Below are 57671 nucleotides of genomic sequence, written 5' to 3'. Positions count from 1 at the left end.
TGGCGCGGCTTGACGCGTGATTTACCTCTTTGAGAGTGATTTTTTTGTCACCATTTGTTGATCTAACTCACGAAAATATCTTCAGTGTATGGAAATTGGTGTGATAACTTTGTCAACATCAAAACATAAGCAATCTGACGCACTCGTTGAGAGGAAGACGATAATGACCCCGTTTATGACTGAAGATTTCCTGCTGGACACTGAATTTGCCCGCCGTCTGTACCATGATTACGCCAAAGACCAGCCGATCTTCGATTACCACTGCCATTTACCACCGCAACAAATCGCTGAAAACTACCGTTTTAGTAACCTGTATGACATCTGGCTGAAGGGTGATCACTACAAATGGCGTGCGATGCGTACCAATGGCGTCGCTGAGCGCTTGTGTACCGGCGATGCGTCCGATCGCGAGAAGTTTGACGCATGGGCCGCTACGGTTCCGCACACTATCGGTAACCCGCTGTACCACTGGACCCACCTCGAATTACGTCGCCCGTTTGGTATTACAGGTAAGCTGCTTTCTCCTGCGACTGCTGATGAAATCTGGAACCAATGCAACGAGCTGCTGGCGCAGGATAAATTCTCCGCGCGCGGCATCATGCAGCAGATGAATGTGAAAATGGTCGGCACTACCGATGACCCGATCGACTCTCTGGAGCATCATGCGGCCGTTGCTAAAGACGGTACCTTTGATGTGAAAGTGCTGCCGAGCTGGCGTCCGGATAAAGCCTTTAACATTGAGCTGGCGACCTTTAATGACTACATGGCGAAGCTCGGTGAAGTGTCTGACACGGATATCCGCCGCTTCAGCGATCTGCAAGCTGCACTGACCAAACGTCTGGATCACTTCGCGGCTCACGGCTGTAAGGTTTCTGACCACGCGCTGGACGTGGTGCTGTTTGCCGAATCTAACGAATCTGAACTGGATAGCATTCTGGCGCGTCGCCTGGCGGGTGAAACCCTGAGTGAGCATGAAGTTGCCCAGTTTAAAACCGCCGTGCTGGTGTTCCTTGGTGCGGAATATGCTCGTCGCGAATGGGTACAGCAGTACCACATCGGTGCGCTGCGTAATAACAACCTGCGTCAGTTCAAACTGTTGGGCGCGGATGTTGGCTTCGACTCCATCAATGACCGTCCGATGGCTGAAGAACTGTCCAAACTGCTGAGCAAGCAGAACGAACAGAACCTGCTGCCGAAAACCATTCTCTACTGCCTGAACCCGCGTGATAACGAAGTGCTGGGCACCATGATCGGCAACTTCCAGGGCGAAGGTATGCCGGGCAAGATGCAGTTCGGTTCCGGCTGGTGGTTCAACGATCAGAAAGACGGGATGGAACGTCAGATGACGCAGCTGGCCCAGCTCGGCCTGCTGAGCCGTTTCGTCGGCATGCTGACCGATAGCCGTAGCTTCTTGTCATACACGCGCCATGAATACTTCCGTCGCATTCTGTGCCAGATGATTGGCCGTTGGGTTGCTGCAGGTGAAGCACCGGCAGATATCCAGTTGCTGGGTGAAATGGTCAGAAATATTTGCTTTAACAATGCGCGTGATTACTTCGCCATTGAACTGAACTAAGGCCCGGGTGAAGGTATGCAATACATCAAGATCCATGCGCTGGATAACGTCGCGGTAGCGCTCGCTGATTTGGCTGAAGGAACCGAAGTCACCGTTGATGGGCAGGCGGTAATCCTGCGTCAGGCGGTCTCTCGTGGCCATAAATTCGCTTTACGTGATATTGCGAAAGGCGAAAACGTCATTAAATACGGTTTGCCAATTGGCCATACGCTGGTGGACGTTGCGGCGGGTGAGCATATTCATGCTCACAACACGCGCACCAATCTGAGCGACCTGGACACGTATAGCTACCACCCTGATTTTCAGGCGGAAGTTGCACAACCGGCGGATCGCGATGTGCAGATCTACCGTCGTGCCAACGGCGATGTTGGCGTGCGCAACGAACTGTGGATCCTACCGACGGTAGGCTGTGTTAACGCCATGGCGCGCCAGATGCAGAACCGTTTTCTGAAAGAGACTAACGACGCCGAAGGAATCGACGGCGTGCATCTCTTCAGCCACACCTACGGCTGTTCACAGCTCGGCGACGACCACATTAACACCCGCACCATGCTGCAAAACATGGTGCGTCACCCGAATGCGGGTGCGGTGCTGGTGGTTGGCCTTGGTTGTGAAAACAACCAGGTTGATGCCTTCCGCGAAACCTTAGGCGAGTACGATCCTGAGCGCGTTCGCTTCATGGTCTGCCAACATCAGGAAGACGAAGTGGAAGCGGGGATTGAACATCTTCACCAGTTGTACAACGTGATGCGTAACGATAAGCGTGAACCGGGTAAGCTGGGCGAGCTGAAGTTTGGTCTGGAATGCGGCGGCTCTGACGGCCTGTCCGGTATTACCGCCAACCCGATGCTGGGGCGTTTTTCTGACTACGTGATTGCTAACGGCGGCACCACCGTACTGACCGAAGTACCGGAAATGTTCGGCGCCGAGCAGCTGCTGATGGACCACTGCCGCGATGAAGAAACATTTGGCAAGCTGGTCACCATGGTCAATGACTTCAAGCAGTACTTCATTGCTCACGACCAGCCGATCTACGAGAACCCATCGCCGGGCAACAAAGCGGGCGGTATCACCACGCTGGAAGATAAATCTCTCGGCTGCACGCAAAAAGCAGGCTCCAGCCAGGTGGTGGACGTACTGCGCTACGGCGAACGCCTGAAGACGCATGGTCTGAACCTGCTGAGCGCACCGGGTAACGATGCGGTGGCGACCAGTGCCCTGGCGGGCGCGGGCTGTCATATGGTGCTGTTCAGTACCGGTCGCGGTACACCTTACGGTGGTTTTGTGCCGACGGTGAAAATTGCCACCAACAGCGAGCTGGCGGCGAAGAAAAAGCACTGGATCGATTTTGACGCTGGACAGTTGATCCATGGTAAAGCGATGCCTCAGTTGCTGGAAGAATTTGTCGATACCATCGTCGAGTTCGCCAACGGCAAGCAAACCTGCAACGAGCGGAATGATTTTAGAGAGTTAGCGATATTTAAAAGCGGCGTAACGTTGTAGTAAATACCTGATGGTACCTGCATGCAGGTCTGCGCAAACCGTAGGCCTGATAAGCGCAGCGCCATCAGGCACAAACCGTTGCCGGATGGTGGCGAACTCGCCTTATCCGGCCTACGAGATAGAATTGGGGTTGCTTGCATGACCGCGTATTGGCTGGCCCAGGGCGTAGGTGTCATCGCCTTTCTGATCGGTATTACCACCTTTTTCAATCGCGATGAGCGCCGGTTCCGGCTGCAACTCGCTGTCTATAGCGCCACCATCGGCGTGCATTTTTTCCTGATGGGTGCCTGGCCTGCGGGAATGAGCGCAGAACTCAACACCATCCGCACACTTGTCTCAATGCATACCCGCAAACTGTGGGTAATGACCGTTTTTATTGTCCTCACCCTGGTTCTCGGGCTGGCGAAATTACAGCATGCGATGGAGCTATTGCCAATAATTGGCACGCTGGCCAGCACCTGGGCGCTGTTTCGCTGCAAAGGGTTAACCGTGCGCTGCGTCATGTGGTGCGCAACCGCCTGTTGGGTTATCCATAATTTCTGGCTAGGGTCGATTGGTGGGACGATGATCGAAGGGAGTTTTCTGGTAATGAACGGCCTGAACATTATTCGTTTCCGGCGGATGCAAAAACGCGGAATTGATCCGTTCAAAATTGAAAAAAGCGCACAAGAAGAGAACCCCTCCGCCCGATGACGGAGGGGAACAGCGATTAGCCGCGCAGGGCGTTATTTGCCAGACGCTCGTCTTCTGCCTGGCAGGCTGCAGCGGTAAACAGGACGTCTGTAGAAGAGTTCAACGCCGTTTCACATGAGTCCTGCAATACGCCGATGATAAAGCCAACGGCAACAACTTGCATGGCGATGTCATTCGGGATACCGAACATATTACATGCCAGCGGGATCAGCAGCAGAGAACCGCCCGCCACGCCCGATGCACCACAGGCACACAGCGAAGCCACCACGCTGAGTAACAGCGCTGTCGGTAAATCGACCGGAATACCCAGCGTATTCACCGCCGCCAGCGTCAGTACGGTAATGGTGATCGCCGCGCCCGCCATATTGATGGTGGCTCCCAGCGGAATAGACACCGAATAGGTATCACGATCCAGATTCAGCTTCTCACACAGTGCCATGTTCACCGGAATATTTGCCGCCGAACTGCGGGTAAAGAAGGCATACACGCCACTTTCACGCAGACAGGCCAGCACCAGCGGGTACGGGTTACGGCGAATTTTCCAGAAGACCAGCAGCGGGTTGACCACAAATGCCACCAGCAGCATACAGCCTACCAGTACGGTCAGCAGTTGGGCGTAGCCCCAAAGCGTTGCGAAACCGGTGGTTGCCAGCGTGGAGGAGACCAGACCAAAGATACCGATTGGCGCGAAACGAATCACCAGTTTCACCATAAAGGTGACGGCGTTGGACATATCATTGACCAGATTTTTGGTCGTTTCATTACCGTGGCGCAGTGCAAAGCCCAGACCAACGGCCCATACCAGAATACCGATATAGTTAGCGTTAAGCAGAGCATCAACTGGGTTAGAAACCATGCTCATCAGCAGGCTGCGCATCACTTCAACAATCCCGGACGGCGGTACGATATCCCCCGCGCTGCTGGAAAGATGCAGTGTTGATGGGAAAGCAAAGCTGAAGACAACGGCGGTTAATGCCGCTGAAAATGTTCCGAGCAGGTAGAGGAACAGAATAGGGCGGATATTGGTTTTTTGCCCGTGCTGGTGGTTGGCGATAGAAGCCATCACCAGCATCAGAACCAGAATTGGCGCGACGGCTTTTAATGCGCCGACGAACAGCGTACCCAGCAAACCAGCGGCTTCAGCCGCAGGTTTTGACACCAGTGCCAGTAAAATCCCCAGTACCAAACCGATCAAAATTTGTTTAACCAGGCTCCCTTGCGCCAAACGCGAGAGTAGCCCCGATGAACGTTGCGTAGTCATGTCGTGATCCTTTCATTGTGTTGTTGCCTTACCTTTGTGCGTTCTGTTGACGCATCTTTCTGGATGGGGCAAATGTTTGCTTGGCTGAGTATAAGGAAAGAACGGGGTTCTGGAAGCGAAATATCCTGGATTCCGCGTTGAGATCATATTTTATAACTTTAACTTAACATTATTTTGACATGATAAACAAAAAGCCCGACGCACGCAGTGTGCTGTCGGACTTTTCAGCTAGCAGATGAAACTTACTGTATTTGCTGTTTTTTATCGTGCTGGTGGTTGACCCACGCGTTAACAATCAGCGTCACAAACAGAATGCCAAATACCACGCCTAACGAGATAGCGATCGGGATATGGTAGAAATCGACGATCAGCATCTTAATACCGATAAACACCAGAATGACCGACAAGCCGTACTTCAGCATGGAGAAACGCTCCGCCACGCCCGCCAGCAGGAAGTACATCGCACGCAGACCCAAAATAGCAAACAGGTTCGAGGTCAGCACGATGAACGGGTCGGTGGTCACGGCAAAGATAGCCGGAATACTGTCGACGGCAAAAATCACATCGCTCAGCTCAACCAGAATCAACACCAGCATCAGCGGCGTAACAAACAGCAGGCCGTTTTTACGCACAAAGAATTTTTCATCTTCGATGGTATCGGTCATGCGCAAATGACCGCGCAGCCAGCGTACTAACGGTCTGTCGCCAATACCGGAGGCATCTTCTTTCGCCAGCGCCATCTTCACGCCGGTAAACAGCAGGAACGCGCCGAACACGTACAACAGCCACTCAAACTGGGTGATAAGCCAGCTGCCCGCGAAGATCATGATCGTACGCAGCACAATCGCACCCAGCACGCCATACACCAGTACCCGACGCTGCAACGCAGGCGGCACGGAGAAGTAGCTGAAGAGCATCAACCAGACAAAGACGTTATCTACTGCCAGTGATTTTTCGATCAAATAGCCGGTAAGGAACGCCAGCGCCTGTGGGTCGGCAACGGCGCGCCCCTGGGTTTCTGCCAGGTACCACCAGAAGGCGGCGTTAAACAGTAACGACAGCGTTACCCAGACGATTGACCAGGCCGCAGCCTGCTTCATTGACATCGTATGTGCGCCACGACGACCCTGCAACAGCAGGTCGATGGCCAGCATAATTACCACTACGACAGCGAAGCCACCCCATAACAACGGTGTGCCGACAGTATTCATTGTATTTCCCCATGCATAAAAAAAACGGCCAACGCCGAATGGCATTAGCCGCTGCTTTTTATGCATAGACCTTGCCATTCGGCAAGGTCTCACTTACAACAACAAAGGAATACGGTGGCGTATTCCTTTGTTATCGCCCGGCGACCGGATGTGGTTTTTCACACATCGTAATGACGATCAACCGACAACGAAGTTACTCCCCTTTGCGGGTTACAAAATATTACAGGCCATGCATTCAGTCAATGGCCTGCAACATTCGTTTTACACACCTTTACGCAGTCAGCGATGTTTCCGCTTCGTCTGCCGGGAAAACCACGCCGGTCTGGCGGCGAATCTCCGTTTGCAGTTTGGCGGTGGTACGGCTGACGGCCAGTGCCGGGTGATCCACTTCGCCGGATTCAACCAAATGGGCAAAAGCCTCTGCCTCATACAGCATAGTATTGATGTGCTGAGGCGTCGTCAGATCCTGCGTTTTCCCCCCACGTGGAACGAAGCACACTTTCTGACACTCGGAGATATGCTCGATGACCAGCGATCCCGATTCGCCCTGAATTTCACTGGCTAATACCGAGTCGCTTACTTTTGAGTGCTGGAGCGTAACGCTGAAATCACCGTAATTCAGCACCACCACGCCGTGGGCATCCACGCCGCTTTCCAGCAGGCTGGCGCTGGCCTGAACGCTCTGCGGTTCGCCCCACAGCGCAACCGCTGAGGCCAGGCAGTAAAAACCGATATCCATAATCGAGCCATTGGAGAACGCCGGATTAAACGTGTTCGGGTTTTCACCGTCCAGATAGCGCTGATAGCGCGAGGAGTACTGGCAGTAATTGATAAACGCTTTCCTGATTTTTCCAACTTTTGGGAGCGATTGCTGTAACAGCAGGAAGTTAGGCAGGTAGGCGGTTTTAAACGCTTCAAATAGCACGACCTGATTTTGACGCGCGCAGGTGATAGCGGCTTCAGCTTGCGCCAGGTTGGAGGCCAGCGGCTTTTCGCAAATAACATGCTTTTTGTGCCGCAAAAACAGCTCAGTCTGCGGGAAATGCAAAGAGTTTGGACTGGCGATGTAGACGGCGTCGATCGCCTCGCTTTGCGCCATCGCTTCCAGCGAGGTAAACAGATGTTCGACTGGGTAATCGTTGGCGAAGGTCTGCGCCTGCTCAAGGCTACGAGAATAGACTGCGGTTAACTTATATTTGCCGGTTTCATGGGCGGCATCGACAAACTGGCGGGTGATCCAGTTTGTGCCAATTACTGCGAAACGTATCATAAAGGCCTTCAGGCTGCGAAATGGGATTCTTTCGTCAATTTAGCATGCCCTGAAGACAAAGCCAGTGCGCGACTACGCAGTTTGCTTTAACGATTGTTGCGTTAACCACAGGCGGGTATCGAACTCCAGTTGATGATACTGAGGCTCCATATGACAGCACAGCTGGTAAAACGCTTTGTCGTGCTCTTTTTCCTTCAGATGCGCCAGTTCATGAACGACGATCATACGCAAAAAGGGTTCGGGGGCATTGCGAAACACGGTGGCGACGCGGATCTCCGCTTTGGCTTTGAGCTTACCGCCCTGCACGCGAGAGACGGCGGTATGCAGCCCCAACGCATTATTCAGAACGTGGATCTTGCTGTCATACATGACTTTATTCAGCGGCGGGGCGTTACGCAGAAACTGATTTTTCAGATCCTGAGTATATTGCCAGAGCGATTTGTCGGTCGCGAAGTCATGCGTACCCGGATAGCGCTTCTCCAGCACAGCGCCCAGGCGCTGCTCAGCAATCAGCGTTCTCACTTGAGAAAGCAAATGTTCCGGGTAGCCCTGGAGGTAAGTTAGTTGGTTCATTCATGTCCACGCAAATCATAAAAGTGTATACTCACGCACCCTTTTCAGGGATACGCCGAAATTTTACCATTCAGGAGGGCCGATGAGCCACATAGACAACGGTTTCCGTTCGCTGTCACTTAAACGTTTCCCGGAAACGGATGACGTTAACCCGCTGCTGGCGTGGGAAGCTGCAGATGAATATCTGCTGCAACAGCTGGACGATACCGAGATTAGCGGCCCGGTGCTGATCCTGAATGATACCTTCGGCGCGCTGGGCTGTGCGCTGGCGGAACATACGCCGTACAGCATCGGCGATTCCTATCTCAGCGAGCTTGCCACACGCGAGAACCTGCGTCACAACGACATTGCCGAGTCGAGCGTCAAGTTCCTCGACAGTACCGCTGACTATCCGCAGGCGCCGGGCGTGGTGCTGATTAAGCTGCCAAAAACCATGGCGCTGCTGGAGCAGCAACTGCGTGCGCTGCGCGAAGTGGTAACGCCAGAAACGCGCATCATCGCCGGGGCAAAAGCGCGTGATGTACATACCTCGACGCTGGAACTGTTTGAAAAAGTGCTGGGTCCAACCACCACTACGCTGGCGTGGAAAAAAGCCCGATTGATCAACTGTACGTTCAGCAAACCGGAGCTGGCCGCTGCCTCGCAGACGCTCAGCTGGAAGCTGGAAGGCACCGACTGGACTATCCATAACCACGCCAACGTCTTCTCCCGTACCGGACTGGATATCGGCGCGCGCTTTTTTATCGAGCATCTGCCGGAAAACCTCGAAGGGGAGATTGTTGACCTTGGCTGCGGTAACGGTGTTATCGGTATGACGCTGCTGGCGAAGAACCCGGAAGCCAGCGTGGTATTTGTTGATGAATCGCCGATGGCGGTGGCTTCAAGCCGTTTGAACGTCGAAAGTAACATGCCTGAAGCGCTGGATCGCTGCGAGTTTATGATTAACAACGCGCTGTCTGGCGTTGAACCGTTCCGCTTTAACGCCGTGTTGTGCAATCCACCGTTCCATCAGAAGCATGCGCTGACGGATAACATTGCCTGGGAAATGTTCCACCACGCCCGCCGCTGCCTGAAAATCAACGGCGAGCTGTACATTGTGGCTAACCGTCACCTCGACTACTTCCACAAGCTGAAGAAGATTTTCGGCAACTGCGAAACCATCGCCACCAATAATAAATTCGTGGTGCTGAAGGCGGTTAAAACCGGTCGTCGTCGGTAATAGCGGGTGCCGGATGCGGCTAACGCCTTATCCGGCCTACAGTATAAATCTGCCTGATTCTGTAGGCCTGATAAGCAGAGCGCCATCAGGCAAATCGGTGCAGAGTGCCGGATGGCGGCTAACACTTTATCCGGCCTACGAAAGACATGACGTTAAATTTCCAGCGCCAGCCTGGTGCCCTGCGCAATAGCGCGTCGGGCATCCAGTTCCATCGCCACATCGCAGCCGCCGATCAGATGCACCGTTTTACCTGCCGCGTGCAGCGGATCGACCAGTTCACGGCGCGGCTCTTGTCCGGCACAAATCACCACGTTATCCACGTTAAAGATCACCTGTTCACCGTTCAACACAACGTGTAACCCATCATCATCAATCTTCTGATAGCTGACTGCCGGGATCATTTTTACGCCGCGTGAGAGCAGGGTGGCGCGATGGATCCAGCCCGTCGTTTTACCTAAACCTTGTCCCGGTTTGCTGGCTTTTCGCTGCAGCATCACTATCTGGCGCGGGCTGCGGGATAAGTGCGGACCTTCCGGGCGTAAGCCGCCTGGCTGTTGCAGGCTGGTGTCGATCCCCCATTCTACGCAGAACTCCGCTATGTTCTGGCTGGTGGGTTCGCCGGGCTGACTCAGATACATTGCGGTATCAAAACCGATCCCGCCGCAGCCCACGATCGCCACGCGTTTACCCACTGGCGTTTTATCGCGCAGAACGTCGAGATAGCTCAGTACTTTTGGATGATCGATCCCCTCGATCGGCGGCATACGAGGCTCGATCCCACTGGCGAGGATCACTTCGTCGAAGGTGTGCAGATCGTGTGCGCTGACAAAGTGATTCAGCTTCAGGGTCACGCCAGTCACGTCGATCATCCGACGGTAGTAGCGCAGGGTTTCATAGAATTCTTCTTTTCCGGGGATCTGTTTGGCGATATTAAACTGCCCGCCAATCTCGCCATGTGCGTCAAACAGCGTCACGTGATGCCCGCGCGCTGCGGCATTAATGGCGAAGGCGAGGCCCGCAGGACCCGCACCGACAACCGCCAGGTTCTTTGGCACAGCTGCCGCAACAATCGGCATTTTGGTTTCATGGCAGGCGCGCGGATTGACCAGGCAAGAGGTGACTTTGCCGACGAAGATCTGATCCAGACAGGCCTGGTTACAGCCGATACAGGTGTTGATCTCATCCGTTCGTCCGTTTTGCGCTTTTGACAGCAGTTCGGCATCAGCGAGGAACGGACGGGCCATCGACACCATATCTGCATCCCCACGGGCCAGAATGTCGTCGGCAACCTGAGGATCGTTAATCCGGTTGGTGGTGACCAGTGGGATTGTCACATGCCCTTTCAGCTTACGCGTCACCCAACTAAACGCACCGCGCGGTACTGGGGTAGCGATAGTGGGAATACGCGCCTCATGCCAGCCAATACCGGTGTTAATAATGGTGGCTCCCGCGGCTTCTATAGCCTGCGCCAGCTGGACGGTTTCGTCGAAGGTTCCACCGTTTTCCACCAGATCGAGCATCGACAGGCGGAAGATAATAATAAAGTCATTCCCGGCACGCTGGCGTACCGCTCGCACCACCTCAACGGCAAAACGCATGCGGTTGGCATACTCACCGCCCCATTGGTCATCGCGCTGGTTGGTACGCAGCGTCAGGAATTCGTTGATCAGATACCCTTCCGACCCCATCACTTCCACGCCATCGTAGCCCGCTTCCCGCGCCAGCTGTGCGCAGTGGGCAAAATCTTCAATCAACTGCAGCACTTCATCGTGCGTTAATTCATGTGGCGTAAAGCGGTTAATGGGTGCTTGAATGGCAGAAGGCGCCACCAGATGCGGCTGGTAGCTGTAACGCCCGGTGTGCAGGATTTGCAGGGCGATTTTGCCGCCTTCATCATGCACAGCATCGGTAATGACGCGATGGTGAGCAAGCTGGCTGGTGTCGTTCAGCATCGCACCGCCTTCCATTCCCACGCCGGAAAGCGCAGGCGCAATACCTCCGCTCACAATTAACGCTACGCCGTGACGGGCGCGCTCGGCGTAGAACGCGGCCAGCCGTTCTGCACCATCGGGATATTCCTCCAGTCCGGTATGCATTGAACCCATCAGCACGCGGTTTTTAAGCGTGGTGAAGCCTAAATCGAGCGGAGCGAACAGCGACGGATAGCTCATAAAGGTGTCCAGTATGTAAAATTATTGTTATGTGGTCGGATGAGTTAATAATTTAGCCGTCGCCGCGTAAAAGGGAAAAGAGGAATGCCGTGATTGTGATGGGATTCAAAAAAGGAGTGGAGCCAGAGGACGAATATGCCGGATGGCAGTGCAAGCACCTAATCCGGCCGGTGAAAATGTGTCTTTGTAGGCCGGATAAGCGAAGCGCCATCCGGCGTTATGTCACAGATTACTGTTTTTTAAGAAAATCGTTATACAGCATATAGAGATGCGCCGCGCTCCAGGAGAAATTCGGTGCGCCCTGCTGTGCGCCGGTCAGCGGGTTATAGTTTTCCTGAATCGGACCGTCGGCGGTGAGGCCTTTGGCGTGGCTGAAGAAGGTATCCGCCAGTTTTAACGCGTCATCGCGATAGCCGTAACGCTCCATCCCTTTTAGCCCGAACCAGAACTGATCCACCCAGACGCGCCCGCGCCAGTAGATATCCGCGCCGAAAGCCGGGTTGGTCAGCGCCGCCGTGCCAAGCGGGACAAAGGTGTTGAACTCTTTGGGGTCGAGCATCACCTTAACCACCGCGTCCGCATGGGGCTGCGTTGCTGCACCGTTAAACAGCGGCGACCAGCCTTCCGGCCCTTTGCCACGTTCGACGATCGGTTTACCCGCGCAGCCGTTTGCCAGCGGTTGCTCCTCAATACGAACGTCGTAAAAGAATTTTGTTTCCGGGTCGAACATGCAGGTGTTGATGTAATCTGCGAGGTTTTGCGCCAGTTGGCGATAGCGCTGCGCCTCTTCGTGTTTGCCGAGCAGGGTCGCCATCTGCGCCAGATAATGGTTGTCGCTGTACATGTAGCTGGCCTGATCGACTGACTCCTGCAACAGCGAGTAACCCAGCAAATTACCGTCTTTACTGCGATTTTCGGCAAATTTCACCACCCAGTCGCTGCGTTTTCCACCGCCCGCGACGTATTTATCCAGTTGATCTTTATCGATAAAACCGAATACAGCCGCATCGTCACGACCGGACTCCCACGAGGCGGCAACCTGCGCTGGGATCTCCAGGCTGTCATACTGGCCCTTATCGATCACGGTGGCGTAGTTGTTAAGCCCGGAGAGCGTTTCTTCCTTGTCGCCTTTTTTCACCGTAAACAACATTTCGCCGCGGTCGGTATTGTGGGCTTTATCGCGGGTAGCGCCGTATTCCGGCACGCCGTTGCCGTTATGATCGCGGTTACGCAGCCACCAGTCGTGATACGCAACCAGCTTTGGATACATCTCTTCGAGCCAGGCCTTGTCTTTGGTGACGTAGTAGACCTCCATCACCGACCAGGCCGCCAGGCTGGGTTTGGTGTTGCGCTCGTTCCAGTTACCGCCGTCGCCGCCGCGTTCTGGGCTGAGATTCCAGGCAATCAGGTCGGGGATGAATCCGGCATCCTGCGGGCGAACCGGATCACCGGGTTTAACCTGCCATGAAAAGACGGCGCGAATATTCTCTTTGGCAATCTCCGGGTTAAAGTGCGCCATAGCGAAGGCCTGCTTCCAGGTGTCCCACGGCCAGGTTTGGTTGCCGGAGAACCAGCGGCCGGTGACCGATGGCGTCACGGTATTGTGTTTTACCGCACCGCCTGGCGAGCGCCAGTTGCCGTTTAGCGTTTCAATAGCTTTTACCGCGACCCGGGTTTGTTCCGTTGTGGCATCCGGATTGGTTAAGCCTTTTTGCAGATAATCCGCCCAGCGCTTTTGTGATGCAGCAAGATACCAGGCCGGGCGCGCCAGAATATCGCGGATCTGCGGCTGCTCTTTCGCCACATCCTCGGCGGTAAGCAGATGAGAATAGGTGGTGTAAATGGTTGTCGAACCGCTGATATGGGCCTTCCCCGTAAAGTGATGACCGTTAACCGTGGTTTTCATAGCGACAGATTTATGCACCTGATACTCCGACTCACCGGAGGTGAGCAGATCCCAGGTTGAGCGCACTTTACCGAAGGTGACTTTCAGACCGTCGTGCGTGGCGGTGATTTTGCGCTGATAGCCAGGGAATTCGCTATCAATGGTTTTATCCGACAGCGCTTTTCCCTCTTTGGCTTCCAGTTTCTCCAGCAGCTCGCCGTCCCACACCAGATCCAGCGGCGTGTTGCTGGTGATTTTGGTTTCCAGCAGCGAGGTGCGCGGGCTGGCAAAACGCAGCGTCATCTCTATTTGCACATGCTTAGATGACAGCTTTTGCACCAGCGCGCCGGGAATGCCGTAGGCCTCAAGCGCGAAATCGACCTTTTTACCGTGCTGGTACACCGTCAGACGGTCAAAATTATTGGCCATAAAATTGATGTATTCTTCGGTCAGCAACGCCACGCCTGGAAAGCCGCCCATCGTTGCAGGGCCGTCCGGGAGCAAATGACCGTGCCAGGCGCCAAGATCGAAAAATGGATTAAAGCGTTGGTGGTCGTCGTGATCGTAGTCATGCATGTAGCCCGGCGCACCGGTGCGATTAATGATGTTTTTAAAGTCGTTAGCACTGGCGGCATGTGCGGAGAAGTTCATCAGCAGGATACAGGCCAGCGGCGTAAGAATAGGTTTCATGTTCATGGTATTCCGGTCCTTGTTACCAATAGAAATATTGCATCAGGAAGATTTGGTCGCTCGGGTCGCCGGATGCATTCTGCATATAGAACCGACTGTCGAAGGCAGTAGCGAAACGGCCGCCGCCGTATTCATACCAGATACCGAACTGCATAAAGGAAGTGGTTTCGTCCTCATAGCTATCCGGTCGGTGTTTGGCGTAGCTATAAGCAGTGGAGAGGTAAACGCCTTTTAGCGCTTCATACATTGCGCTGACCATATAGCCGGTTTCGGTGCCGGACACATCCAGCCCGTCGGCGCGGCCCGTGTGGTGCCAGGCGCGGGCGGCGAAGTTGGGCGAAAGGATGCCGGTCAGGAACAGCTGTCCGGTACCATCTGTTATCTCCAGGCCGTTCATCCAGGTTACGCCTTCAGTCAGGTCGTACTGGATATAGCCGTTCATCATGGCCGGATAGGTATATTTATCGTCGTAGCGATCGTATTTACCAAAGTGCAGCCAGGCTTTGCTCTCGTCGTGGTGTCCGGCGGGCGTTGCTGTCACGCTGTAGCGCAAAGGACCGGTCAGGTTTTGCACCTTAATGGCAGTCATGATGTCGCGAGTGTTGGGAATGACGTAGCCCAGGTCTGGAGTGAAATCCCCCCACCATTGCAGGTCATCCAGCGAAGAGTCCTGGCGCAGGCTGAGCATCAGCTCCGTTCCGTCATTGGTACGATAACCGCCGTAAAAGCGGTTGAGCCCGCCCTCGAATCCGCCCCAGCTATGGTCAGGAACCTAGGCATTGCCCTGATGGTCGGCCTGCACGGTCCAGCCCTCGCCGTAGATCAGACCAAACCAAGAGCCGTGTTTTATCTCCAGGCCACCTTCTATATAGGTACCATCACTGTATTTATGTTTGTCTTGTCCTTCTAAATCCATATATCCCCCCATGCCCAATTCGCCATAAAAGCGAAATGAGGGGGAAGATATTTCTGGCGTTTTCGTGTCGTCGTGTTCTGCAGGGCGAACTTCTTCTGCACCCAGAGAGGAGACGCAGAAAAAGGGCAGGGCAATAATTGCCCTGCAACAATGGCTAATGTTTTTCATGCTTCGATCCTAAGCAAATAAAATTTAATTTTTATTGTTATAGCCTTGGCGAATATTGTTTATTGTTATTATGTTTTAGTCATTAATTGATATCTGAAGCAGGGGCCGCCTCAATAGCTTTTTCTTCTTTGGTTAGCCCTTTGATATATTTACTGTATTTCCACCAGGCAAAACCGAGGAAAATAACAATCCCACCGACGTTATAGAAAATAATGGTCATGATATTGCCGCCGGTTGGGAAGGTAGAGGCAATAAATCCGATGGTGAAAAGAACGATCAGCATCGACACTACAACAATGCCGGTTTTTTGCGAACCCATACGGAAGTCGCGCGGTAAGTGGTCCAGTTTTGCACGCAGATTCAGGTAAGCCAGCATAATAAACAGCGGCGGCAGCATCGAGGCGGCGGCGGTCATGTTGATGATGGTGTTCATTAAATCCTGCACGGTATTGGAGCCGAGCGTCGGGATAATCATCAGCGGGATAACGATCAGGAACTGGATCCATGCTGCACGGGCCGGGACGCCGTTTTCATTCAGTTCGACGGTTTTTTTACCGAAAATACCCGCCGGAATTTCAGAGAAGAAGATCTTCACCGGCGTTGCGGTCCACATCAGCAGGGAGCCGAACATCGCGATAAAGGAGACCAGGCCGACAAAGCGGTTAACGACCAGCTCCGGCAGGCCGAAATATGCCGCCAGGCCGTGGAATACCTGCACCGAACCACCGGTAAACTTCAGCTCTTTGCTGCTGACGAATACGTTAATCAACACCGAGGAGATGGAATAGAGCACGCCGATAAAAATTCCGGCAATGATAATGACCTTCACGAACGATTTGGAGCCGCCCTTGACGTCGTTGACGTACACCGCCACCGACTCCGCGCCGCCTGCCGCCATAAAAATCCAGGTGGTGATACCGAGGAAGGCCCAGTTAAAATTCGGGATCATTGCGTCTACGGTGATAGGGTCAGCAGGCTGTACGCCGCCAACCAGCGCCGTACCTGCCAGTAAAATATAGGACAGCGTCAGCAGCAGCATCAACGTGGAGGTGACCGAGGTAATCGGCCCTAACATTTTTGCACCATTGGTCGAAACCCAGGTGGAGAAGGCAAACAGCACCATACTTAACACGGTGGTTGCGAACGGCGTCAGAATGTATTCGTAGCCTAAAAAAGCATATGAGGCGTAGGCAATAACGCGGGGCAAAAGCGAGGTAAAAAAGAACAGGTTAACGAACCAGTAGGTGTAGGCAGTAATAAATGCCCAACGCCCACCCAGCGAACTTTTTACCCATGCGTAGACACCGGCTTCGGAGTTTTTATTCAGCGAAACAAATTCAGCGATGATTAAGCAAAACGGAATAAAGTAGAAAATCGTCGCGAGGAAAAACATCGGTGCGGATGCCAGACCAAGCTCAATATTATTGTTGATTACGTTATTAAAACTATAAACCGCGGCAAAGGTGAGTGAAAGTAAGCCGAACTTGCCGATGGTATTACGTTTGGTATCAGACATAGCACATCTCCGATTCCTGATTATTATAGGGTACTGGCGGCGCAACGTCGGCGCCGCCTGTGTTTTTATTTATTATGAAAATAACCATCTTCGATGGTGACTTTGAGTACGACTTTTTTCACTGCGTTATTACAAATAAAACGATAGGCTTCATGATTGTCACAAATAACCATTTGTCCTTCGTGCACTTCGACGGTTTTTCCACAACCTTTCAGATATTCGCGATCGGTTTCATCGCGATAATATTCAACCACCTGGAGATCCTCTTTGGCGGCATACTCTATTTTTTGCTGCCCTTGCAGGTAGTAATGGATCTCAAAATAACGACGATGACCGGTAAACAGCGCATCGGTCGCGGAGTCTGTCTCCACGCGGTAGCTCAGGGAATCACCGATAGAGTGGGCGACGCCTGGCTGAATATTGTCAATATTTTCAATAGCCTCGACGCAGCGTTGCCATTTCCGACCTGAAGCATAGCGTTGCTGGAACTGCTCTAAGTTGTCGATGATCCTCATTTTGTATTCTCGCTGTGCATATTCGTGGAAAAGAACCCGGTGCCAAAGGCGCGGTTGGCGGTGGTTTGAGCGCCAGATTCGCTGCCGGAAACCGGCAACAACGTGAAGCCGTAGCTGAATGACGTAAACCAGACGCGCCAGGAATCGAGTACTTCACTTCCCCACGAGTTGGAACCTAAGCCCAACAACTGGTGATCCAGATTCAGGGTGATGTCATCGCTACGTTGCAGCGCGTTGCAGTGCTGTGCGGCAAAGATATTTTCCTGCGTATAGCGCCAGGCGCTCAGGTTGACAGGGCGCTGCGGGACCACCAGCAGGCCGTTGCCGTGGCGGTTGGTTAGCGTTGCCCAGCGCACGTCCTGACGATTGCCGTTGTTTTGCGGGAACGGATAATTTTCGAACATCTCATCCACGCTGCTGCGCCAGATGTCGATGATGTTGGCCTGCTGGCTATCGGCATAGTTTTCACCGGGGCCACGTCCGTAATACGCCACCTGGCCCAAATCACCGTTGATGCCCATCGTGAAACCGATGCACGGAATAATGTCCCGGTACTCGCCGTAAGGCTGGCCAGAAAGTTCCACATTCAGCTGACCGTCCGCGGCAATGCGCCAGCGATAAGTGCAGCGCATACCGAAATCGAATACCGGCGGGGCGATAATGGTCTGGCTGGTTATCAGCAGCGCATCATCGGTTTGCTCAAGGGTAAACTCGCGCAGATGCTCCTGCATAATCTGTAAATGATTCGGCTGCCAGAGGCCTTCGAACTCTTGCTTGTGGTTATCAATGGTCGGTTTGAAGAAATTAATCTTCGGCTCGCGGGTAATCAGCTCTTCGCCATTGACGTTCCAGGCGATCGGTTTACCTGTCAGCTTTGAGAAGGTCAGATGGAAGTTATAACCGCGAACGGTGCAGCTCTGGCGGCTGTCTTCCAGCGTCAGAGGGTTGGCGTTTTGCAGGCTAAACGGTACGGCAGCCGCCGTTCTGGCCTTCAGCGGGAACTGATAAGTCGCGATGTGATGCCCGGCTTCGCTGTATGACGTTCGGGAATCTTTCGTCACGGTGACGTTAAGGAACGCTTCGCGCGCATCCAGCTCCGGCAGTGCGCATTGCAGCAGCGCGTCGCTGTTGGGAGGAACGTCGCGCAGTTTTATCTGCTGAACAGAGAGCGTATCTCCTTCGGCGCGAACCTCAATATGCAAGGTGTAGTCGTCAAGCGTGGTGAACCAGAGTTTGTTTTCTACCCGTAGCTCGCCGCGGGCCAGATCCTGTGCGCGCACTTTCACCGGCGCAATTACCTGCTTGTACTCTTTCAGTCCCGGTCCTGGGGTTTGATCGGAATAAATCAGGCCATCAAGGCAGAAGTTGTAGTTGTTCGGATAGTCGCCGTAGTCGCCGCCATATTTGTACCAGACGTTGCCGTCGTCATCTTTAGCCTGAATCCCGTGATCGCACCACTCCCATACATAGTGCCCCTGGATGCAATCATGCTGATAGAAGACGTTCTGATATTCCGTTAGCCCGCCGGGACCGTTGCCCATGGCGTGCGCATACTCGCAGATGATGCGCGGCTTAGGATGCGGATATTCACCAAACTCATTCATCAGCGGCACGCGGGTGTACATGGTGGAGATGATATCCACCACTTCGGCGTCACGATCTTCTTCGTAATGGATCAAACGCGTGTCATCCAGCGCTTTTGCAGCGTGATACATGGCGCGGATGTTACAGCCGTATCCGGATTCGTTGCCGAGTGACCAGATGACGATCGACGGGTGGTTTTTCTGCGCATGGACGTGGCGCACGATGCGCTCAACGTAGACATTTTCCCATAGCGGATCGTCAGTTATCCGGCTGATATCGCCGATATTGGCGAAGCCGTGAGATTCAACGTCGGTTTCGGCCATCACGAACAGACCGTAGATATCGCACAATTCATAGAAGCGCGGATCGTTCGGGTAATGGGCGGTGCGTACGGAGTTGATATTGTGCTGCTTCATTAACAGCAGATCTTTTTCAACGCGATCCATACCGACCGCGCGGCCCTTAAGATGATCGTTATCGTGGCGGTTAACGCCATGCAGCATCACGTAGCGGTTATTGATGTAAAACAGACCGTCGCGAACTTTAATATCGCGGAATCCAACGCGCTGTGGCACGACCTCAAGGATGTTGCCGCTGGCATCTTTCAGCGTCATCACCAGGTGGTAGAGATACGGCGATTCCGCCGACCACTGCTGCGGCGCGCTAACCTTGAAATGAAAAGCGGTCTGCGTTTGTTTATCCACCTTCAGAGTGTTAATCACACCGCTATGCAGCGCCTTCTCACCGTCAAACAAGGTGTATTCGAGCGACGCTATCGCTGGCGTGGAGGCCAGGTTTTCCAGCGCAATGTCGCAGGAGAGGGTGGCGTCGCGATAGTCATCATCGAACTCGGTGCGGACGGTAAAATCCTGAATGTGGGTCGCCTGTTTGCCGACCAGATAGACGTCGCGGAAAATTCCCGCCGACCACCACATATCCTGGTCTTCAACGTAGGTGGAATCAGCCCATTGCATTACGCGAACGCACAGCAGGTTATCACCGGTCTTCACCACCGCGCTGATATCAAATTCGGCCGTCAGGCGACTGCCTTTGCTGAAGCCAACGTACTGACCATTCACGTAAACTTCGAAGTAGGTTTCTACGCCATCAAACTTAATCAGCGTCTGTTTGCCCTGCCAGCCTTCGCTGAGGGTGAAAATACGCTGATAGGCCCCGGTGGGGTTATTGGTCGGAACGTAGGGGACATCAATCGGGAAAGGAAAACCTTCGTCGGTATACTGCAGCTTGCCGTGTCCTTCCATCTGCCACATGCCGGGGACGGTGATGCTGCCCCAGTCACTCATAAACTGCGACGTAAAGGCTTCCGGCACCTGCAGCGGATGCTCAAAGAACTGAAAATTCCACTGACCGCTTAGCAGCTGAAAGAGGCTGCTGGTTTCGCGGGCAAACGAGCGAGCCTGCGCAACGGAGTCGTAAGAGAAAAAATATGCGCGTGGCGCCAGTCGATTTTCGTGGGTGAGCTGAATGTTTTCCCAGCGATTCATAAGGCCTCCCGGTGGAGAAAAATCGGAACCATTCATTGTAATGGTGGGTAAGTGTAATTGATGGTGATTTTAGTAAAACTTTTACTAAAATATAGCAAGTGAAGTGATTTACTTTAACTGGATCACGAAAATAATTCGGACGCGGAAAAGAATGCATGACAATGCGCGCCCGGCATCAGAAGAAACCGGGCGGGTTAACGGGGGATTTCAGCGGGTGGTGCCGCGCAGTTTCAGCTTGCTGGGAACAAAAACCAGCAGGGGGAGCGCACGCCCGTCACGGGCTTTTTCGAACAGCAGGTTGACGCCCTGACTGCCCATCATTTCCGAATGGATGCGAACGGTGGAAAGCGGAGGAAAGGTGAAACGCGCCGTTGGGATATCATTAACGCTAATCAGCGAAATATCCTGCGGAATATTCAGACCGCGCTCGTGGATGGCGCGCAGAACGCCAATGGCAATCGAGTCTGAAGCCACAAACAGGGCGCTGGGATAGTCGGGTTTCGCCAGCATTTCTTTAGCCAGTTCATAGCCTGATGAACTGGAGAAACCGCCGCGATAGATGTCCTGTTCAGAAACGACCTGCTGCAGACGACCGTATTCGACAAACGCGGCTTCGCGGATATCGGCCTTGCCTGGCTGGTCTTCGCCACCGATGAAGCCAATGCGGGTGACGCCCTGGGCAATGAAGAAGTCGATGCTCTCTTTGCTGATGCGGGCCAGATCGATATCGACGGCGTCATATTCGCTGCCGGATTCATGGAAATCGATAAAGCAGATATTGTCGGTAAGTGCTGTTGCCGCCTCGCGCAGAGCGGGAGAAGGCTTGCCGACAATAAGAATGCCGGTAATGTGTTTGCTCTCCGGCAGACCACTGTGCTCATAGCAGTTGGTCAGTTCGATCCCGAGTTTCTCACACTGGGTTTCAATCCCATGGCGGATCGCGAGGTAGTAAGGATCGTTGATTTCCAAATCTTGCTGATAGCTGTAGAGCGCCAGAATATGCTGGGGGCCGAGCGCGCTGGTCTGGTTCTTTCGGGCGCTGCTGGTTTTGTACTCCAGCTTTTCCGCGATCTCCAGAATGCGATGCTTAGTCTCTTCTTTTACATTCAGCGTGGGGTCATCGTTTAAAACCCGGGACACTGTCGCCAGGGACACGCCAGCTTCGATTGCGATGTCTTTAAGTGTTGCCATGTTTGCCTTTTCCCTGAGTTACCTGCGCATTGTAAATGAAGTGCTTATCTATTCATCTGTTTTCAGTAAAAAAAACATGATTAATTGACATGCTCGGGGTAAAACTGGGCTTTCAGAGTGTGATGAGTACATCATTTTCCCGCTTTTGAGAACAATGCTCGGAAAATATTTTGCTAATATTTAGTAAAGCTTTACCAAAGGAGAAAATAATGGATACCGTCGCATTTGCTGATTTTGCCCGAATGGAAATACGTGTTGGAAAAATCGCACAGGTAAAGCGCCATGACAATGCCGATAAGCTGTATATCGTACAGGTAGATGTGGGAGAGCGTACGCTGCAAACCGTAACCAGCCTGGTGCCTTACTACAGAGAAGAGGAGCTGATGGGCAAAACGGTGGTGGTGCTGTGTAATCTGCAAAAGGCCAAAATGCGCGGTGAGACATCAGAGTGCATGCTGCTGTGCGCGGAAACCGACGATGGCAGTGAAAGCGTACTGTTGACGCCAGAACGCCTTATGCCTGCTGGTGTGCGGATTGTTTAAGTCAGGCTAATTGCCGGATGGCGGCTACGCCTTATCCGGCCTACAAAAGATTGTCTTTTATAGGCCGGGTAAGGTTGTTACATTTGCTCCACGCTCACCCGTAATGCTGCCAGGGCTTTGCGCGTCGATCGCAATACCAGATCGCATTGCTCGATCGTTAACGTCAACGGCGGTTCGATGCGGATCGTCTTTGCATTGTTAAGCGTGCCGGCAACCAGCACCCGCTGGCGGAACATCTCACTGGCAAAGTTGTAGCCGATTTCATTATCGACAAACTCAATCGCCATCAGCATGCCCTTACCGCGTACATCATGCACCAGGTCCGGGTACTCCCGCGCAAGCTGGCGGAAACCATCCAACAACATATCGCCTTTCTGCTCCGCCTGAGCCGGTAAATTTTGCTCCAGCAGGACGTTAATGGTGGCCAGCGCAGCTGCACAAGCGAGCGGGTTGCCGCCAAAGGTGGTGGTATGCAGGAAAGGATTGTCGAACAGGACGGAGAACACCTCTTCGGTGGCAATGGTCGCGCCAATGGGCATCACACCGCCGCCCAACGCTTTGGCCAGACACATAATGTCGGGCTGCACGTTTTCGTGTTCGCAGGCGAACATTTTGCCGGTACGCCCCATGCCGGTTTGCACTTCGTCAAGGATCATCAGCGCGCCAAACTCATCGCAAAGTTTACGAACGGCGGTCAAATAGCCTTGCGGCGGCAAGATCACCCCGCCTTCACCCTGGATGGGTTCGAGGATCACGGCTGCGACATCGTCACCGGTCTTTTTACACTCGCTGAGCATGGTGCGCATCGCGTTAATATCGCCAAACGGCACATGACGGAAGCCCGGCAGCAGCGGCATAAAGGGTTTACGGAAGGTGGATTTAGCTGTGGCGGACAGCGCGCCCAGTGATTTACCGTGGAATGCGCCGCTGGTGGCAATAAACGTAAATTTACCGCGCGGCGATTGATACGCTTTCGCCAGCTTCAGGGCGGCTTCAACCGACTCGGTCCCGCTGTTACAGAAAAAACTGTATTTCAGTTTACCGGGCGCCAGTGCGGCGAGAGTTTTTGCCAGCATGGCCCGCAGAGGGTCAAGTAACTCCTGGCTGTGCAGAGGTTGTTTCGCGAGTTGATTCTGTACGGCGGAAACCACGACTGGATTACGGTGCCCCACGTTGAAAATTCCAAAACCACCCAGGCAATCGACGAACTCTTGCCCCTGGGTGTCGACAAGCGTATTCAGGCTTCCCGCTTGCCACTCTACGGCTCCGTAATCCCCGCCTGCAGTTACAGATTTTCGATACTCTAAGAACCCCGGATTGACATGCTCCTTGAAGTACTCAATCACCTCTTTGTTCAATGATTTCATTTCCTCATGATCAAGCGTGCGCTTTTCGATGAGATTCAGTGCGTGTGCGCTGCAGGCCAGGGCCGATGCGCTGGAAGGTAACCTGTTCAAAATATGCTCCCGGAGCTCGCGTATCACATGATACTGATTTAAGTATTGCAGGGATTGCGCCATTCCGGCGCGCTTAGCAAAAATCGGGATAAACACCAGGAAATATCTCATTTGCGCAACATTTAATGCCGTGATTTAACATTTGCTGGCATTTTGCCCAAGTAAGGAGCCTGAAAACAGGTCGAATAAACGTAAATTTGCGCTAAAAATGGGCAAGATTTGCACTGTGACGGTGCGCTGGTAGAAGTGACGTTGAATAGTTACTAGATGAAAGTATTTTAAATCAATGGATTAGAATGCGTACAGATTTTGAGGTTTAATCGCAAATTGCGATCTAAATCAAATTTAACAACTAAAGATAAAAAAATTATCGCCGAAATAACATAAGCCGAAAGAGTTAACAACCAGATAACCTGCACAGGACGCAATCATGTCTTCTCATCCCTACGTTAGTCAGCAAAATACACCGCTGGATGATGATATCACCCTCATGTCTACCACCGATTTACAAAGCTATATCACCCATGCGAACGATACATTTGTCCAGGTCAGTGGCTATCAGCTGAATGAATTGCTCGATAAGCCGCACAATCAGGTTCGTCATCCGGACATGCCAAAAGCGGCGTTTGCGGATATGTGGTACACCCTGAAGCAGGGCGAGCCATGGAGCGGGATTGTGAAAAACCGGCGTAAGAATGGCGATCACTACTGGGTGAGGGCCAATGCGGTGCCGATGATGCGGGAAGGACGCGTGACCGGGTATATGTCGATTCGTACCCGGGCAACTGACGAGGAAATTGCGGCAGTAGAGCCTTTATATAAAGCGCTGAACGAAGGGCGTTGCAACCGGCGTATTCATAAAGGGCTGGTGGTACGCAAAGGCTGGCTGGGTAAACTGCCGGCGATGCCGATTCGCTGGCGGGTACGCAGCGTGATGGCATTCATGTTTGTCCTGCTAGCGGCCACATTGCAGCAGATGGGCGCCGAATGGCCGTTACTGCTGATGAGCGCGTTGGTGATGGTGCTGGGAACGGCTATTTTCGAATGGCAAATTGTGCGTCCTATTGAGAATGTCACCCGTCAGGCTCTGAAAGTGGCGACCGGTGAGCGGAACAGCGTGTCGCATCTTAACCGTAGTGATGAACTGGGCCTGATGCTACGAGCAGTGGGCCAACTTGGATTAATGTGTCGCTGGCTCATTCACGACGTCTCCAGCCAGGTGAGTTGCGTGCGCAGCGACAGCGAAACGCTGGCGAAAGGCAGCGACGATTTAAACAAGCATACGCAGCAGACTGTCGAGAACGTGCAGGAAACGGTGACCACCATGAATCAGATGGCAGCATCGGTGAAACAAAACTCAGAGACCGCCGCCGCGGCCGATAAGCTCTCTATTGCCGCCAGTAGCGCGGCAACGCACGGCGGTGAGGCGATGGATACCGTCATCAAAACCATGGACGATATCGCCAACAGCACCCAGCGGATCGGCACCATTACGACGCTGATTAACGATATTGCCTTCCAGACCAACATTCTGGCTTTGAATGCCGCTGTTGAAGCCGCGCGGGCGGGCGAGCAAGGGAAAGGGTTCGCCGTGGTGGCGGGAGAAGTACGTCATCTTGCTAGCCGTAGCGCCAGTGCAGCCAATGATATCCGCAAGCTGATTGATGCCAGCGCTGACAAGGTGCAGTCCGGATCTGACCAGGTTCACGCCGCAGGGCGCACGATGGACGATATTGTGGCGCAGGTGCAAAACGTCACTCAACTGATCGCCCAAATCAGCCACTCCACGCTAGAACAGTCAGATGGTCTTTCCAGCCTGACCCGCGCGGTGAATGAGCTGAGCAACATTACGCAGAAAAACGCCGAACTGGTTGAAGAGAGTGCGCAGATTTCCGCGATGGTGAAACATCGCGCGGGTCGTCTGGAAGATGCGGTTACGGTGCTGCATTAATACTAAAAATACAGGCGGAACGTCGGGCATACGGGTTCCGCCTGCTGTGCAGATTAATCCAGCTGAGTAATATCCAGCGCAGCGCGATCGATAATACCGATGATTTTTTTGATCTGCGCATCGCTGGTATCACCATGATTGACGCGTAGATCCAGCACGGCTTTGAAGTTTTCCAGCGCGCGTTTCATCTGTGGATTTTTGCGTAATTCAAAACCCACGCAGCGGGCTTTAATCCGTTCGTGGATATGTTCCAGATGTTCACGGTTTTCATCCAGCCACTGCTGGCCCTGGGTCGTGATCGCAATCTGTTTACGCCCACCTTCCTCGTCGCTGACGGTGATCAGTGCCTGATCCTGCAAGAAATCCAGTGTTGGATAGATAACGCCCGGGCTTGGGGTGTAATTACCCTGGGTCAGGGTTTCAATCGCTTTAATCAGCTCATAGCCGTGGCTGGCGTCGCGGGTCAAGATATCCAGAATCACCAGGCGTAATTCGCCGTGGCCGAAGAACCGCTGACGACGACCACCGCCGCCGCCACGACCGTGGCGATGCCCGCAACCCTGCTCGTGGTGGTGTTCTTTGTTACAGCCTTCATGGCGATGTTCTTCACCTTTGCAGCAACCTGCATGGTGCTCGTTGTGGCGGCCTTCATGGTGATGTCCTTCACCCTTGCAGCAGCCTTCGTGTTGGTGCTCTGTGTGCTTACAGCAACCTTCATGATGGTTTTGCATCATCGTCTCCTGATGTTGTTTAGATATATCTAATTTATATCTAAAAAATATCAGTTTGCAAGTCTACAAATCATATACTGTATAACGTGATGATTATTAAATGTTTTTAAATGGATGTGATAGTCAGGTAATCATAATTTAACTATATCAAAAAATGCTTGCAATATTTTTGATTAGCAATCATTATCATTTAAAAAATCAATTTAGATATATCGTATTATCTTCACAAGGCGAAAAAATGACAAAAAACACCTCACGCTACCCACAGCGCGTTCGCAATGAACTGCGTTTTCGAGAACTTACTGTCCTGCGCGTAGAGCGTATTAGCGCGGGCTTTCAGCGTATTGTACTGGGCGGTGACGCTCTGGACGGTTTTAGCTCACGCGGCTTTGACGACCATACCAAGGTCTTTTTCCCTGAACCGGGCAGCCATTTTGTACCGCCGGTTGTCACCGATGAAGGCATTGTCTGGGCTGACGGCGTACGTCCGTTATCCCGTGACTACACGCCGTTGTATGACGAAACGCGCCATGAGCTGGCACTGGATTTCTATATTCATGACGGCGGCGTGGCAAGTACATGGGCGATGAATGCCCGTGAGGGTGACAAGCTTACGATCGGCGGGCCGCGCGGTTCTTTGGTGGTACCAGAGGACTATGCGTATCAGGTTTACGTGTGTGATGAGTCGGGAATGCCCGCGTTGCGCCGACGCCTGGAGTCGCTCTGCCGTTTGGCGGTACGTCCGCACGTTACGGCGCTGGTTAGCGTGCAGGATGCGGCGTACCAGGACTATTTTGCCCATCTCGACGGATTTACTCTTCAGTGGTTTATCGGCCATGACGAGCAGGCGGTGAATGAACACTTATCGCGGCTAAGCGTGCCCGCAGACGATTATTTCATCTGGATCACCGGCGAAGGCAAGGTGGTCAAAAACCTGAGTGCTCGTTTTGAAACCGAGGCGTTCGATCAGCAACGGGTTCGCGCAGCGGCTTACTGGCATCAACGCCGTTAATCAGTAATTAGAGGGCGGAACGCCAAACGCCTGGCGGAATGCGTAGCTAAATGCCGCGGTGCTTGAATACCCAACGTCGAGTGCCACGGCGGTTATGCTTTTATTTTTCTTCAGCATTAATACCGATTCAAGTATTCGCATTTTTTGCTTCCAGACACTGAAAGGCAATCCGGTTTCTTTTTTGAAATGGCGTGAAAAGGTACGGGCAGACATACCCAGATGCTGCGCCCAGTATTCAACAGAATGCTCCAGTGCGGGGGATTCTTGTATTGTTCGGCAGACTTTGGTTAATTCGCGATCCTGCGGCCAGGGTAATACAAAAGCGACTTCCGGGAGTTGCAGAATAATATCGACCAGCACACTAACCAGCTTGCCCTCTTTTGACTGACTATCATAATGGCCTGAAATTGAATTCGTGGCGTAATGAATAAACTCTCTGGCGAAATCACTGATAGCCACTACTTTGCATTCATTGATGCTCTCTTCAAGAAAGCCCGGTTTAATATCCAGATTTTCTAAATACACATCATCTAATGCCCAAACCGCATGCTCCGTATTATTTGGGATCCAAATGCCATAATGCGCCGGGATTATCCAGCACTTACCGGCAACATCAATGCGCATGCTGCCTTTGCGGGCGAAATGAAACTGCATAAAAGAGTGTGAATGCTGCGGTACATGGTGGTTGGCTTCCAGGACATATGAGCGAAAGAATACGTCCTGCGGCAGTTCGGTCATGGAGTTATCCGGGAAGGAGTTCCACTGTTTTTGCGCGAGAGTTTCCATAAATGAATCGTCAATGCTCCCGATGGTGTGTCCGCTACTCGATAGATCTTGTCCGCGGATCATAATACATACACTCTTTTTTCCATAATAATCTTGCGTAATAATTTTTAGCCCACTTTTGGTAAATACCATGAACTCGCTTTGTTCAGATGCTGTCATCGTCAATGAAACAAATGATAACTGGACCCGAATGGGAAAAGAGCTGCTTTCGCAAGCGGATATCAGAATTAATGGCTCGCGCGCCTGGGACATTCAACTTCATCATACCGGTTTCTTTAAACGGGTATTGCAACAAGGCTCGTTAGGGCTTGGCGAAAGCTATATGGAAGGCTGGTGGGACTGCGAACGGCTCGATATTCTGTTCTGTAAAATCCTGAGAGCAAAACTCGACCAGCAGATGCCTGGTAATCTGAAAGATATTTTACGCATTGCCAGCGCGCGCCTGTTTAATTTGCAGTCACGTAGTCGTGCATGGATCGTCGGTAAAGAACATTATGATATTGGTAACGATCTCTTTGCACTGATGCTTGATCCGCATATGCAATATTCCTGCGGTTACTGGAAAGACGCGACCACATTAGACGATGCGCAAAATGCCAAATTAAAAATGATCTGCGAGAAGCTGCAGCTTAAACCGGGTATGCGTTTACTCGATATCGGTTGTGGCTGGGGCGGGCTGGCGGAATATGCGGCGCGTCATTATGGCGTGGCGGTAGAAGGCGTTACCATTTCCAAAGAGCAGCAGAAAATGGCGCAGCAGCGCTGTGAAGGGCTGGACGTTAACATTCTGCTGCAGGATTATCGCGATCTTGATAAACACTACGATCGCATTGTGTCCGTGGGGATGTTTGAACACGTCGGGCCGAAAAACTACGACACCTATTTCAGCATCGCCGACCGTTGTTTAAAACCGGACGGACTGTTCCTGCTGCATACCATTGGTAGCAATAAAAAAGGGATGAGCGTCGATCCGTGGATCAATAAATACATTTTCCCGAACGGCTGCTTACCGGCAATTTCCCATATTGCCGAGGCCAGCGAATCACGGTTTGTGATGGAGGACTGGCATAACTTCGGTAGCGATTATGATAAAACGCTGATGGCCTGGCATGAGCGCTTTAATCAGGCCTGGCCGGAGCTGTCATCACGTTATTCCGCCACCTTCAGAAGAATGTTTAATTACTATTTATGTGCCTGCGCCGGGGCTTTCCGAGCCCGAGATATTGAGCTTTGGCAGGTGCTGTTTAGCCGCGGCGTAGAGGGCGGGATCCGCGTTTATCGTTAACGTTCTGCCGGATGGCGGCGTTGCCTTATCCGGCCTACAAAGGTTTGCACTCGTAGGCCTGATAAGCGAAGCGCATCAGGCACTTATGGCTTAGCCCAATTCACTTTCTGCCAGCGCTTTAAATACCATCGCGACGGCGTGCGCGCCGGGGTCCATATTTCCGAGCAGGCTTTCGCTGCTGAGATACGATGCGCGACCCGCATTGGCTTTACTCGACAAACAGGTTCGTTCGGCTCCCGCTTGCGCGGCGTCGAATGCGGCCTGCAAATTTTTCGGTTGTGCGAGCAGCGAAGTCAGGGCCGGTTGCAGCGCATCAATCATGGTGCGATCGCCTTCGTCTGCGCCGCCGTAAAACTTCATCTGCGCCAGTCCCGTATTCAGGGCTTCGGCAACGTTAGCTCCCTGTTCCAGTTTCTGCCCCGCAGCGGTAAAGAAAATAGACATCAGCACACCGCTGGAACCGCCCATCACCACGGTCAGACGTTCGCCAATCAGCGCGAACAGCGTGGCAAGGTTATCCAGCGGCAACTGCTGACGATGCAGCAGGCTGGCAATTTCCCGCGCGCCTGCGGCAAAGGTTGAACCGGTATCGCCATCGCCGACTTTGGCATCCAGCGCATTAAGATGGGTCTCCAGATCGGAAAGGGTTGTGGTGACAAGCTCCACAATCCCGGCCACCAGGGCGTTCGCCGAAGGCTGGAATTCCACGCGTGCGCTACGCTGAGATGACGGTACACAGCTGATTTCACGCGGTGGGACCGGCGTCGGCCAGTTACTGGTTTCCACCTCGGTGAGCAGCGCTTTTTCGATGCTCTCTTCCAGCACGATGGCCGTCAGTGAAAAGCCTTTCATATCCAGCGCGGTAACCAGCGAGGCCGGGCCAATCAGCCAGTCGATACGCGGATGCAGCGGGCTGCTGGCCAGTTCGCGGGTAATGATGGCCATTTCGGCAACAGAAACGCCGCCAAGATTGTTAATCATCACCGCCAGACGGCCGGTTTCAGGCAGGGCAGCCAGCAGTTTATCCACCATCAGGCTCACCACCTGCGCACTGTTCTGGGTGTCGATAACCGAGGCGCCTGGTTCGCCGTGAATGCCCATACCCAGCTCCGCGTGGCCCGGATGATGACGCGGGGCGGCGTCGGTTTCTTGCGGCAGATGACAGCTGGAAAGCGCAACGCCCAGACTGAAGGTGTTATTGGCCGCGTATTGCGCTTCACGCAGGACGGTGGCGAGGTTGTAGCCGCGTTCGGCAAAATAGCCCGCGATTTTATGCACCAGGATGGTTCCCGCAATGCCGCGCGGGTGTTTGTTATCCGGCAGGGAGATGTCATCGCCGACAATCAGCATTTCGACGTTGTAACCAAGGCGACGGGCTTTCTCGGCGGCAAGACCGAAATTAAGACGGTCACCGGTGTAATTTTTCACGATCAACAAACAGCCCGCCTCACCGGTTACCGCCTGAATGGCGGTCAGTACCGCATCTACGCTCGGGGAAGCGAACACGTCGCCACAGACTGCGGCGGTTAGCATACCTTTACCGATAAACCCAACGTGCGCGGGTTCGTGCCCTGAACCGCCGCCGGAAATGACCGCCACGTTATTTTTGTTGAGGTCACGACGGACCACGATGCGAATGGCTGGATCGCTTTCCAGACGCGCCAGGTTATTCCACGGGCTGGCGATAATCGTACCGTCGATGACGTCGCTTACGAGATGGGTGCGTTGATTAAAAAAGAATTGAGACATAACGGCTCCTTGAGGTTGAGTGTAAGACAAACCCCCGGAAGTATGGTCATGGTGCGGAGGCGATAGAGAGATTCTGGCGAAGTCAGCGTGGAAAAAAACAACGTTAAAATGAGTTTCATTACGGAACGTTGTTATTGTTTTTTGTTCCGAAATGAAACCGAAAAGAACGGGGAACGACCACAATGCGAGCTCGCTCGACTTTTTCCTCTCGCGATGAATGCAGGTCACACGGTACTGTCAGCTTTTTTTTACCGGTATTTTGGCAAGTGAGTGGGTATAAGAGAAAGTGAGATTCGTCTGTGCCGGAGATTTGATGGCAAATGAAAGGATCGGGATCGCAAACCTTATATTTTTTATGGTTAAGCGTTCCAATATGAAACATGTGTCGTTTTTATCTGTTTCATATCAGAACAAAAAGACGAAAGATTTTTTTGTGCACGCCTCGCCATACAGTTATTGCATCGCTCCGGTACCTCCCGTTTTCGCCGTCAGCATCAGGCCAAACAGGTTAACGCCAGGGCTCACCATGTAAAAACATGTACTTATTTGAGGATGAAAGGAATGCTAAAAGTTATTCAATCTCCAGCCAAATATCTCCAGGGTCCTGACGCTTCCACCTTGTTTGGTCAATACGCTAAAAATCTGGCGGACAGCTTTTTCGTGATTGCGGATGACTTCGTGATGAAGTTGGCGGGAGAGAAAGTACTCAACGGCCTGCACAGCCACGACATTAGCTGCCATGCGGAACGCTTTAACGGTGAATGTAGCCATGTTGAAATTAATCGCCTGATTGCCATTCTGAAACAGCACGGTTGCCGCGGCGTGGTTGGGATTGGTGGTGGGAAAACGCTGGATACCGCCAAAGCGATTGGCTACTACCAGAAGTTGCCAGTGGTGGTGATCCCGACTATCGCGTCTACCGATGCGCCAACCAGCGCGCTGTCCGTTATCTATACCGAAGCCGGTGAGTTTGAAGAGTATCTTATCTACCCGAAAAACCCGGATATGGTGGTGATGGACACTGCAATCATTGCCAAAGCGCCGGTACGTCTGCTGGTGGCCGGGATGGGCGATGCGCTCTCGACCTGGTTTGAAGCGAAAGCCTGTTATGACGCCAGAGCGACCAGCATGGCGGGCGGACAGTCCACCGTGGCGGCGCTGAGCCTGGCGCGCTTGTGCTATGATACCCTGCTGGCGGAAGGCGAGAAGGCACGTTTTGCCGCGCAGGCCGGCGTGGTGACCGATGCGCTGGAGCGTATTGTCGAAGCTAACACTTACCTCAGCGGCATCGGTTTTGAAAGCAGCGGTCTGGCAGGGGCGCATGCGATCCACAACGGCTTTACGATTCTGGAAGAGTGCCACCATTTGTACCACGGTGAAAAAGTCGCCTTTGGTACGCTGGCGCAACTGGTGCTGCAAAACAGCCCGATGGAAGAGATCGAAACCGTGCTGAATTTCTGTCAGAAAGTAGGCCTGCCGGTAACGTTAGCGGAAATGGGTGTGAAAGAAGACGTTGACAGCAAGATCATGGCGGTGGCGAAAGCGACCTGTGCAGAAGGTGAAACCATCCACAATATGCCGTTCCCGGTAACGCCTGAAAGCGTACATGCCGCTATTCTGACGGCAGACCTGCTGGGACAGCAGTGGCTGGCGCGTTAATCAGTCGTCGGTAGGTTTTTATCCGGCATCTTCTCCCCTCTGACAGTCTCTGCCGGAGGGGTTGTCTATGGTTAAACAGCGGAAAGGGATATGACGGCGCACACGCATAGCATCGGGAAGGAAGTCTCTTCAGTCATTGCCCAGTCATGGCATCGTTGCAGCAAGTTTATGCAGCGGGAAACCTGGCAGGCGCCGCATCAGGCACAGGGGCTGACCTTTGAGTCGATTTGTCGTCGCAAGACGGCGCTGCTGACGATTGCTCAGGCTGCGCTGGAAGATGCCTGGGAGTTTATGGACGGCCGACCGTGCGCGCTGCTGATTCTGGATGAATCAGCCTGTATTCTCAGCCGTTGCGGTGATCCGCAGACGGTGGAACAGCTGGCGGAGCTTGGGTTTCGCGACGGCAGCTACTGTGCGGAAAGCATCATTGGCAGTTGTGCCCTGTCACTGGCGACGATGCCGGGACAGCCGACAAAAACCTCTGGCGATCAGCATTTTAAACAGGCGCTGCATCCGTGGTCGTTCTGCTCGACGCCGGTCTTCGATAACCATGGTCGACTGTTCGGCTCCATCTCGCTGTGTTGTCTGGTAGAGCATGAGTGCGTTTCTGATTTATCCCTGACGCTGGCGATTGCCAGAGAAGTCGGCAACTCTTTGCTGACCGACAGCCTGCTGGCTGAATCCAACCGCCATCTGAACCAGATGTACGGGCTGCTGGAGAGTATGGATGATGGTGTGATGGCCTGGAACGAACAGGGCGTATTGCAGTTCCTCAATGCGCGTGCGGCGCTGCTTTTGCATCTCGATGCGCAGGCCAGTCAGGGGAAAAACATTCACGATCTTCTCAATCTCCCCATGCTGCTGCGCCGGGCGATCAAACATGCCCGCGGCCTGAATCACGTCGAAGTTACCTTTGAAAGCCAACATCAGTTTGTTGATGCCGTCATCACCCTGAAACCGATTGTTGAGGAGCAGGGCAACAGCTTTATCCTGCTGCTGCATCCGGTAGAGCAAATGCGCCAGCTGATGACCAGCCAGCTCGGCAAGGTGAGTCACACCTTTGAGCAGATGTCGACTGACGATCCGGAAACCCGCCGCTTGATCCACTTTGGACGCCAGGCAGCGAGGGGGAGTTTCCCGATCCTGCTGTGCGGAGAAGAGGGCGTTGGTAAGGAGCTGCTGAGTCAGGCCATTCACAATGAAAGCGAGCGCGCCAGCGGGCCGTATATCGCCGTGAACTGTCAGCTGTATGCCAACAGCGTGCTGGGGCAGGATTTTATGGGCAGTGCGCCCACCGACGATGAAAATGGCCGGTTGAGCCGTCTTGAACTGGCGAACGGCGGCACGCTGTTTCTGGAAAAAATTGAATATCTGGCGCCGGAGCTGCAATCCGCGCTGTTACAGGTGATCAAGCAGGGGGTATTAACCCGCCTGGATGCCCGTCGGCTGATTCCGGTGGATGTCAAAGTGATCGCCACCACCACGGTTGATCTCGCCAATCTGGTGGAGCAAAACCGCTTTAGCCGTCAGCTGTATTACGCGCTGCACTCTTTTGAGATAGTGATCCCCCCGCTGCGGGCGCGGCGTAACAGTATTCCCTCGCTGATTTATACGCGGCTGAATAGCCTGAAAAAACGCTTTTCATCCAGTTTGAAGATCGACGACGACGCGCTGGCACAGCTGGTGGCCTATTCGTGGCCGGGCAATGACTTTGAGCTGAACAGCATTATCGAAAACATCGCCATCAGCAGTGATAACGGCCATATTCGGCTGAGCAATCTACCGGATTATCTGTTTGCCGAACGTCCTGGTCTGGAGACGGCGTCTTCACTGCTGCCAGCCAGTCTGACCTTTACCGCTATCGAAAAAGAGGCGATTATCCATGCTGCTCGCGTCACCAGCGGACGCGTACAGGAGATGTCGCAACTGCTGAACATTGGTCGCACTACCTTGTGGCGCAAGATGAAGCAGTACGACATTGATGCCAGCCAGTTTAAGCGCAAGCATCTGGACTAGTTTCTTCAATTCTCGCCATCGAGAACAGCGCGTCTGACAGTCGGTTGATATAGCGTCTGGGTTCATCGCGTAACGTCAGCGTTCTGCTCATCGCGATAAGGACCCGCTCCAGTCGGCGCGCCAGGGTTCGCGCGACGTGTAGCTGTGCCGATGGCAGATTTTTCCCCGGAATAACAAACTCTTTGAGCGGGCCGCTTTGCGCCATATTGCGGTCAATAAGCTGCTCCAGCGCCTGAATATCCTCATCGCCAATACGCTGTTGTAAGCGAGCGAGTCCTTTCTCATCGCTGGCGAGTTCCGCACCCAGTACAAACAGCATCTTTTGCATGTCGTGCAGATCCTGGCGTAGTTCAGCCTGGTGCGTGCTGGCATAGCAGACGCCAAGCTGGGAAATCAGTTCATCCACCGTGCCATAGGCCTCAACGCGGATGTCGTCTTTGTCGATACGGCTGCCGCCAAACAGCGCGGTCGTGCCTTTATCGCCGGTTCGGGTATAGATGCGGTACATTTAATTTATCTCGCTGAAGGGAAGTACTTTAACCAGTTGACCGGCATTAGCACCGAGGACGCGGAGCTGGGCTGCTCCGGCGCGGATATGCCCACGGATCAGCGCCCGATCTTCGGGCAACTGGGCGTGGGTTAACGCAATATCACCCGTGGCGTTAAGACCCAGACCGACACGTAGCGTTGAGCTTTTGGCCGCAAGTTTGCTCAATGCCAGCGCGCAGTCATGCTCGTCGCAACAGATTGCCCGGCAAGGGACGCCTTGCTCTTCCAGTCCCCAGCACAGCTCATCAAGCACGCGAGTATCCTGCCAGCGTGAGTGATAAAACAGATGTACGCTCGGTGATGAAAGTGACATTGCGCCCCCTGCGTTATCAGAATGCCTGACGGAAGATCTCGGCAATTTCTTTCTCGTTCCCTTTGCGCGGGTTAGAGAAGGCGTTGCCGTCCTTCAGTGCCATCTCCGCCATGTACGGGAAATCGGCTTCTTTGACGCCCAGATCGCGCAAATGCTGCGGAATGCCGATGTCAGCGGAGAGACGGGCAATGGCGTGAATGGCCAGTTCGGCGGCATCCATGGTGGAAAGTCCGTCAGTGTTTTCGCCCATAAATTCTGCGATATCGGCAAATTTCTCCGGGTTAGCGATCAGGTTATAGCGCGCCACGTGCGGGAGCAGTACGGCATTCGCCACGCCGTGTGGCATGTCGTACAGACCGCCAAGCTGATGCGCCATTGCGTGAACGTAGCCGAGGTTGGCGTTGTTGAAAGCCATACCCGCCAGCAGAGAAGCGTAGGCCATGTTCTCGCGAGCTTTCAGGTTGCTGCCCAGTGCTACGGCCTGACGCAAGTTGCGTGCGATCAGGCGAATAGCCTGAATAGCGGCGGCGTCAGTGACCGGGTTGGCATCTTTGGAAATATAAGCTTCCACGGCGTGGGTCAGGGCATCCATCCCTGTTGCGGCGGTCAGCGGGGCGGGTTTGCCGAGCATCAGCAGCGGATCGTTAATGGAGACCGATGGCAGGTTGCGCCAGCTGACAATCACAAACTTCACTTTAGTTTTGGTATTGGTCAGCACGCAGTGGCGGGTGACTTCGCTGGCGGTACCGGCAGTGGTATTCACCGCAACGATAGGCGGCAGCGGGTTGGTCAGGGTTTCAATCCCGGCATAGCTGTAGAGATCACCTCCGTGAGTCGCCGCGATACCGATGCCTTTACCGCAGTCATGCGGGCTACCGCCGCCAACGGTAACGATGATATCGCAATGCTCTTTGCGAAAAACTTCCAGGCCGTCACGCACGTTGGTGTCTTTTGGGTTGGGTTCAACGCCGTCAAAAACCACCACGTCAATGCCCGCTTCACGTAGATGGGCGAGGGTTTTATCTACAGCACCGTCTTTAATGGCCCGCAGACCTTTATCAGTAACCAGCAGCGCTTTTTTACCGCCTAACAGTTTGCAGCGTTCGCCGACAACGGAAATAGCATTGGGGCCAAAGAAGTTCACATTTGGCACCAGGTAATCAAACATACGATAGCTCATAATATACCTTCTTAGATTTAAATTATAATTCAGAGAAACAATTCAGTGCGGTTTCTGCTAATAATCTGTCTTGTTCGACGGTACCGCCGCTAACGCCAACGGCACCAATTAATTTACCGTTTAATATGACAGGTAAGCCGCCGCCGAAAATAACAATGCGCTGTTGGTTGGTAAGCTGCAAACCATATAGCGAAGCACCCGGTTGTACCGCGTCGGTAATTTCATGGGTGCCCTGGCGCAGGCAGCAGGCGGTATACGCTTTATTAAGAGAGATATCACAGCTGGTGACAAACGCATCGTCCATGCGTTGCATTAGCAGCGTATTCCCGCCGTGATCCACCACGGAAAAGACCACCGGAACGTTGATCTCAAGCGCTTTAGCCTCAACGGCCTGCGCCATTTTTTTTGCAGCCGCCAGCGTAATGGTGGCAATTTGTTGGCTCTTATTCACAATCTCTCCTGAAAATGTTGTAGGGCTGAGGTCACGAAACATATCGCGCAACAGCTATTTTTATCATTGGCTTTACCTTATTTTCTCGCCGTACGTTATTAAGTCAATAGGACGGAAATTTCAGGAATATCAAATTTACCTTCCCGGTTTTGCGTTTATTGATAATGATCATTTAACCTCGTCACAATTAACGATGGATATTCCTGAATTGCGTTTCAATATGGAACGATGTGTTTTTATTAGGTGCCAAATTGGAACGAAATTAATTTTATTTTTTTATTGCTTGGCTCATTTAGAGTTCGGCCATTGCTGATGAAAGGCGAATGTCGGGTGTTGTATCCCCGGCAATATGGCCCGGCGTCCCTATTTTTTACCTTTTGAGTCAATAAATCATGAGAAGATCAAAACGATTCGAAGTGCTTGCGAAGCGGCCTGTAAATCAGGATGGGCTGATTGGCGAATGGCCTGAAGAGGGGCTGATCGCCATGGAAAGCCCCTACGATCCGGCGTCGTCGGTGAAGGTGGAAAATGGTCGTATTATTGAGCTGGACGGTAAGAGCCGCGCCGAGTTCGACATGATCGACCGTTTCATTGCCGACTATGCGATTAACGTGGCCGAGGCGGAGCGCGCCATGCAACTCGATGCGCTGGAGATCGCCAGAATGCTGGTGGATATCCATGTCAGTCGGGAAGAAATTATTGCCATTACCACCGCCATCACCCCGGCGAAAGCGGTGGAAGTGATGGCGCAAATGAACGTGGTGGAGATGATGATGGCGCTACAAAAAATGCGCGCCAGACGCACTCCCTCCAACCAGTGCCACGTGACTAACCTGAAAGATAACCCGGTACAGATTGCCGCCGACGCTGCTGAAGCGGGGATCCGCGGCTTTTCCGAGCAGGAAACGACGGTCGGGATTGCCCGCTACGCGCCGTTTAACGCCCTGGCACTGCTGGTGGGTTCCCAGTGTGGTCGCCCCGGTGTGCTGACGCAATGTTCCGTTGAAGAGGCCACGGAGCTGGAGCTGGGCATGCGTGGGCTTACCAGCTACGCCGAAACGGTGTCGGTATATGGCACAGAATCGGTGTTTACCGACGGTGATGACACGCCGTGGTCCAAAGCATTTCTCGCCTCGGCTTATGCGTCGCGTGGCCTGAAGATGCGCTACACCTCCGGCACCGGCTCGGAGGCGCTGATGGGCTATTCCGAAAGTAAATCGATGCTTTATCTGGAGTCACGCTGCATTTTTATCACTAAAGGCGCGGGCGTACAGGGGCTGCAAAACGGCGCGGTCAGCTGTATCGGCATGACCGGCGCTGTGCCGTCAGGGATCCGCGCAGTGCTGGCGGAAAACCTGATTGCCTCAATGCTCGACCTTGAAGTGGCCTCCGCCAATGACCAAACCTTTTCCCACTCCGATATTCGCCGTACTGCCCGTACCCTGATGCAGATGCTGCCGGGTACCGACTTTATTTTCTCCGGTTACAGCGCGGTACCCAACTACGACAACATGTTTGCCGGATCGAACTTCGACGCTGAAGATTTCGATGATTACAACATTCTGCAACGCGATCTGATGGTTGACGGCGGTCTGCGGCCGGTCACGGAAGAGGAAACCATCGCCATTCGCAATAAGGCCGCACGCGCCATTCAGGCGGTGTTCCGCGAACTGGGCCTGCCGCTGATTAGCGATGAAGAAGTCGAAGCCGCTACTTATGCTCACGGCAGCAAAGATATGCCTGCGCGTAATGTGGTTGAGGATTTGGCTGCCGTGGAAGAGATGATGAAGCGCAATATCACCGGGCTGGATATCGTCGGCGCGTTGAGTTGCAGCGGCTTCGAAGACATCGCCAGCAATATCCTCAACATGCTGAGACAGCGTGTTACCGGTGATTACCTGCAAACGTCGGCCATTCTGGATCGCCAGTTCGACGTCGTCAGCGCCGTCAACGACATCAATGATTATCAGGGACCAGGTACCGGCTATCGCATCAGTGCCGAACGCTGGGCGGAAATTAAAAATATTGCGGGCGTGGTTCAGCCCGGCTCGATCGAATAAGGCGGTACACAGTGGAATGCACAACTGAACGTAAGCCGGTTTTCACCTTACAGGTGAGCGAAGGCGAGGCGGCTAACGCGGATGAACGCGTGGATGAGGTGGTGATTGGCGTCGGCCCGGCCTTTGCTAAGTATCAGCATAAAACCTTGATTGATATGCCGCACAACGCGATTTTGAAAGAGCTGGTTGCAGGCATCGAAGAAGAGGGGTTACATGCGCGGGTAGTGAGGATCCTGCGCACCTCGGATGTTTCTTTTATGGCATGGGATGCGGCAAATCTCAGCGGCTCAGGCATTGGGATTGGTATCCAGTCGAAAGGAACCACGGTGATTCATCAGCGCGATCTGCTGCCGCTAAGTAACCTGGAACTGTTTTCTCAGGCTCCGCTGCTGACGCTGGAAACCTATCGTCAGATTGGTAAAAACGCCGCGCGATATGCACGTAAAGAGTCGCCTTCTCCGGTGCCAGTGGTCAATGACCAGATGGTGCGCCCTAAATTTATGGCCAAGGCCGCGCTGTTTCATATCAAAGAAACCAAACACGTGGTGCAGGATGCTGCGCCTGTCACGTTGCATATTGCACTGGTAAGGGAATGACCATGAACGACAACATCATGACCGCGCAGGATTACCCATTAGCCACCCGCTGCCCGGAGAAAATCCAGACGCCTACCGGTAAGCCGCTAACCGACATTACCCTTGAGAATGTGCTGGCGGGCCGCGTAGGACCACAGGATGTGCGTATTTCTCAGCAAACGCTGGAGTACCAGGCGCAGATTGCCGAGCAGATGCAGCGTCATGCCGTGGCGCGCAATTTTCGTCGTGCGGCAGAACTGATTGCGATCCCGGATGCCCGCATTCTGGAGATCTACAACGCGCTACGGCCGTTTCGTTCTTCGTTTGCCGAGTTGCAGGCTATTGCCGATGAACTGGAACACACCTGGCACGCCAGGGTGAACGCCGGGTTTGTCCGCGAATCGGCAGAGGTATACCAGCAGAGAAATAAGCTGCGTAAAGGCAGTCAGTGACGGAGGCAGCATGCCGTTAATTGCAGGGATCGATATCGGCAACGCCACTACCGAAGTGGCGTTGGCGCAGGATGGCCGGTTTATCGGCAGCGGGATTGTCGCCACGACCGGGATGAAAGGCACGCGGGATAATATCGCCGGGGTAGTCGCGTCCCTGCAGCAGGCGCTGGATAAAACGCCGTGGTCGCTGCAGGACGTGGCAAAAATCTGCATCAACGAGGCCGCACCAGTGATTGGCGATGTGGCGATGGAAACCATCACTGAAACCATCATTACCGAATCAACAATGATTGGCCATAACCCGCAAACGCCCGGCGGCGCTGGCGTGGGTATGGGAACCACCATCGCTGTAGAGAAGTTGGCAGCGTTGAGCGAGGATCGATTTGCCCAAGGCTGGATACCGTTGGTGGGTGAGGATATGGATTTCCTTGAGGCGGTTTGGTTTATCAATGAAGCGCTGGATCGCGGTGTCAACGTGGTGGCGGCCATCCTGAAAAAGGATGATGGCGTGCTGGTGAATAATCGCCTGCGTCGGCCAATGCCGGTGGTTGATGAAGTCACTCTGCTGGAGAAGGTACCGGAAGGCGTGCTGGCGGCGGTGGAAGTGGCGGCCCCGGGACAGGTGGTGCGGGTACTGTCGAATCCTTACGGTATCGCGACCTTCTTTGCCCTGACCCCTGAGGAAACGCAAACTATCGTCCCCATTGCCAGAGCGCTGATTGGCAACCGTTCCGCCGTGGTGCTGAAAACCCCGCAGGGCGATGTGCGATCAAGAGTGATCCCGGCGGGTAAGATCTTTATCCGTGGTGAAAAGCGTGGCGGTGAAGCCGACGTAGCGCAAGGCGCGCAGGCTATTATGCAGGCGATGAGCGCCTGCGCGCCCGTGTGTGATATTCGTGGTGAAGCAGGCACGCATGCAGGCGGCATGCTGGAGCGGGTGCGTAAGGTGATGGCCTCGCTGACCGGTCATGACATGAACACGGTGCATATTCAGGATCTGTTGGCGGTCGATACATTTATTCCGCGCAAGGTGCAGGGCGGCATCGCCGGAGAGTGTTCAATGGAGAACGCCGTGGGCATTGCGGCGATGGTGAAAGCCGATCGTTTACAGATGCAGGCCATCGCCAGTGAGCTTAGCGTCCGGTTAAACACTCTGGTTGAGGTGGGTGGCGTGGAGGCCAACATGGCCGTGGCGGGGGCGTTAACTACGCCCGGATGCGCTGCACCGCTGGCGATCCTCGACTTAGGCGCAGGATCTACCGATGCCGCCGTCATCAATAGCGACGGCGTAGTGAAAGCGGTACATCTGGCCGGCGCGGGGAATATGGTCAGCCTGTTGATTCAAACTGAGCTGGGCTTAAGCGATGCATTTCTGGCGGAGGAAATTAAAAAATACCCGCTGGCAAAAGTGGAGAGCCTGTTCAGCATTCGCCATGAGAACGGTGCGGTGGAGTTTTTCCGCGAACCGCTCAGTCCGTCAGTATTCGCCAAAGTGGTGTACTTGAAAGAGGGCGAGCTGATCCCGGTAGATAACCAGACTTCGCTGGAAAAAATCCGTCTGGTGCGCCGACAGGCTAAAGAGAAGGTTTTTGTGATCAACTGCCTGCGCGCGTTACGCCAGGTGTCACCCGGAGGCTCTATTCGCGATATGACGTTCGTGGTGCTGGTAGGCGGTTCTTCGCTGGATTTCGAAATCCCGCAGATGATCACCGATGCGCTGGCGCATTACGGCGTTGTCGCCGGGCAGGGCAATATTCGAGGTACCGAAGGGCCGCGTAATGCGGTGGCAACAGGACTGGTTTTAGCTGGAGAAGCAAAAAAATAGCGCAGAAAACAGCCGCGCAAGCGTTTAGCTGCGGGGTAAGTCAAATAAAGGCGATGTTCTCTTTGATATCCCGGCGGAGTTGGGTACATAGTATAAATGTGTCTCTCACGTGGTTAATTTTAAGGATAAGAGCATGCCAACAGCAATTGAGAAAGCATTGGATTTTATTGGTGGTATGAACACTTCGGCGTCAGTACCCCATTCAATGGATGAAAGCACCGCTAAGGGAATCTTAAAGTATTTGCATGACTTAGGTGTGCCAGCGAGTCCGGAAGTTGTGATGGCACGGGGTGAGCAAGAGGGATGGAATCCCGAGTTCACGAAAAAAGTGGCCGGATGGGCAGAGAAAGTCGCCTCCGGTAACCGCATCCTTATCAAGAACCCAGAGTATTTTTCAACCTATATGCAGGAGCAGCTCAAAGAGCTAGTGTGAGCTGACTATCGAATTAAACTCTAACGGACGTTTCCATCCCAGGATGGCGGCGTCCAAATGGGGTTGCCAGTGACAGTTTTGGACTGCCGATCCATTTCTATTCGTCAAATTAATGTCTATATATTTATTGAATAAATATATAGTTCATAACTTACTACGTTGCCATTACCGCGTCATTCTTAGATGATCTACATTTCATAAAACACTTGATTCCATTTTGTCTCTATTAAGAAAAATAAAATGTGAACGCAGTCAATTCTGTAAACGTAAAAGATAAATATTGTATACGCGGATGTTTGTTGGCAAACAGACAGGTGGCAATCAGGATCTTTTACGGAACATTGTGTATGAAAAATAATATTGAAGAGACAATAGGTAAGTACTTACCTATTTTAATGATATTACCTTTGGCGGGGTTGGCAGAGTTGGCGTCTTTATATTCAATCCAAGCTTTATTACCAAAGTTAAGTGAGGTTTATAATATCCCATTGAATCAGGTAGGGATGATTTTGTCTGCTGAGATGGGGTTTCTGGCATTAGCCATGTTATTTAGCGGCACGTTATCTGACCGTTTTGGGCGAAAGCCAATCATTTTTTATTCGTTGCTGGCAGGAGGTATTTTAACTCTACTGTGCGCAACCGCATCATCATGGCCGATGCTGGTGGTATACCGCGCTTTGCTCGGCATTGCAGTAAGTGGTATTACGGCGGCCGTTACAGTCTATATCAGTGAAGAAGTCTCTCCAGCTTTGGCAGGGATTGTTACTGGATATTTTATTTTCGGCAATTCGCTAGGGAGTATGTCTGGTCGTGTGTTTGCAACTTTAATGATGGAGCACGTATCTATAGATACGATTTTCTTTATCTTCGGTGGTGTTCTGATTGCTATGGCACTCGCAGTGAAGTTGTTTCTCCCGACATCCCGACTGTTTGTTCCTACACCTTCACTACAGCTTGGTGCAGTGTTGAAAGGTGGGTTGGAACATTTTAAGAATATCCGCGTATCATTATGTTTTATCATTGGATTTATTCTTTTTGGCTCTTTTACGTCCATCTTTAATTTTCTGGCGTTTTACCTGCATCGACCGCCTTATGAGCTGAGCTACACCTGGATAGGTTTGATTCCAGTCAGCTTCTCATTAACTTTTTTTCTTGCGCCATATGCTGCTCGTGTTGCGTTGAATATTGGGTCGATGAATGCGCTCAGTATGCTGATCATCTGTATGATGGTCGGTGCATTTCTCACGCTGATCGCCCCCTCTCTGTGGGTTTTCATTTCAGGTATCGTTTTACTGTCAGTCGCATTTTTCTCTGCTCATTCCACCGTATTAGCCTGGGTCAGTTCACGGAGTCCAAAAGCAAAAGGACAGGCGACATCGTTTTATCTGCTTTGCTACTACTCTGGCGGTGCAGTAATGGGGTATTTAAACGGGTATCTTTTCTCCTGGCAGGGATGGAATGCTATTGCGGTATCATGTCTGGTGATGTTGGGGATAGGATTATTTATCTGCCGGTTTATTTTCGCAAAATATGAGAAACAACCGCAAATCAAAACACAGTCAGTTCAGGAGAGTTTCTGATTATAGACACGAAGTGTGTTTTTATACTTTCCATAATGGAATCATCATTTTTTCATTAATGTGTCACTATAGCTAAAAGCTTAAATTGTGAATATTTGGCTACCCGGATATTCGTTGCTCCAGGAATATATATGTCTGCTAAAACGCTGTATGAGAAATTAGTTGAGTCACATACCATTCGTGAACTTGATAACGAAGGACATGTTTTACTTTATATTGATCGTTCAATACTGAATGAATATACCAGCCCGCAGGCATTTAGCGGGTTAAGAGAACGCGGTCGCACCGTTCGGCACCCCGACACGTTTTTATTGAATATTGACCATGTTAATCCTACCCGGTCGCAACGGGATGTCTTAATGACCGATCCGGGAGGACAGCTACAGGTTGATTACTTTCGGGAAAATGCCGCTGACTTTGGCATCACATTATTTGATGTGCTGGATCCGCGTCAGGGGATTGAACACGTGGTTGCTCATGAACAAGGGCTAGTGATGCCTGGCATGGTGATCGCCGCCGGGGATAGTCACACGACAACCTACGGTGCATTTGGCGCGCTGGGCTTTGGTATCGGGACGTCGGAAATTGAACATCTGCTGGCCACACAGACGCTGGTTTACCGCAAGCTCAAAACCATGCGCGTAAGCGTTCAGGGAGAGCTACCTTTCGCCTGTTCCGCAAAAGATATTGTTCTTGAATTGCTTGAACGTATTGGCGCTGATGGCGCGACCGGATATGCCATTGAATTTGAGGGGGAGGCCATCAGCGCGTTGAGCGTTGAAGGACGAATGACGCTCTGCAACATGGCGGTAGAAGCGGGGGCGCGTGGTGCCATTATTGCGCCGGATAAAAAGGTTTTTGACTATATCTATGGTAAACCGCAAATGCCTGTAGGTGAACTCTGGCAGCAGGCATTGCTGGAATGGTCACAGTTGAGCAGCGATGCTGATGCGGTCTTTGATAAGACGGTGGCGATCAACTGCCATGATCTTGAGCCTAAAGTCACCTGGGGAATCAGTCCGGATCAAACGGGTTCCATCACCGGACGTGTCCCTTTCCCGGAACAGGAAACCAATCCGCTTAAACGCCTGGCGCTTGAGAAGGCCCTTCATTACATGGGATTAACGGCTGGCATGTTGCTGAAAGATATTCGTATCTCTCACGCTTTTATTGGTTCATGCACAAATGGTCGCATTGAGGATTTGCGTGCCGTTGCGAAGGTGCTTGAAGGGCGCAAAATTGCCAGCCATGTTCGCGGGATCATTGTGCCCGGTTCAACAATGGTCAGACGCCAGGCGGAAGAAGAAGGACTGGCGAAAATCTTTATTGCTGCCGGTTTTGAATGGCGACAGTCAGGTTGCTCAATGTGCCTTGCGATGAATGAAGATGTGTTGTCGCCCGGCGATCGCTGTGCATCAGGTACGAACCGTAATTTCCCTGGACGACAGGGCGCTGGAGCAAGAACGCATTTGATGAGTCCGGCGATGGTTGCGGCGGCGGCGGTAGCGGGGCATCTGGTCGATGTTCGGTCATTACTTCAGGCAGGGGAATAAGATGGATACGTTTAAGCAAATCAGCGGGCGAATTGCGCCGATGCTGGAATCGAATATCGACACCGATGTGATTATGCCAAAACAGTTCCTGAAAGGGATCGATCGCCAGGGGCTGGATAAAGGAGTGTTTTTCGATCGTCGCTTTATGGCTGGCGGCCAACCAAATCCTGATTTTATTCTGAACATGCCGGGCTGGCAGAGCGCAAAATTCCTGCTGGTTGGCCCCAATTTTGGCTGTGGATCGAGTCGCGAACACGCCGTATGGGGATTAAAACAACTGGGAGTACGGGGGCTGATAGGTAGCACATTTGCAGGCATTTTCGATGATAACTGCCAACGCAACGGGATCCTCACGCTCTCATTAGATGAACCTGCTTTAGCGCGCCTTGCGCAGCTTGCCGCGAGTGCTGATACCAATGCTATCACTGTTTCACTCGATCGCTGCGAAATTACGGCGGCAGAGGAAACGATCCCCTTTGTGATCAGTGAACTCAAACGGGAGATGCTGGTCGCAGGCGAAGATGCGATAGCCTGGACATTGCAATACTTGCCGGAGATTGAAAATTTTGAGGTTGCGCATTATTCACGGCGGCCGTGGTTAAAACGCCCTGCATCCCCGCGCGGTTAAGGAAGAAGACTGCAATGAAACTGGTTCAATATCTTGTGAACGGTGGCAAACGCTACGGCATTATGCAGGAAACCGGAATAATCGATCTCTCGCAGCGGCTTGGCGACAAATATCCCACGTTGAAATCTCTACTATGTGCTAACGCGCTGACGGATGCGGCGTTATGGTGTGATGAGCTGGCGGATTATTACTACCAGGATGTCGCCTTTCTGCCGGTGATTGACGATCCGCAGAAGATCATCTGTGTCGGAATGAATTACGCCGATAAGCGTATTGAGTTTAATGAAACCAACCCGGCTCCAACCCTTTTTGTCCGCTTTGCGGATTCTCAGACCGGGCATAATGGCCCGCTGCTGAAGCCTGAAAATACCAATGAGTTTGACTACGAAGGTGAATTAGCCGTAGTGATTGGGCGGCCATGCTCCCGGGTCAGCGCTGAGGATGCTTTAGATTATGTCGCCGGATACAGCTGCTATATGGATGGTTCAGTGAGGGACTGGCAGCATAGCTGGTTTACGGCTGGAAAAAACTGGCCTTCGACAGGAGCATTCGGTCCGTGTCTGGTGACCACAGACGACATTCCCGATCCCCAGATGCTACGTTTACTGACGCGACTAAACGGGCGGGAGGTGCAGAACGAATCTACGGCAAATATGATCCATCCTATCGCTTCACTCATTGCTTATATAAGCACCTTTACTCTGCTTTCCCCTGGCGACACGCTCCTCACAGGGTCGCCTGGTGGAGTGGGCAAAAAACGCGTTCCACCGCTGTTTTTACACGATGGTGATGTTATTGAAGTTGAGATTGAACATATTGGAACCCTGCGTAATGTCGTCCGGGATAGCCGTTATTTAACATCATCTGTTAGCTGGCATGACGGGAGAAAGTGATGAGTACACTGATTGAATGCGGCGCTTCTCCGTTTATTCCGGGGTTTGCACTCAAGGATGTTCGTCTGGAAAATGGTCTGACGGTAAGAGTGGCTATCGGAGGCAGCGGTTCACCTTTGGTACTGCTACATGGGCATCCGCAGAATCATACAACATGGCGGAAAGTCGCACCGACATTGGCGCAAAATCATACAGTCATTTTGCCGGATTTGCGTGGCTATGGCGACAGCGATAAACCAACGAGCGATCCGGCGCATCGTACCTATTCAAAGCGCACCATGGCGCAGGATATTGTCATGTTAATGGACGCGCTCGGCTTTTCCCGTTTTGCCTTCGTAGGGCACGATCGTGGCGGACGCGTAGGACACAGGCTCGCGCTGGATTATCCGGATCGTGTGACCTGTTGTACTTTTATCGACATTGCTCCAACCGCGACGATGTACGCCTTAACCGATAAATCCTTTGCTACGCGTTACTTCTGGTGGTTTTTCCTGATTCAACCCTTCCCGTTACCTGAAACGATGATTGCGCACGATCCGGCATTTTTTCTGCGTAAGCATATTTCGGGTCAGCTAAAAATAGAGGGCGCGACCTCGCAGGAAGCATTCAATGAATACCTGCGCTGTTACCAGAACCCTGAAATGATCCACGCGATCTGTGAGGACTACCGGGCTGCTGCGACGATTGATTTGGACGATGATGCCGCAGATACGTCTGCGCGTATTCGGTGCCCGTTGCAGCTGCTGTGGGGCGGACTGGGAACGGTAGGGCAACTGTATGATGTGATTGATACCTGGAAAGAAAAGGCGCTAAACGTTCAGGGGGAAGCATTGCCTTGCGGACACTCCCCGCAGGAAGAGTGCCCTGAGTACTTTATCCAGAAACTTCAGTCCTTTTTACATTCAGTGTTATAACTCGGTCATCCTTTGCAACTTCGCACTGATGCTATGAAAACGACGCCTGTAGGAAAAAAACATCGCCAGCCCCTTGAGGGCTGGCCTTCTGTTGAAGATCTTTTCGTTTTTGTCACCGTTGCTCGCAATGGTGGATTTGCCCGGGCAGCGCTGGAGCTGGGGCTATCTCCCTCCTATATCAGCAAACGTATTGCTATCCTTGAAAAATGTCTCAACGCCCGGCTTTTTTTTCGCAATAACAGAGTGATGCGTCTCACACCGGAAGGCGAAAATGCGCTGAGTGGAGCTATGCAGGTCGTCAGTGAAATGGATGGTTTTGTAAGTCGTCTGGACAATCAACGAGGTGTGTTGGCTGGTAATATCACCATCAACTGCTCATTTGGTTTTGGGCATAAATATGTCGCAGAGGCGCTGTCGTCATTTATGATCGCCTATCCTGATATTACGGTAAAACTCACGCTAACGGATCGTGAAGTGGATCTGGTGGAAGAGGGGGTCGATATTGAAATTCGCGTTGGGGATGATATCAACGAATTGTATATCGCACGGCAGTTAGCCACTAATCGACGGATCCTGTGTGCTTCCCCTGAATACCTCGAACGCCACGGCAAGCCAGAGTCTGTTAGTGCGCTTGTGCAGCATGATTGCCTGATGATTCAGGAAAAAAACTCGGCATTTGGCAATTGGATATTAACGGACGGTAAGCAGCAGACACATTGCCGACTAAACGGTTTTCATTCTTCCAACAGTGGCAGTGTGGTGCTTATTTGGGCACTGAAAGGCCATGGCATTACCTTGCGGTCGGAATGGGATGTTGCGCAGTATATTGAACGAGGTGAGCTGGTTCACGTGTTGCCTCAGTGGTATCAGGAAGCGAATATCTGGGCTGTATATACCCGGCGTTCATCAAGTTCTGATCGTATCAAAACCTGCATTGATTTCCTCACGGAGCATCTTGCGCAATGCTTGCCAGGCGGTAAAGCTTCGGGCGTGTTGTAATCAGTCGGCGCCAATTGTCGTGGCGCCGGATGCTCTTACTTACGTTTACTGTTAGGTGTTCTTTTTGCCAGCACCCAGTAGCTTTTAGGGCGTTGAGTTGGTGGCGCGGTTTTGTTATCCGCTATCGTGGCGAAGTTATCTTTTACCCCACCACGTGGCCCAACCTCCACATAGATACCTCCATTGTTTCCGGATTTCTCACCTGGTTTTAACGTCATATTTTACCTCCTGATTTTTGGGTGACGATTATCGGAGGTAGAGAGTTCTATTGGTATCGGCTGGACGGCATTGGCTGAAATGCCTAAACGCTGGGGTAACTTATAAGAGGAGTCATTGATACTAAAAAGGACCTGCGATTTCTCGCAACTCCTTGATATATTTGGTGGCCCCTGCTGGACTTGAACCAGCGACCAAGCGATTATGAGTCATAAAATTGGTATGTTTTTAATTGTTCGTCATTGTCTCTATTTGTATTTTTAATTATCTATAATCAATCAGTTATGAAGTTATTTTTGTTTCTGATTGGTTCTCTCATTTCCCCATTGTACTATCCTTACCTGACCCATTACCTGACCCAAAATGGGCATTGGGTCAGGTAACGCTTATCCTCAGAAAGGTAACCTCATGGCCGCTAATCTTACCGAGACTGCTATACGTGGATTGAAGACAAAAAGTACGTCGTACTACGTGTGGAGCAACAGTGCTCAACGTGGCACCGGCAGGCTTGGCGTTAAGGTTCAGCCTTCAGGCAGCAAAGTTTTTTATTTCCGTTATTACGTTGAGAAAGGGAAGAAAGAGAAGTTCATCCAGTTGGGCATCTGGCCTGAGATGAAGCTGGTGACGGCCAATGAGTTGGCGAAAAAGTATGGAGCCTGGCTTGTTGAAGGAAAAGAGCCCCAACAAGAGCTTGAGCAACAACGCCTGGCCGAAGAGCACCTTATGCAGATCCATCGCTCTCAAGGATCGTTTGATGAGCTGGTGCATGGCTACGTTAACAAGATGAAGCTCGACAATAAGCGGACCTGGGCTGATGTCCTGAAGCGTCTTGAAAAAGAGTGCTACACGGTTATCCCTCGAGAAACCAAAGCGAAAGATGTAACACCTCTGCAGATCAAAACCATCCTCTCAGGCATTATCCAGCGTGATGCGGTGGTGCATGCTAACCGGATTCGCTCGTATCTGATGGCAGCATTTAACTACGGCTTAAAAGCCGATAACGATCCGATGAATACCAGTGTGGGTATTACGTTCGGTCTTGAAGTAAATCCGGTATCGGCCATACCGAAACAGTCTTCGGCGGAAAAAGTGGGTGATACATGGTTAACGCTGGAAGAGCTACGTTTTGTCATGGAGCAGTTCGCTCAGGCAACTAACGTTGGGCCACTGATGCAGCACCTAATCCGCTTCTGTGTTTATGCTGGCGGGCAGCGTCCGTTTGAAATGATTGCCAGCCAGTGGAGCGCGATTGACTGGCAGCAAAAGACGCTCCTGGTAATTGCCGATGTATCGAAAAACAAACGGGAGCACCTGATCCCGCTGACTGAATCGGCATTAAGTGAATTAGCCTCAGTGAAAGAACTGACTAAGGAAAGTAACAGCCCCTATATCTTCCCGCTCTCGACCAACGGCGAACGACCGGTGCGTACCGATAGTCTGGCGCGTTCCATCATGTATTTCCGGGCTTTTAATCCTGAGTTTAAAGTTTTCACGGCGCGAGATTTACGTCGCACCTGTAAAACGTTGATGGGGGAGGCGGGGATCAGCAAAGAGATCCGCGACCGTATCCAGAATCACGCTTTGAACGACGTTAGCTCGAAACACTATGATCGTTATGATTACCTTACTGAAAAGCGCAGGGCGCTTGAGATCTGGGAAGATCGGATTAACAACTATCAACGACAGCAGGAAAACAACGTTGTGAACTTGTTTGGGCGGAGGTGAGAGCTTGGCAAAATATGAGCTTAATTCAGCAGAAGAGCGCTATCAGCCGGGCTCTGGTGATTTGGTGCTATCTAATAAACTGGGGATCATTGATGAAGAGGAAATGGAGGCGCTGGAATCGGGCCTACTGCTGATGCTGTATGAGCAGCTATTTATTGAGGGCCAGCCGCCTGAGGCGCTGGCTTTTGAGCACATCAGCAGGTGGCATCGCCAGTGGCTGGGGAATGTGTATGACTGGGCGGGGAGGTTGCGTAATGCCAACTTAACTAAGGACGGCTTCCAGTTTGCCGCTGCCGACAGGATTCCACTTCTTCTCGATGGTTTCGAGAAACAGTTTCTCGCTCAGTCTGGTGCGCTGAAATCCTTGGCTCGTCTGGAGCTGGTAAGTTATCTGGCTGAATGCCATGTGGAGTTTATTTTGATCCACCCATTCAGAGAAGGTAACGGGCGTCTGTCGCGGCTACTTTGCGATGTGCTGTCGGTTCTGGCAGGGAAGGGCTTACTTGATTACAGCCTGTGGGATGAGCAGAAGGCGTTTTACTTCAAGGCAATACAGGCTGGTGTGTCAGGGAACTACAGCCCTATGATGCAACTGGTGAGCGACATCTTGCCAGATTAACGGGCGAGGCCAACGGCTTTTGCCTGTGCCTGATTTTGTTTGAGTTGCTGCTCAATTTTGTGCACAGAAACACCGGTTTCAATTGCGGTTGAGCTGGCAACAGAACGATAGATTTGAGTTTTAGTGATCTGACTATGTACTGTTTTTTTTGTCATCGTGAAAGCCTCGCTGTCTCAGTCCTGATTCTAGTGCGGATTGGGGGGGCTAGCAAGACTGTTATCAGCTCACCAAATGCATAATTCAGCCGCTGGTTATCTTAGGCGGTCGGAGAGGTGAATTCGGAACTGTACTCATTTTTGACCAAGATCACATAATCTGTATTATCATAAGTGATGTTTAATATTATTTGGTTTATAACTCAACGAGTTAATTGATTTTAATGGTGGGTTTGATGAACTCTAATTTTGTTTCTTTATCAAAAGTTTCAGATGATACGGTTGTCGAGAAAATTCTTGATGAGTGGTTTGTAAAGAAAATCAATCTTTTTTTGTATTTTGGAGGAAGCGGTAAAAAGTGCAGGCTATCAAGATGCATTTCTCCCTCTCTACATATAGGCGGAGAGCAGGTAATAACTAATGGGGATGAGTTTTATCTGTCAGAAGAAAGTGACGCACATTCAATTTTAAAATTTATCCCTGACCTACCATTAACTTCTCATTTGACGATCACTAAAGGTTTTAAAATATCAAGATCTATTCGCGGGGAGTATTTCAATTATGAATATTCCGGCAGTGCGTTAGGATACTGGGTAGTTGTCCCTACCCAAATATCAGCTTTTAATAATGGTAATTATCTTCTAACTGATAAGAAGTCATTCAGTTTGAAGGCTGGTTTGTCAGGGGCAGTATATATTTATAGTGTTTACGATGAGGACTATTTGATTTTTGAAGATGACTCTTTTGTTAGCAATAATGACCTGTATATTGATATAAAGGTACTTGATTCTTTTCTTCCTCTTTTTGACTCCAAACAGAGTAAACACGTTGATTTTATACTTGAAAAGTCTCTCTCGAGTAAATTTTTAACATCAAAATACAACATCGCACTTTATTTGATGATGAACAAACTTGTTGTAAGGAGCGGTGATACTCCTGTTGTAAGTAAATTTAAACTCGACTACGACGAAATGTGGAAAGGAAATGTTTCTGAAAGCACACTCTGCGAGTGGTTTGAAAAGCCTGAGTTGTATATAGAAAAAAGGCAGCGATTGACGCCTGAGAAGAAGAAAGGGTTGTATTTATTCCTCACCCTCTTTATTAAGAAGGAAGGGATAAAAAATACCAAGGAGAAAGCGTCTGTAATCGCGGAAAAATTAAACGAACTGGCGCTTCAGGAGTATCAACTGGACGAAGTGATTTTCACTGCTAATCATGTTAAACCTTGGCTAGAAAAGCCCCTTAGCTAATGTCTTACTAAGCGCTTATCCAAAATTGCATTCCTTCCCAAATCTTCTGTTCTGAAACATGATTGTCTCCACCGAAACCACAGGAGGCAATCATGACCAAATCTTTTAATCAACCCACAGCTGACCAGCGCTTGCAGGCGCTACAAAACTATGGCGAACCTTCAGATCGCTTAGTAAGGGAGAAAGAGCGCCAATATATCACATCGATTTCCCGGTCAACAGCTTGGAAGCTTGAACAAATAGGCAAGTTTCCGCGACGTAAACCACTGGGGGCTAAGTCGTGTGGCTGGTTGCTTAGCGATCTTCTTTACTGGATCAGTGAGCGCTAAGGATCCTGTTTTTCTAGTATTTTTCATCTAATGGTTGGGAATGCATCTTGCTATTTCCACTATTAATAGCGGAATAGCAACTCAACCGGAGGTACTTTTAACATTAAATGATGATGAGGTTTTATGTCGGGAGATCGAGAGTTCCCCATACATGTGCTTCCCGCAAGGGCGGGACATGCAATCTATGAAGTAGTGCAACAAACTCAGGCACCACTTTCCATGGTTGCTGCAGATATGCTTGGTGTCATTTCCCTTGTTTGTCAGAACCGAATTGATGTTTGTAGATTGAATAATCTGCGGAGCCCGACATCACTTTTTATTGTGACAATTGCGGAATCAGGGGAACGGAAAAGCACGGTAAGTAAGTTGTTAATGAAGCCCATTTACCAACTAGAGGAACGGCTATTTGACCTATATAAACAAGAAATAATTAAGTGGCGGTATAACGTAAAGATTTTCAAGGCGGAAGAGAAAGCTTTGATGTCAAGACTGAAGTCAGAGATCCGTGGTGGCAAAGATCCAACCATAACACGTGAAAGTCTGAGTATGCTGCAAGATAGTTATCCTGTAGAGCCTGTCAGATATAAGTTGACGTTTAATGATACCACACCAGCGGCGATAAAAGAGTATCTCTGTGGTGACTGGCGATCAGTTGGCATTTTATCAGATGAGGCTGGGACCATATTTAATGGTTATGCATTAAATGAATTGCCGTTTGTCAACAAAATGTGGGATGGCGCAACGTATTCAGTCGAAAGGAAAAATGCACCTGAGAGGTTAATAAAAAATGCCAGATTGACATTATCCCTACAGGTTCAGTCTGTAGTTATCAATAGATATATTGAAAGAAAAGGGGATATAGCAAAAGGGATAGGATTTTTTGCTCGTACACTTATTTGTCGTCCCTTTTCCACACAAGGATATAGACAAATAACTAATCCTGTTGTCTCAAGTGAACATTTGCCTGTGTTCCATGAGCGATTAATGGAGATCATCAATGAGAGTATCGAAAACAAAGATGAACGTATTTGCCTGCATTTCTCGCCAGAAGCAAGACAGAGATGGATTGCATTTTATAATCAAGTTGAAACAGAAATGCGGCTACTCGGATTTCTTTCAGACTTTAAAGATTATGCATCTAAAATCGCTGAAAATATGGCAAGGATTGCTGCATTATTACACTATTTTAATGGTGATGAAGGGGATGTATCACTTACCGCTGCTGAAGCTGCTATAGAAATAAGTGCATGGTACGTAGATGAGTATATAAAATTATTTTCCAAACAACAGAAGTTAGATATGGTCAATACAGATGCAGATGAGCTTTATTGGTGGATAAAAGAATATTGCAATCAAAATTTTTTACCATATATGAGGAAGAATACCATACTGCAATATGGGCCTAACCGGTTCAGGGACCGCGGTAAAGTAAATGAATTATTAAGCACTCTTTATTCTCAAGGGAAGATAAAGGCTGCTAAAAAAGGAAAAACTATCTTTATACAGGCGATGGATACCTGGGGGATTTAATGAAGTAAAAAAAATACCATCGATATACTTGCTTGTTCTAACTAATTGCAGAGTTATTTTGGAACTGCCAGCGCAGGCAGGTGATAGCTTTTGCCTAAATTTAAATGTTGGAAAGGTAATATACATTTATTTGATGAATCACTCATAACATATCCCTGTGAATAGCAGGGATATTAAAATCAGAGATGTATGATGAAACTTTACCAAGGTACTCATGGCGATCATATTCTCGCTTACAGAGATAAAATTGCTCTGACAGTCAGTAATGCTATCAATCAGTTTCCACGTACTATGGCATTAAGAGCGGATCTTCATTACCCACCTATTTTAGATAATGGTGATACGGTATGCTGTTTTCCTAACCTTGAACCCGGTGCAATATCACGATTTCTGGATTCGATGAAAGCGATTTTGGAAGCACATGAACATCGCAGAAAGTTTGCTGGGATCAGAGTCAATAAGAACGTTGTACGTAATGTCTGGGCAAGAGAATACTCAAAGAATGGCAAATGCCATTTCCACATTTGCTTGTTCTTTAACAAAGATGCTTACTACCATCTGGGGCATCTCAAACATAGTGGTACACTTAGCAATCTGATAGTCAGGGCGTGGTATAGCGCTCTCGGCTTGGAACTTGAAGATTGTCGTGAAATTGTACATTTTCCGGACAATTGCAGGTATGTGCTCAACGTAAACGATCCTGATTTTGACATCATATACAATGAGTTGCTTGAACGACTGGATTACTTGACCAAGCTTGATACGAAGGTATTTGGTGAGGGAGATAGAAGTTTCGGGTGTAGTCGGGGATAATTTTTACTGCAATGGCCTTTCTTATGCGAGAAAGGCCAAATCAAACCAGATAACGTTAATTATTTAACTTATTCACTTACTGCAATCTGCGCTTCGGATAAAAATATAGCATCCAGAATTTTTGTAGATTGCTGTAGCTTTTCAAGAGCTGTTTGCAATGGAAAAAATACTTCATGTTCCACTGGAAACTCACCATGCTCTTTCCAGCATTCAGTGAGTAAATTAGGTTCAATCGTGACAGGTAAGAAATAGTTACCTTTCCCTTGTTCCAATAGCCCTAGTGTCTGCAGTTGCTCACGGTAGGATTGCTGAACATTACTCGCATAACTAGCAATCTTTTTGACTCCACCAAAATACCCAGCGTTCAATTTAAACTCAAAACCAAACTGCCCCTGCTCGGTTCCCGTACCTGTCAGGACGGCTAAAATATAATCATTCCCTTCAGTAACAGTCGAACTGTTTTCAAACCAATATTTGCAGTTAACGCCTTCAATGACCCAGGCTGGATGGGCTAGCCAGCAATAATCCTGATGTTCATAATTTGCTTTACCTACCCAGCTGTTGTCTTTCATAAATCTTTCAACACACTGATCAAAGCTTTTCCAGAAGGCAGGGCTTAAATGCTGTTCAAAATAAACAACAGCTTCGTTAAACATCTTTAGCTGCGAAAGAATCAGTATACCGGCCTGACGTTCCGCATCGCTGTGTAGATTCATGTCTAATCCCTTAAATTAAAATGTACGAATTCGATTAAGAAAGCAAAATGCGGCATGAGCAGCCATTTGACGTGAAGGCGAGTTTTCATTAGCAGAAATGAATTCTTTGTAATGCGGTTGCAACGAAGACTCTAAAGTTATGGCGAGATGTCGCCAGGAAATACAGGGAACATCCTCTGGTTTGAAATCTAAGCCACAGGTCAGCGGTTTTCCGCCATGAGGGGCTTTGTTGAATAAATCGAACTTTTGCTGAGTTGAAGGATCAGATCACGCATCCTCCCGACAACACAGACCATTCCGTGGCAAAGCAAAAGTTCAGAATCACCAACTGGTCCACCTACAACAAAGCTCTCATCAACCGTGGCTCCCTCACTTTCTGGCTGGATGATGAGGCGATTCAGGCCTGGTATGAGTCGGCAACGCCTTCATCACGAGGAAGGCCCCAGCGCTATTCTGATCTCGCCATCACCACCGTTCTGGTGATTAAACGCGTATTCCGGCTGACCCTGCGGGCTGCGCAGGGTTTTATTGATTCCATTTTTGCCCTGATGAACGTTCCGTTGCGCTGCCCGGATTACACCAGTGTCAGTAAGCGGGCAAAGTCGGTTAATGTCAGTTTCAAAACGTCCACCCGGGGTGAAATCGCACACCTGGTGATTGATTCCACCGGGCTGAAGGTCTTTGGTGAAGGCGAATGGAAAGTCAGAAAGCACGGCAAAGAGCGCCGTCGTATCTGGCGAAAGTTGCATCTTGCTGTTGACAGCAACACACATGAAGTTGTCTGTGCAGACCTGTCGCTGAATAACGTCACGGACTCAGAAGCCTTCCCGGGCCTTATCCGGCAGACTCACAGAAAAATCAGGGCAGCCGCGGCAGACGGGGCTTACGATACCCGGCTCTGTCACGATGAACTGCGCCGCAAAAAAATCAGCGCGCTTATTCCTCCCCGAAAAGGAGCAGGTTACTGGCCCGGTGAGTACGCAGACCGCAACCGTGCCGTTGCTAATCAGCGGCTGAGCGGAAGCAATGCACGGTGGAAATGGACAACGGAATATAACCGTCGCTCGATAGCGGAAACGGCAATGTACAGAATGAAGCAGTTGTTGGGAGATTCACTGACGCTGCGTGACTACGATGGTCAGGTAGCGGAAGCTATGGCCATGGTGCGTGCGTTGAACAGGATGACAAAGGCTGGGATGCCAGAAAGCGTGCGTATTGCCTGAAAATCCAGCCAGCTACAGGGTCGTTCGCACGAAATCTTATTTATTCAACAAAGCC

The 57671-nt window shown here is 51.4% G+C and carries 48 protein-coding genes and 2 pseudogenes; 28 read left to right on the top strand and 22 right to left on the bottom strand.

Translation table 11 applies throughout. The annotated features are described in order from the left end of the window. Positions 1-163 precede the first annotated feature (163 nt). The 3 genes from uxaC to OGX94_RS13355 all read left to right on the top strand — a co-directional run bounded on the left by uxaC (position 164) and on the right by OGX94_RS13355 (position 3772). Positions 164-1576, top strand: coding sequence for a glucuronate isomerase (gene uxaC / locus OGX94_RS13365; protein WP_003828556.1), 1413 nt, complete (start codon positions 164-166; stop codon positions 1574-1576). 15 nt (positions 1577-1591) lie between these two features. Then, the gene (locus OGX94_RS13360) at positions 1592-3079 is read left to right on the top strand and encodes a UxaA family hydrolase (protein WP_257662129.1); all 1488 of its coding nucleotides are present in this window, start codon (positions 1592-1594) and stop codon (positions 3077-3079) included. Positions 3080-3217: 138 nt separating this feature from the next. Then, complete coding sequence (locus tag OGX94_RS13355) at positions 3218-3772, top strand: YgjV family protein (RefSeq protein ID WP_063941813.1); 555 nt, start codon at positions 3218-3220, stop codon at positions 3770-3772. Between the two features lie 16 nt (positions 3773-3788). Here the strand turns inward: OGX94_RS13355 and sstT are convergent, their stop codons facing one another. The 4 genes from sstT to OGX94_RS13335 all read right to left on the bottom strand — a co-directional run bounded on the left by sstT (position 3789) and on the right by OGX94_RS13335 (position 8087). Next, positions 3789-5033 (bottom strand): serine/threonine transporter SstT, encoded by a 1245-nt coding sequence (gene sstT / locus OGX94_RS13350; protein ID WP_003828553.1) that lies wholly within the window; start codon positions 5031-5033, stop codon positions 3789-3791. A gap of 242 nt (positions 5034-5275) precedes the next feature. Then, on the bottom strand, positions 5276-6244 hold the full coding sequence (locus OGX94_RS13345; RefSeq protein ID WP_003828551.1) for a TerC family protein: 969 nt from the start codon (positions 6242-6244) through the stop codon (positions 5276-5278). A gap of 271 nt (positions 6245-6515) precedes the next feature. Further along, complete coding sequence (locus OGX94_RS13340; RefSeq protein ID WP_164562461.1) at positions 6516-7514, bottom strand: Gfo/Idh/MocA family protein; 999 nt, start codon at positions 7512-7514, stop codon at positions 6516-6518. A gap of 72 nt (positions 7515-7586) precedes the next feature. After that, positions 7587-8087: a M48 metallopeptidase family protein gene (locus OGX94_RS13335; RefSeq protein WP_126957000.1), complete on the bottom strand. Its 501-nt coding sequence runs from the start codon at positions 8085-8087 to the stop codon at positions 7587-7589. A gap of 82 nt (positions 8088-8169) precedes the next feature. On the opposite strand from OGX94_RS13335, the gene rlmG reads away from it, so the two are divergent. Further along, on the top strand, positions 8170-9306 hold the full coding sequence (rlmG, locus tag OGX94_RS13330; protein ID WP_003828544.1) for a 23S rRNA (guanine(1835)-N(2))-methyltransferase RlmG: 1137 nt from the start codon (positions 8170-8172) through the stop codon (positions 9304-9306). A 152-nt stretch (positions 9307-9458) separates the two neighbouring features. Here rlmG and OGX94_RS13325 read toward each other — a convergent pair whose 3' ends face one another. From OGX94_RS13325 to ebgR, 7 genes and pseudogenes are all read right to left on the bottom strand, one after another. Further along, complete coding sequence (locus OGX94_RS13325; protein WP_126957002.1) at positions 9459-11477, bottom strand: oxidoreductase; 2019 nt, start codon at positions 11475-11477, stop codon at positions 9459-9461. Positions 11478-11706: 229 nt separating this feature from the next. Next, a complete protein-coding gene (ygjK, locus tag OGX94_RS13320) occupies positions 11707-14058 on the bottom strand; it encodes an alpha-glucosidase (protein ID WP_218667157.1) in 2352 nt (783 codons plus the stop codon). A 16-nt stretch (positions 14059-14074) separates the two neighbouring features. Beyond that, a pseudogene (ygjJ, locus tag OGX94_RS13315) lies at positions 14075-15136 on the bottom strand (protein YgjJ). An 82-nt stretch (positions 15137-15218) separates the two neighbouring features. After that, positions 15219-16652, bottom strand: a complete 1434-nt coding sequence (locus OGX94_RS13310) for an amino acid permease (protein WP_286569396.1) — start codon at positions 16650-16652, stop codon at positions 15219-15221. 65 nt (positions 16653-16717) lie between these two features. Continuing rightward, on the bottom strand, positions 16718-17167 hold the full coding sequence (locus OGX94_RS13305; RefSeq protein WP_003828536.1) for a beta-galactosidase subunit beta: 450 nt from the start codon (positions 17165-17167) through the stop codon (positions 16718-16720). Continuing rightward, the gene (gene ebgA / locus OGX94_RS13300) at positions 17164-20256 is read right to left on the bottom strand and encodes a beta-galactosidase subunit alpha (protein WP_257662128.1); all 3093 of its coding nucleotides are present in this window, start codon (positions 20254-20256) and stop codon (positions 17164-17166) included. The genes OGX94_RS13305 and ebgA overlap by 4 nt, the downstream gene beginning before the upstream one ends. 207 nt (positions 20257-20463) lie before the next feature. Further along, entirely contained in the window at positions 20464-21447 is a 984-nt protein-coding gene (gene ebgR, locus OGX94_RS13295; RefSeq protein ID WP_032945068.1) for a transcriptional regulator EbgR, read from the bottom strand. Between the two features lie 209 nt (positions 21448-21656). Between ebgR and OGX94_RS13290 the strand changes: the two genes are divergently transcribed. Then, complete coding sequence (locus OGX94_RS13290; RefSeq protein WP_003828529.1) at positions 21657-21989, top strand: tRNA-binding protein; 333 nt, start codon at positions 21657-21659, stop codon at positions 21987-21989. A 77-nt stretch (positions 21990-22066) separates the two neighbouring features. Here OGX94_RS13290 and ygjG read toward each other — a convergent pair whose 3' ends face one another. Next, a complete protein-coding gene (gene ygjG / locus OGX94_RS13285; RefSeq protein ID WP_057067552.1) occupies positions 22067-23446 on the bottom strand; it encodes a putrescine aminotransferase in 1380 nt (459 codons plus the stop codon). A 430-nt stretch (positions 23447-23876) separates the two neighbouring features. On the opposite strand from ygjG, the gene OGX94_RS13280 reads away from it, so the two are divergent. Next, on the top strand, positions 23877-25397 hold the full coding sequence (locus OGX94_RS13280) for a methyl-accepting chemotaxis protein (protein WP_286569392.1): 1521 nt from the start codon (positions 23877-23879) through the stop codon (positions 25395-25397). Positions 25398-25450: 53 nt separating this feature from the next. Here the strand turns inward: OGX94_RS13280 and OGX94_RS13275 are convergent, their stop codons facing one another. Then, the gene (locus OGX94_RS13275; RefSeq protein WP_165612482.1) at positions 25451-26131 is read right to left on the bottom strand and encodes a PadR family transcriptional regulator; all 681 of its coding nucleotides are present in this window, start codon (positions 26129-26131) and stop codon (positions 25451-25453) included. Between the two features lie 235 nt (positions 26132-26366). On the opposite strand from OGX94_RS13275, the gene OGX94_RS13270 reads away from it, so the two are divergent. Further along, positions 26367-27140 carry a siderophore-interacting protein gene (locus OGX94_RS13270; protein ID WP_149281702.1) on the top strand — a complete coding sequence of 258 codons (774 nt, stop codon included), beginning with the start codon at positions 26367-26369 and terminating at the stop codon, positions 27138-27140. Here OGX94_RS13270 and OGX94_RS13265 read toward each other — a convergent pair whose 3' ends face one another. Beyond that, positions 27141-27989: a helix-turn-helix domain-containing protein gene (locus tag OGX94_RS13265; RefSeq protein ID WP_063941822.1), complete on the bottom strand. Its 849-nt coding sequence runs from the start codon at positions 27987-27989 to the stop codon at positions 27141-27143. A 67-nt stretch (positions 27990-28056) separates the two neighbouring features. Here OGX94_RS13265 and cfa point away from each other — a divergent pair, with 67 nt between their 5' ends. Next, positions 28057-29211 carry a cyclopropane fatty acyl phospholipid synthase gene (gene cfa, locus OGX94_RS13260; protein ID WP_032934180.1) on the top strand — a complete coding sequence of 385 codons (1155 nt, stop codon included), beginning with the start codon at positions 28057-28059 and terminating at the stop codon, positions 29209-29211. Positions 29212-29301: 90 nt separating this feature from the next. On the opposite strand, the gene OGX94_RS13255 is transcribed toward cfa, so the two are convergent. Then, a complete protein-coding gene (locus OGX94_RS13255; RefSeq protein WP_149384525.1) occupies positions 29302-30960 on the bottom strand; it encodes a glycerone kinase in 1659 nt (552 codons plus the stop codon). A gap of 561 nt (positions 30961-31521) precedes the next feature. Between OGX94_RS13255 and OGX94_RS13250 the strand changes: the two genes are divergently transcribed. Then, positions 31522-32619, top strand: coding sequence for a glycerol dehydrogenase (locus OGX94_RS13250; RefSeq protein WP_257662127.1), 1098 nt, complete (start codon positions 31522-31524; stop codon positions 32617-32619). 90 nt (positions 32620-32709) lie between these two features. Continuing rightward, entirely contained in the window at positions 32710-34635 is a 1926-nt protein-coding gene (gene dhaR, locus OGX94_RS13245) for a dihydroxyacetone kinase operon transcriptional regulator DhaR (RefSeq protein WP_003828512.1), read from the top strand. On the opposite strand, the gene OGX94_RS13240 is transcribed toward dhaR, so the two are convergent. Genes OGX94_RS13240 through OGX94_RS13225 form a run of 4 tightly spaced genes read right to left on the bottom strand, consistent with a single transcriptional unit; the run spans position 34613 to position 37128 of the window. Continuing rightward, entirely contained in the window at positions 34613-35143 is a 531-nt protein-coding gene (locus OGX94_RS13240; RefSeq protein WP_003828509.1) for a cob(I)yrinic acid a,c-diamide adenosyltransferase, read from the bottom strand. The two genes, dhaR and OGX94_RS13240, sit on opposite strands and share 23 nt — an antisense overlap. After that, a complete protein-coding gene (locus OGX94_RS13235) occupies positions 35144-35497 on the bottom strand; it encodes a glycerol dehydratase reactivase beta/small subunit family protein (RefSeq protein WP_257662126.1) in 354 nt (117 codons plus the stop codon). Between the two features lie 16 nt (positions 35498-35513). Further along, complete coding sequence (dhaT, locus tag OGX94_RS13230; RefSeq protein ID WP_257662125.1) at positions 35514-36677, bottom strand: 1,3-propanediol dehydrogenase; 1164 nt, start codon at positions 36675-36677, stop codon at positions 35514-35516. Positions 36678-36699: 22 nt separating this feature from the next. Further along, positions 36700-37128, bottom strand: coding sequence for a GlcG/HbpS family heme-binding protein (locus OGX94_RS13225; RefSeq protein ID WP_003828504.1), 429 nt, complete (start codon positions 37126-37128; stop codon positions 36700-36702). Positions 37129-37520: 392 nt separating this feature from the next. On the opposite strand from OGX94_RS13225, the gene OGX94_RS13220 reads away from it, so the two are divergent. The 11 genes from OGX94_RS13220 (at position 37521) to OGX94_RS13170 (ending at position 49040) form a co-directional block, all read left to right on the top strand. Then, positions 37521-39188 (top strand): propanediol/glycerol family dehydratase large subunit, encoded by a 1668-nt coding sequence (locus OGX94_RS13220; protein WP_003828502.1) that lies wholly within the window; start codon positions 37521-37523, stop codon positions 39186-39188. Positions 39189-39199: 11 nt separating this feature from the next. After that, on the top strand, positions 39200-39784 hold the full coding sequence (locus OGX94_RS13215) for a propanediol/glycerol family dehydratase medium subunit (RefSeq protein ID WP_003828500.1): 585 nt from the start codon (positions 39200-39202) through the stop codon (positions 39782-39784). A 2-nt stretch (positions 39785-39786) separates the two neighbouring features. After that, the gene (locus OGX94_RS13210; protein ID WP_003828498.1) at positions 39787-40215 is read left to right on the top strand and encodes a diol dehydratase small subunit; all 429 of its coding nucleotides are present in this window, start codon (positions 39787-39789) and stop codon (positions 40213-40215) included. 10 nt (positions 40216-40225) lie between these two features. Beyond that, entirely contained in the window at positions 40226-42040 is a 1815-nt protein-coding gene (locus OGX94_RS13205) for a diol dehydratase reactivase subunit alpha (protein WP_286569383.1), read from the top strand. 109 nt (positions 42041-42149) lie between these two features. Continuing rightward, the gene (locus OGX94_RS13200; protein WP_001573898.1) at positions 42150-42473 is read left to right on the top strand and encodes a DUF1889 family protein; all 324 of its coding nucleotides are present in this window, start codon (positions 42150-42152) and stop codon (positions 42471-42473) included. A gap of 341 nt (positions 42474-42814) precedes the next feature. Continuing rightward, complete coding sequence (locus OGX94_RS13195) at positions 42815-44053, top strand: MFS transporter (RefSeq protein ID WP_257662150.1); 1239 nt, start codon at positions 42815-42817, stop codon at positions 44051-44053. A gap of 131 nt (positions 44054-44184) precedes the next feature. Next, positions 44185-45606 (top strand): 3-isopropylmalate dehydratase large subunit, encoded by a 1422-nt coding sequence (gene leuC, locus OGX94_RS13190; RefSeq protein ID WP_149335548.1) that lies wholly within the window; start codon positions 44185-44187, stop codon positions 45604-45606. Position 45607: 1 nt separating this feature from the next. After that, positions 45608-46234: a 3-isopropylmalate dehydratase small subunit gene (leuD, locus tag OGX94_RS13185; protein WP_149335547.1), complete on the top strand. Its 627-nt coding sequence runs from the start codon at positions 45608-45610 to the stop codon at positions 46232-46234. A 14-nt stretch (positions 46235-46248) separates the two neighbouring features. Further along, positions 46249-47127, top strand: a complete 879-nt coding sequence (locus OGX94_RS13180; RefSeq protein WP_257662123.1) for a fumarylacetoacetate hydrolase family protein — start codon at positions 46249-46251, stop codon at positions 47125-47127. Further along, entirely contained in the window at positions 47127-48041 is a 915-nt protein-coding gene (locus OGX94_RS13175; protein ID WP_191222121.1) for an alpha/beta fold hydrolase, read from the top strand. The genes OGX94_RS13180 and OGX94_RS13175 overlap by 1 nt, the downstream gene beginning before the upstream one ends. Before the next feature lie 33 nt (positions 48042-48074). Further along, positions 48075-49040: a LysR family transcriptional regulator gene (locus tag OGX94_RS13170; protein WP_257662122.1), complete on the top strand. Its 966-nt coding sequence runs from the start codon at positions 48075-48077 to the stop codon at positions 49038-49040. On the opposite strand, the pseudogene OGX94_RS13165 reads toward OGX94_RS13170, so the two are convergent. Then, a pseudogene (locus OGX94_RS13165) lies at positions 48985-49258 on the bottom strand (cytoplasmic protein). The gene OGX94_RS13170 and the pseudogene OGX94_RS13165 overlap by 56 nt on opposite strands. 406 nt (positions 49259-49664) lie before the next feature. On the opposite strand from OGX94_RS13165, the gene OGX94_RS13160 reads away from it, so the two are divergent. Both OGX94_RS13160 and OGX94_RS13155 read left to right on the top strand, forming a co-directional pair. Further along, positions 49665-50981, top strand: coding sequence for a tyrosine-type recombinase/integrase (locus OGX94_RS13160; RefSeq protein WP_025798965.1), 1317 nt, complete (start codon positions 49665-49667; stop codon positions 50979-50981). Between the two features lie 4 nt (positions 50982-50985). Then, entirely contained in the window at positions 50986-51600 is a 615-nt protein-coding gene (locus tag OGX94_RS13155; protein ID WP_025798966.1) for a Fic/DOC family protein, read from the top strand. On the opposite strand, the gene OGX94_RS13150 is transcribed toward OGX94_RS13155, so the two are convergent. Further along, positions 51597-51755, bottom strand: a complete 159-nt coding sequence (locus tag OGX94_RS13150; RefSeq protein ID WP_088903042.1) for a hypothetical protein — start codon at positions 51753-51755, stop codon at positions 51597-51599. The genes OGX94_RS13155 and OGX94_RS13150 overlap by 4 nt on opposite strands. Positions 51756-51991: 236 nt before the next feature. On the opposite strand from OGX94_RS13150, the gene OGX94_RS13145 reads away from it, so the two are divergent. From OGX94_RS13145 to OGX94_RS13130, 4 genes are all read left to right on the top strand, one after another. Further along, positions 51992-53005, top strand: coding sequence for a hypothetical protein (locus tag OGX94_RS13145; protein ID WP_025798968.1), 1014 nt, complete (start codon positions 51992-51994; stop codon positions 53003-53005). 92 nt (positions 53006-53097) lie between these two features. After that, positions 53098-53334: a helix-turn-helix transcriptional regulator gene (locus OGX94_RS13140; RefSeq protein ID WP_025798970.1), complete on the top strand. Its 237-nt coding sequence runs from the start codon at positions 53098-53100 to the stop codon at positions 53332-53334. Positions 53335-53457: 123 nt separating this feature from the next. Beyond that, a complete protein-coding gene (locus tag OGX94_RS13135; RefSeq protein WP_148361446.1) occupies positions 53458-54864 on the top strand; it encodes a YfjI family protein in 1407 nt (468 codons plus the stop codon). A 192-nt stretch (positions 54865-55056) separates the two neighbouring features. Beyond that, positions 55057-55677 (top strand): inovirus Gp2 family protein, encoded by a 621-nt coding sequence (locus OGX94_RS13130; protein WP_025798974.1) that lies wholly within the window; start codon positions 55057-55059, stop codon positions 55675-55677. A 68-nt stretch (positions 55678-55745) separates the two neighbouring features. Here OGX94_RS13130 and OGX94_RS13125 read toward each other — a convergent pair whose 3' ends face one another. Further along, positions 55746-56393, bottom strand: a complete 648-nt coding sequence (locus OGX94_RS13125; protein WP_148361447.1) for a hypothetical protein — start codon at positions 56391-56393, stop codon at positions 55746-55748. Between the two features lie 254 nt (positions 56394-56647). Here OGX94_RS13125 and OGX94_RS13120 point away from each other — a divergent pair, with 254 nt between their 5' ends. Next, positions 56648-57616: an IS5 family transposase gene (locus tag OGX94_RS13120; protein WP_000654811.1), complete on the top strand. Its 969-nt coding sequence runs from the start codon at positions 56648-56650 to the stop codon at positions 57614-57616. Positions 57617-57671: the final 55 nt, after the last annotated feature.

It is taken from the genome of Citrobacter sp. Cpo037 (assembly GCF_030332945.1).
GTDB lineage: Bacteria > Pseudomonadota > Gammaproteobacteria > Enterobacterales > Enterobacteriaceae > Citrobacter > Citrobacter portucalensis.
This window is presented reverse-complemented; position numbering and strand designations above follow the sequence as displayed.

Excerpts from the sequence above, each read along its gene's own strand:
- uxaC (WP_003828556.1), top strand. The coding sequence starts at position 164 with ATGACCCCGTTTATGACTGAAGATTTCCTGCTGGACACTGAATTTGCC.
- OGX94_RS13360 (WP_257662129.1), top strand. The coding sequence starts at position 1,592 with ATGCAATACATCAAGATCCATGCGCTGGATAACGTCGCGGTAGCGCTC.
- OGX94_RS13355 (WP_063941813.1), top strand. The coding sequence starts at position 3,218 with ATGACCGCGTATTGGCTGGCCCAGGGCGTAGGTGTCATCGCCTTTCTG.
- sstT (WP_003828553.1), bottom strand. The coding sequence starts at position 5,033 with ATGACTACGCAACGTTCATCGGGGCTACTCTCGCGTTTGGCGCAAGGG.
- OGX94_RS13345 (WP_003828551.1), bottom strand. The coding sequence starts at position 6,244 with ATGAATACTGTCGGCACACCGTTGTTATGGGGTGGCTTCGCTGTCGTA.
- OGX94_RS13340 (WP_164562461.1), bottom strand. The coding sequence starts at position 7,514 with ATGATACGTTTCGCAGTAATTGGCACAAACTGGATCACCCGCCAGTTT.
- OGX94_RS13335 (WP_126957000.1), bottom strand. The coding sequence starts at position 8,087 with ATGAACCAACTAACTTACCTCCAGGGCTACCCGGAACATTTGCTTTCT.
- rlmG (WP_003828544.1), top strand. The coding sequence starts at position 8,170 with ATGAGCCACATAGACAACGGTTTCCGTTCGCTGTCACTTAAACGTTTC.
- OGX94_RS13325 (WP_126957002.1), bottom strand. The coding sequence starts at position 11,477 with ATGAGCTATCCGTCGCTGTTCGCTCCGCTCGATTTAGGCTTCACCACG.
- ygjK (WP_218667157.1), bottom strand. The coding sequence starts at position 14,058 with ATGAACATGAAACCTATTCTTACGCCGCTGGCCTGTATCCTGCTGATG.
- OGX94_RS13310 (WP_286569396.1), bottom strand. The coding sequence starts at position 16,652 with ATGTCTGATACCAAACGTAATACCATCGGCAAGTTCGGCTTACTTTCA.
- OGX94_RS13305 (WP_003828536.1), bottom strand. The coding sequence starts at position 17,167 with ATGAGGATCATCGACAACTTAGAGCAGTTCCAGCAACGCTATGCTTCA.
- ebgA (WP_257662128.1), bottom strand. The coding sequence starts at position 20,256 with ATGAATCGCTGGGAAAACATTCAGCTCACCCACGAAAATCGACTGGCG.
- ebgR (WP_032945068.1), bottom strand. The coding sequence starts at position 21,447 with ATGGCAACACTTAAAGACATCGCAATCGAAGCTGGCGTGTCCCTGGCG.
- OGX94_RS13290 (WP_003828529.1), top strand. The coding sequence starts at position 21,657 with ATGGATACCGTCGCATTTGCTGATTTTGCCCGAATGGAAATACGTGTT.
- OGX94_RS13280 (WP_286569392.1), top strand. The coding sequence starts at position 23,877 with ATGTCTTCTCATCCCTACGTTAGTCAGCAAAATACACCGCTGGATGAT.
- OGX94_RS13275 (WP_165612482.1), bottom strand. The coding sequence starts at position 26,131 with ATGATGCAAAACCATCATGAAGGTTGCTGTAAGCACACAGAGCACCAA.
- OGX94_RS13270 (WP_149281702.1), top strand. The coding sequence starts at position 26,367 with ATGACAAAAAACACCTCACGCTACCCACAGCGCGTTCGCAATGAACTG.
- OGX94_RS13265 (WP_063941822.1), bottom strand. The coding sequence starts at position 27,989 with ATGATCCGCGGACAAGATCTATCGAGTAGCGGACACACCATCGGGAGC.
- cfa (WP_032934180.1), top strand. The coding sequence starts at position 28,057 with ATGAACTCGCTTTGTTCAGATGCTGTCATCGTCAATGAAACAAATGAT.
- OGX94_RS13255 (WP_149384525.1), bottom strand. The coding sequence starts at position 30,960 with ATGTCTCAATTCTTTTTTAATCAACGCACCCATCTCGTAAGCGACGTC.
- OGX94_RS13250 (WP_257662127.1), top strand. The coding sequence starts at position 31,522 with ATGCTAAAAGTTATTCAATCTCCAGCCAAATATCTCCAGGGTCCTGAC.
- dhaR (WP_003828512.1), top strand. The coding sequence starts at position 32,710 with ATGACGGCGCACACGCATAGCATCGGGAAGGAAGTCTCTTCAGTCATT.
- OGX94_RS13240 (WP_003828509.1), bottom strand. The coding sequence starts at position 35,143 with ATGTACCGCATCTATACCCGAACCGGCGATAAAGGCACGACCGCGCTG.
- OGX94_RS13235 (WP_257662126.1), bottom strand. The coding sequence starts at position 35,497 with ATGTCACTTTCATCACCGAGCGTACATCTGTTTTATCACTCACGCTGG.
- dhaT (WP_257662125.1), bottom strand. The coding sequence starts at position 36,677 with ATGAGCTATCGTATGTTTGATTACCTGGTGCCAAATGTGAACTTCTTT.
- OGX94_RS13220 (WP_003828502.1), top strand. The coding sequence starts at position 37,521 with ATGAGAAGATCAAAACGATTCGAAGTGCTTGCGAAGCGGCCTGTAAAT.
- OGX94_RS13210 (WP_003828498.1), top strand. The coding sequence starts at position 39,787 with ATGAACGACAACATCATGACCGCGCAGGATTACCCATTAGCCACCCGC.
- OGX94_RS13205 (WP_286569383.1), top strand. The coding sequence starts at position 40,226 with ATGCCGTTAATTGCAGGGATCGATATCGGCAACGCCACTACCGAAGTG.
- leuC (WP_149335548.1), top strand. The coding sequence starts at position 44,185 with ATGTCTGCTAAAACGCTGTATGAGAAATTAGTTGAGTCACATACCATT.
- leuD (WP_149335547.1), top strand. The coding sequence starts at position 45,608 with ATGGATACGTTTAAGCAAATCAGCGGGCGAATTGCGCCGATGCTGGAA.
- OGX94_RS13180 (WP_257662123.1), top strand. The coding sequence starts at position 46,249 with ATGAAACTGGTTCAATATCTTGTGAACGGTGGCAAACGCTACGGCATT.
- OGX94_RS13175 (WP_191222121.1), top strand. The coding sequence starts at position 47,127 with ATGAGTACACTGATTGAATGCGGCGCTTCTCCGTTTATTCCGGGGTTT.
- OGX94_RS13170 (WP_257662122.1), top strand. The coding sequence starts at position 48,075 with ATGAAAACGACGCCTGTAGGAAAAAAACATCGCCAGCCCCTTGAGGGC.
- OGX94_RS13160 (WP_025798965.1), top strand. The coding sequence starts at position 49,665 with ATGGCCGCTAATCTTACCGAGACTGCTATACGTGGATTGAAGACAAAA.
- OGX94_RS13150 (WP_088903042.1), bottom strand. The coding sequence starts at position 51,755 with ATGACAAAAAAAACAGTACATAGTCAGATCACTAAAACTCAAATCTAT.
- OGX94_RS13145 (WP_025798968.1), top strand. The coding sequence starts at position 51,992 with ATGAACTCTAATTTTGTTTCTTTATCAAAAGTTTCAGATGATACGGTT.
- OGX94_RS13140 (WP_025798970.1), top strand. The coding sequence starts at position 53,098 with ATGACCAAATCTTTTAATCAACCCACAGCTGACCAGCGCTTGCAGGCG.
- OGX94_RS13135 (WP_148361446.1), top strand. The coding sequence starts at position 53,458 with ATGTCGGGAGATCGAGAGTTCCCCATACATGTGCTTCCCGCAAGGGCG.
- OGX94_RS13130 (WP_025798974.1), top strand. The coding sequence starts at position 55,057 with ATGAAACTTTACCAAGGTACTCATGGCGATCATATTCTCGCTTACAGA.
- OGX94_RS13125 (WP_148361447.1), bottom strand. The coding sequence starts at position 56,393 with ATGAATCTACACAGCGATGCGGAACGTCAGGCCGGTATACTGATTCTT.